This is a genomic window from bacterium Scap17 (assembly GCA_013376735.1).
Classification (GTDB): Bacteria; Pseudomonadota; Gammaproteobacteria; order Pseudomonadales; family Halomonadaceae; genus Cobetia.
On sequence record VINJ01000001.1, the window covers coordinates 3,337,743 to 3,395,413 of the forward strand.

Below are 57,671 nucleotides of genomic sequence, written 5' to 3' on the forward strand. Positions count from 1 at the left end.
ATGACACCCGGCCTCGACAGCGCGAATAATGGGGCCCATCGCTTTCGCGCCAGCCACTTCCTGCCCTGATCCCCTCTTTTCATTTTTCCAAGGAGTCTCGATGTCCGTCGAAGACCTGCACCTGAACCTGCGCAACCTGCAGGAATCAGACTACCCCCAGCTCAAGCGCCTGATGGACGGCATCTATGACGACATCGGTGGCGCCTGGCCTGAGCACACCATCAACCGTCTGATCGCCGAATTCCCCGATGGCCAGATCGTGATCGAGGATGGCGACAAGCTGGTCGGTGTCGCTCTGACGGCACTGGTGGATTACGACGCCTTCTCCAACCCGCACAAGTACGACGACCTGATCGGCCAGCGCGAGATCATCCTCAACAAGGAGGATGGCGATGCGCTTTACGGTCTGGATGTGCTGATCGACGTCGACTACCGCGGCTATCGCCTCGGTCGCCGCCTGTACGAGGCGCGCAAGGACCTGTGCCGCTCGATGAATCTGCGCTCGATTCTGGCCGGCGGACGCATTCCCCAGTACCACGAATATGCCGCCGAGCTCTCGCCCTCCGAGTACATCGACAAGGTGGAGCGTCGCGAGATCCATGACCCCATCCTGTCGTTCCAGCTGGCCAACGGCTTTCTGGTCAAGCGCCTTTTGCGCCAGTACCTGCCCGAAGATGAGGATTCCCAGGGCTACGCCACCCTGCTGGAGTGGAGCAATATCCTGTTCGAGCCCGTCGAGCGCGTGCTGGAAAGCCGCAAGACGATGATTCGCGTCGGCGCTGTGCAGTGGCAGATGCGCAAGTTCGACAGTGTCGAATCCGTGCTGCAACAGGTCGAGTACTACGTCGATGCCCTGTCGGATTACCAGAGCGACTTCGCCGTCTTCCCGGAACTGTTCAACACGCCGTTGATCGGCCTTCTGGAAGACCAGAGCGACCCGGTGCGCTGCATCCGCTACCTCGCCGGCTTCACCGAGCGCTTCAAGCAGGAAATCTCGCGCATGGCGGTGGCCTACAACATCAACATCGTGGCCGGTTCCATGGTCGAGATAGGTGACGACAACGAGCTCTACAACGTCACCTACCTGTGTCACCGCGATGGCGAGATCGACCGTCAGGCCAAGCTGCACATCACGCCGCAGGAGCGCCGCGACTGGATCATCAAGGGCGGTGACGAGCTGGCCGTGTTCGAGACCGACGCCGGACGCATCGGCATGCTGATTTGCTACGACGTGGAGTTCCCGGAACTGTCGCGCCTGCTGGCCGATCAGGACATGGACATCCTGATGGTGCCGTTCTGGACCGACACCAAGAACAGCTACCTGCGCGTGCGCAACTGCGCTCAGGCGCGTGCCATCGAGAACGAATGCTACGTGGTGGTCTGCGGCAGCGTCGGCAACCTGCCGTCCATCGAGAGCCTCGACATCCAGTACGCCCAGTCAGCGGTGTTCTCGCCGTCGGACTTCTCCTTCCCGCACGATGCGGTGATGGCCGAGACCACGCCGAACACCGAGATGATCATGTTCTCGGATCTCGATCTGGAGCGTCTCAAGGTGGTGCGCAGCGAAGGCTCGGTGACCAACCTGAAGGATCGCCGCAAGGACCTCTTCGAGCTGCGTCTGCGTGACTGGTCGTGGAAGTCCGGCAGCCGTCAGGACTGAAGCGATGACGCACTGGTGGCAACGGCTGTGGCAGCGCCCCGCTCGCCACGGCCGTGACGGCTCAGCCCCGGACGCCTGCGCTGTCTCGACCGCCTCCCCCGCTGGTGAGACAGCGCCGGATGAGGCGTGGCAGGCAGTCCGCGAGCGCCTGCCGATCCTTGAGGGACTCGACGCCGAGGCACTGGCGCGTCTTGAGCGGCGCGCCCGCCATCAGCTGAGCGACTGGAAGCTGACCAGCGCCGAGCCGCTCGCACAGGTCGAGGCGCTGGCACTGGCTGCCCAGGCGATGCTGCTGCTCAACGGCTGGGCGCATGCCGAGCGCTGGCAGGACGCCGGCGCTCGCGTGCACGAGATCATGCTGCCGCTGCAGGCCATCCGCCGTGAGGTGGAAGAGATGGATGACGCCGGTGTGGTGCATGTCTTCGAGGACACCCGCGCCGGCGAGACCTGGTATCAGGGGCCGGTGGTGGTCACCCAACAGGACCTGGCCGCCAGCGGTGACTGGAGCGGCTTCAATGTGGTGATCCATGAATTCGCCCACAAGCTCGACATGGCCAACGCCACCGATGCCGATGGCTTTCCGCCCCTGCCGCGCCATATCAGTGCGGCGGAGTGGCATGCCACCTTCACTGCCGTGTGGGATGACCTGAGCGCGCGCCTGTCACGCGGTGAGCCGACGCCCATCGATGACTACGCCGCCAGCCACCCCGCCGAATGCTTCGCCGTCTGCTGCGAGTATTTCTTTACTGCTCCGGATGAGCTCGATGCGGCCTATCCGGCGCTGTATGCCCTGCTGGAGCGCTTCTTCCAACAGTCGCCATTGGCGCGCTGCCCGTCGCCTTCCGACTGACTACGCCAGACAGACGAGGCACCAGGCAGACAAGGCGCCAGCCAGCCGAGGAAAGAGTGAGAGAAGAGATAGCGGCCGCTTACCGTGGCGGACACCACCTCAAGATAACGGTATATCGTTCAAAGCGTACCTGCAGGCACGGAACACCAATCAACAGGGGACACAGAAGCACCCTCTGCATCGCTCACTTTGGCTCCGCTAGCAGATAATCCCAGACACGCTGCGCGGTGGGCCGCATCGGGCGTTGATTGGAGCGCACCAGCCAGAAGTTCTGCTCGGCGGGGATCGTCAGCGCGAAGACCTGCTCCAGCCCGCCATTGCCGGACGCCACCCATTGCCGGAAATGGCCTTCATGCACCAGCGCCACCCCCATGCCGAGACGCGCCATTTCCAGCGTCATCACCTGGGTGTCACAGCTGATGGTGGAGGTCGTCTTCTCCAGCCCCAGTTGATCTGCCGCCACCAGCCAGCGCCGCCAGCCCACCGCGAAACCTGCGGCATGCAGCAGCGTCATGCCGGCCAAGTCCGCTGCCGTGGTCAGCTGCGCGCTCAGCGCCGGACTCGCCACGACGGTCATTCTCTCCTGCTCTGCCCCGACCTGGATCGCCTCCACCTGCGGCCAGTCGCCCTGACCGTAGCGCAGCTCGATATCCACCTGCTCGCCATCGAAGTCGCTCTGCCAGAAGGCACTGACCAGACGCAACGCGATCTCGGGCTGATCACGGTGGAAGTTCGCCAGCCGTGGCAACAGCCAGGCCTGCTGGCTCATCGGGGTCGCACGCAGGCTGACCGGCGCGGCGCGCGAGGGGCCGAAGACTTCCAGCGTGCCCTCCTGCAGGCGCTGGAAGCCATCCTGCAGCGCCGGCAGCCAGGCCTGACCGGCCGGCGTCAGATTGAGGCTGCGGGCATGCCGCACGAACAATGGCTGGCCAAGGCGGTCCTCCAGCTGGCGAATCCGCTGGCTAATGGCCGACTGGGTGACACTCAGCTCCTCGGCGGCACGCGTGAAGCTCATCAGGCGCGCAGCGGCTTCGAAGGCCTGCAACCAGGCCAGCGGCGGCAGGGGGCGCGGCAAGGCATTCGGCGTCGTGGGGGAAGGTTCGTGCATGGCTATCTCGCATCAGAGCATGAAGGTCAATCGCACACATTAGCTCAGCTAAGTCATGGCCGTCATATTTCGCGTTGGCCAGCCGTGATGACGAGGGGGACAATGGTCTCATTCTCGGGTCACGGCTCAGCGTCACAGCTCAGCCATACGACCCAGCACGCGACACGTGTTGACTCACCTGCTACTGCATACACGACATAGGACAGCACCCATGGAGACTCTCATCGCATCTGCCCCGGACACTCAAGACACTGAAGCGCCACAGGAACGCCATCATTGGGACATGAAGGAATACCTGCCCCATCACGAGGGCGCGCCGCTGGTGATGGCAGACCACGACGAGACCCTGGCGTCACTGGCATGGGCCAGCGGTGAGCAGACCCAACTGCCGCTGATCTGGCTGCGCGATCACTGCGCCTGCGATCTCTGCCGGCATCCGCAGACCTTCGAGCGCACCTTCATGCTGATGGACGACGCGGCCCTGACAGTGCATCAGATGCGTGTCGAGCAAGGCAATCTCGTCGTCGTCTGGCAGGACGGCCACACCAGCCACTTCGATGCCGGCTGGTTGCTGCAACGTCGTCCGAGTGATGCGCCGCCAGCCACGCCGGTTCCCGCAAGCCAGGCTTGGCAGCAGGCCCATCAACCTCACGTCACCGCCTTTGCCGACTACATGGCCGGTGGGCAGGCGCGCCTGGGCTGGCTGGAAGCGCTGTGCCGCGACGGCTTCGCGATTCTGGATGCCGGCCCGACGGCAGGCGGCGAGATCGACCAGGTGGCCGCGACCATCGGCCCGATCCGCGCGACCAACTTCGGCGGCCGTTTCGAGGTCTTCTCCAAGCAGGCGCCCAACAACGCCGCCTACACGCCGATCGCGCTGGAACTGCACACCGACCTGCCCAACTGGCGCCAGCCGCCGGACATCCAGATGCTCTACTGCCTGGCCAACGAGGCCGAAGGCGGGGACTCCATCTTCGGAGACGGCATGGCGGTCGCCGAAGCCCTGCGCGAGCGAGACCCGCAGGCCTTCAGGCTGCTGGCCGAGACCCCGGTGGACTTCCGCTTTGCCGACGAAAATACGGACCTGGTAGTGCGCGAGCCGGTGATCCATCTGGATGCCAACGACAAGGTCATCGAGGTGCGCTTCAACAACTGGATCCGCGACAGCCTGCGCCTGCCGCTGGAACAGATGCAGGCCTGGTACAGCGCTTATCGCCAGTATTGGAGCATTCTGCGCGAACCGGCCTTCCGTCTGCACCTCAAGCTGGAAGCCGGCCAGATGGTGGCCTTCGACAACCGCCGCGTGATGCACGGCCGCAAGTCCTTCGACCCGACGACCGGTCGCCGCCACCTGCAGGGCTGCTATGTGGACTACGACATGGTGGAATCCGCACTGCGCGTCACGGCGCGCCAGCTGGCCAGTGCCGACCCCACTCAGTCGTGAGCACTACAGCCCGCATGCCGTCGAATGCCTGAAATAGCGTTGAACCGCACGCAAGGGTTGCGGCGGTTCCTCCAGGGCATACCACGCAAGGCAGTGGCATCCTGAGAGTCTGGCAACTCAGGTATCGCCCCATGAATCCCATGACACTCTGCTTTGCGGATGACACCCTGGAACGACGCTATCGTCGTCGACAGATCGAGACCTCACACAAGCTCAGCCGGATCACCATCCCGCTGAGCTGTCTGCTGTTCGCCTCCTATGCGCTGATCGAGATCAGCATGGACGAGCACTACGAGCCCTTTCTGCTGCTACGCGCCGGTATTCTGGTCAGCGTGCTGAGCCTGTTTCTGCTGTCACGCCTCCCGCGCTTCAGACACCACGTCAACGGCATCCTGTGCCTCGCCTCACTGGTAGCAGCGCTGGGGACGCTGGCGATGTTCCATCTGGGAGATGGCCATGCCGGTGAGCACCTGGTGGGTGGTCATGCTGGAGAATTTCAGGGAGACAGCCACGCTGGTGGGCACCTGGTGGACGACCATGCCGGAGAACATCCAGAAGACAGCCACGCCGACGAGCATGGTAATTTCCCGGTCTATTTCGTCACTCTGTTGCTACTGGTCTTCTGGACCTACACTCTGCTGGGACTGCAGTTCATCTATGCCATGGCTTGCGGCCTGCTGATATGGATGGGCTGCACCGCCAGCTGCGCGCTGATGCATCATGGCTCCCATGTACTGGTGGAAGCCAACGAGATTTTCTTCATGATGGCCGCCAATCTGCTGGCGGGCATGAGCGCCTACTCGCGCGAGCGCCAGAGCCGACAACTCTTCCTGCATGAATGCCATATCACCGGTGAGCGGGACGATCTGCGCGACCATGCGATGTGCGACTCACTCACCGGGCTGCTCAACCGGCGCGCCCTGCTGACACGCCTCGACCAGATACTCGACATCCAGACCCCCGGCACCGTGCAGGCCGCGTTGTTCATCGACCTCGATGGCTTCAAGCCCGTCAATGACCGCCACGGCCATGCCATCGGCGATGAGGTGCTGCGCATCACCGGCGAGCGCCTGGGCAACACCTTGCGCGGCAACGATATCGTCGGCCGCCTGGGGGGCGATGAGTTTCTGGTGCTGATCAGCCGTGAGGGCAACTGCCGCAAGGGCCCGGAGCAGCTGGCGGAACGTCTGATCGACGCCATCAGCCGCCCCATCACGCTGGAAGTCGATGGCGAGCCGCTGATCATCGCCGTCAGCGCCAGCATCGGCATCAGCCTGTTCCCCTTTTCGGGCGCCACGCCGGAAACGGTCATCGCGCGCGCCGACAGCGCCATGTACGAGGCCAAGCAACGCGGTCGGGGCGTCGTCGTCACCGGCAATCCGCTCCGCCTGGTACTGTGACGATCGACGCTCGACGCCTCAAGCATGTCGCCGAGCCCCCTCCCTCTTGAGACAGCGGCAGACGCCCCAATGAGACAAGGATGCCATCTCGTCCTTTTCTCATGACCCGCATCACGCCAGGACGCCCCACGACTCATCAACGGGGCGTCCTGGCGCATGGAGCCTGCCAATGACACGCCTGCCGCATCTTGCCTTCTCTCTCATCGGTCTCGGCCTTCTCGGCGGCTGCGCCGGAGTCCCCTCTGGCACCCAGCCCGTCGAGGGTTTCGAGCTCGAACGTTACTACGGTGAATGGCGCGAGATCGCCCGCCTGCCCAATGGCTTCGAGGAGGGCTTGAGCTGCGTCAGCGCTGATTACTCGCCCCGCGAGGACGGCGGCGTGCGCGTCATCAATCGCGGCTACAATGCCGAGCAAGGGCAATGGAGTCAGGCCGAAGGTCGCGCCTACTTCACTCAGGGCAGCGAGACGGCGGCCCTCAAGGTCAGCTTCTTCGGCCCCTTCTATGGCGGCTACAACGTGCTGGCGCTGGATGAGGACTATCAGTGGTCGCTGGTGGCCGGTGCCGATCGCGACTACCTGTGGATACTGGCACGTGAGCCACAGCTGGATGACGACACCTATCAGGCGCTGGTCGATCAGGCCGCCGAGCTGGGCTTCGCCACCGACGCGCTGATCAAGGTCGAGCAGGGCGATGCCTGCCCTTCTCCTGATGACACCGAACGCTGACTCCGGTCGCTGACACCGAACCCGGTCCCAGGGCCCAAGGCCTGACACCAAGGCCTGACACCAAGGTCTAAACCGGCGCGTGACGTTTATATGGTGCGGACAGCCGCTTTCATCCAACCGACCTCGCCTCTTGTCACGCGCGCGTGGCTCGCCAATGGTGAGCTGACAATCTTCCGGGGTAGCGCCTCGCCGAGTGCGCTGCCCTGATGCCAATCGTTTGATGCTGTCGCCCAGTGCCAGTGACGCCTCGCTGCACTGGGCAACTCAGTTCAGAGGGAGCCCGTGCCATGGATATCCAGCAGTTCTTCAGCGCCCTGTGGGATGACTACGTCGCCATGACGCCCCAGGCCCAAAAGATCCAGGATGCCTTCATCGCTGACGGCGAGACCATCGTCAACGACCACGTCGCCTTCCGCACCTTCGATCGCGGGCCGATCACCCTGAGCGCGCTGGAGCCTCACCTGCTGGCGCTGGGCTACACCCGCTTCGCACCCTATGATTTCCGCGAGAAGAAACTGCGCGCCTTCGGCTATCTACCGCCATCTCCCGACATGCCGCGCGTCTTTCTCTCCGAGCTGAAATGCCACGAGCTATCCGAGCGCGCCCAGGCGATCATCGATGGCCTGGTCAGCCAGATCTCGCCGGATGCCGCCACCCAGCCCTCCGTGCTGTGGTCGGGCCGCCTGTGGAAGGCGCCCAGCTTCGAGCAGTATCAGCGTCTGATGGAAGAGAGCGAATATGCCGCCTGGCTATCGATCATCGGCCTGCGCGCCAACCACTTCACCATCAGCGTCAACGCGCTCGAACGTCACGACACCCTCGACAAGGTGCTGGCGCGTGTCGAGGCGCTTGGCCTTGGCATCAATCCGGCCGGAGGACACATCAAGGGCTCGCCCGAGGTGCTGCTGGAGCAGGCCTCCACCCTTGCTGACCGCCAGACCTTCACCTTCGCCGGTGGCGAGGAGCATGAGATCTCCACCTGCTACTACGAGTTCGCGCGCCGCTACCCCGATGCCGATGGCGAGCTGTATCAGGGCTTCGTGGCCGCCAGCGCCGACAAGATCTTCGAATCCACCAATGTCCGCCAGGAGCCGACTGCCTCGTGATTGCCGACTGGCTAGACCTGACACTCGAAGGCCACGCCAGCGCCCGTGGCATGGGCCGTATTCCCGGCGGCCGCTATGAGATCGTCGCGCCCGGCGTGCTGGAGATCACCCCCGACGTCATGGGGCCCGAGGCGCGCCCGTGCGTGATCTCCGCCGGCATCCACGGCAACGAGACCGCCCCCATCGAACTGCTCGGTGAACTGATCGCAGGCCTGGAGAGCGGTCATCTGATCGTCGGGGCGCCACTGCTGCTGATTCTGGGCAACCTGCCCGCCATCCGCAGTGGCGAGCGCTTCATCACCACCAATCTCAATCGGCTGCTCAAGCGCGCCGAGGACAGCGTCACGGCCAACGACTGCCCGTCGGATGATGAGCCGGCGCGCGCGCGTCAGCTGATGGCGGCCGTGGACACCTTCTATGCTCGCTTCCCGCTGACCGAGGGCACGCGCCGTCTGCACTACGACATGCACACCGCCATCCGCGACAGCCTCTATCCGCGCTTCGCGGTGGTGCCCTTCAGTGATGGCGATGCCATCAGCGCAGCGCAGTGGCCGATATTGAGCGCCGCCGGCATCCAGGCCGTGCTGCACCAGCATCAACACAGCTGGACCTTCTCGCACTATTCGCGCCACTACCATGATGCCGACGCCTTCACGCTGGAACTGGGCCAGGTACGCCCGTTCGGCGCCAACGACATGGCGGCGCTCGCGCCGATGAAAGCCCTGCTCGCGGCACTGGCGACCGGCACGGCGCCCGCCGAAGCGGACCCGGAGGCCATCGACTACTTCACGGTGGAAGTGGAATTGATGCGTCAGTCAGCCGACTTCACGCTGTGCTTCAGCGAGGATGTCGCCAACTTCACTGCCTTCGCTCCCGGTAGCGTGGTGGCCGAAGACGCCGCTGCTGGCCCCTGCATCATCGGCGATACGCCACTGCGGGTGGTCTTCCCCAACGCGAAGGTGGAGATAGGCGCCCGCGCCGCCCTGCTACTGGCCGAGAGTTCGACACCGACAGGCTGAGTCCCCAGACACTGAACAACAAGCGCCGGCTTTCTGCCCTCCCACTCCCCGCAGGGCGCAGCACGACGGCGCGATTGCACTGACGAAAGCCTTGACTACAACGACAACAGGCGACCTTGATCATGAAGACTCCTCCCCCACTGCCGGACGGCATCCACGTGCGTCCTTGCACGCTCCACCAAAGTCGTAATATTCCTCCACGCCAGATAGCGGTGAACCCTGCGTTGAGCTGGTAGAATCGGCCCCCTTTCCCGTCCACGACATGCAAGCACAGGCATTCTTGGCCTGTTGTAGACGGTCACTGGCAGCGAGAACGACGATCAATCGGACTGATCGTGAGGAACTGGCCATGCCCCTGACGGCATTCTCCGCCACTCCTCCCATGCCACGCCTTGCCGCCTCACCACGTCTGCGTCGCGCAAGTCAGCGAGTGGCAGTGAAGGCAGTGCCAGGCAGCCGTGCCATGTCGGCAACGAACCTGTATCCCGAGCCCGACCGCCCCGCGGCGGACTCGTGGCGTGTCATTGCCCCCCAGGGCTGGCAACGTCCGGATTGGAGTAACTGCATGACCATGAGATCTTCCGTGGCCGAGAGCCCGAGCAGCGACGCGCTGCCTCTCGAGGTCCGCAACATCACCAAGTCCTTCGGCACCAATCAGGTGCTCAAGGGCTTGTCGCTGCAAGCACACAAGGGTGATGTCATCACCCTGATCGGTGCGTCCGGTTCCGGCAAGAGCACCTTTCTGCGCTGCATGAACCTGCTGGAGCAGCCGGACGGTGGCGACATCTTCGTGCATGGCGAACAGATCGGCTTCAAGGAAAGCCGCCGTGGCCGTGAACCGATGGACTGGCGTCAGGTCGAGCGCATGCGCGCGCGCCTGTCGATGGTGTTTCAGGGCTTCAATCTGTGGTCGCACATGACGCTGCTGGAAAATGTCATCGAGGCGCCGATCCACGTGCTCGGCAAGCCGAAGAAGGAAGCCATCGCCCACGCACGCAGTCTGCTAGACCGCGTCGGCCTGCTCGAGCGCGCCGACTACTATCCGGCGCAGATGTCCGGTGGCCAGCAGCAGCGCGGCGCCATCGCGCGCGCGCTGGCGATGGAGCCGGAGGTGATGCTGTTCGACGAGCCGACCTCGGCCCTCGACCCGGAACTGGTCGGTGACGTGCTCAAGGTCATGCGTGACCTGGCCGAGGAAGGCCGCACCATGGTGGTGGTGACCCACGAGATGAGCTTTGCGCGGGATGTCTCGAGCCAGGTGGTCTACCTGCATCAGGGACTGGTCGAGGAAGCCGGCAAGCCGGAAGACGTGCTGGGCAATCCCCAGTCGGAGCGCCTCAAGCAGTTCCTGGCGCCCAAGTACTGAGAAAGCGCCCTGATCAGCAGCCCTGATCAGCAGTACTGATGAATGGCCCTTGGCCCATCGCTGAGCCAACCGCTCGGCCTGTGGCAGATCCGGCACGGTGATCCCGTGACCGGCACATGATTCAGCACCGCGAGCGCCACGCCAACGAAAGGCCTCGAGGTGTCCAAGACTTCAGGAATGACAAGCAATGAAACAGTTCGCGACACGTGCCCTGCTGGGCCTCACCCTCGGTCTCTCCAGCTTCGCCATCACCACCAGCGCCGTTCAGGCGGCCGATGTGCCGGACCCGCTGCGCCTGGGCATCGACGTGCCCTACGCGCCCTTCGGCTACAAGCTGCCCAGCGGTGAGCTGACCGGCTTCGAGATCGAACTGGGCAACGCCATCTGCGCCCAGCTCGCCACTCACTGCGAATGGACCGAGCAGGACTTCGACGGCATCATCCCGGGCCTGATGGCGCGCAAGTACGACGTCATCATGTCGGCGCTGACCATCAATCCGGAGCGTGAGCGTCAGGTGCTGTTCTCCGAACCCTACTTCACGCCGCCGTCCGGCTGGTTCGTCAAGGCGGACAGCCCGCTGGCGGGCGCGGACAGCCTCGATGCCGAGGCTCTCGAGGGCAAGGTGATCGGGGTGCAACGCGGCAACCTGCAGGATCACTACGTCACCGACCTCTACGGCCGTACGGCAGAAGTGCGCCGCTACACCAAGCTCGATGACCTGGCGCTGGACATGGACAGCGGCCGCGTCGATGTCGCCTTCCTGGACCTGCCGGTCGGTCAGGACACCCTGGTCAACGCCAATGACGGCAACTTCGTCAACACCGGCAGCGCCATCAGCGAGCCGAAGAAGTACTTCGGCGACGGCTTCGGCATCGCCATGAAAAAGCGCGACCGCGACCTCAAGAAGGCCATCGATGGTGCCCTGGAAGCGCTCAAGGCCGATGGCACGCTCAAGCGTCTCAACGACAAGTACTTCGCCAGCGCCGCCACCGCGTCCGACAACCACCAGTAAGCCGCTGAACGGGTTATTCGGCGCTTCACGGGAGATTTCCCATGATTGACCTACAAGGCTACGGGCCCAGCCTGCTGGAAGGTGCCTGGGTCACGGTGCAGCTGGCCGTGCTGGCCCAGCTGCTGGCCATCGCGCTGGGGCTATTGACGGCGACGGCCAAGATGTCGCGCTCCACACCTCTGCGCTGGCTCGCGATGCTCTATACCACCATCATCCGCGGCGTACCGGACATCGTGCTGATGCTGCTGCTGTTCTTCGGCGGCCAGATCGGCATCAACATGGTCACCGACTGGCTGTACGACAGCTACGACATCGACGTCTTCGTCAATGTCGATGAGTTCACTGCCGGCGTCGTCACCATCGGCTTCATCTTCGGTGCCTACATGGGCGAAACCTTCCGTGGCGCCTTCATGGCGGTGGATGCCGGTCAGATCGAAGCCGGGCGGGCCTATGGCATGAGCAACTGGAAGGTCTTCAAGCGAATTCGCTTCCCGTTGATGATGCGTCACGCCCTGCCGGGGCTGGGCAACAACTGGATGGTACTGCTCAAGACCACCGCCCTGGTGTCGGTGATCGGGCTGGTCGACATGGTGCGTGTCGCCAGTGAGGCCGCCAAGGCGACCCACGAGCCCTTCACCTTTCTGTTGCCGGTCGCGGCAGGCTATCTGCTGATCGCCACCGTGTCCGAGTGGGGGCTGGCACGTCTCAAGCAGCGCTATAACGCCGGATTCGGGGAGGCCAGCGCATGGAACAACTGAATGAGGCAGGCTCCTCAGGCGTCATCGCCCAGCTGGGTCGGATGCTCGAGGATGCGCTGAGCGACAACTACATCTTCACCGCGACCACTCTCTGGCACTATTGGGAAGGGCTGGTCACCACCGTACAGCTGGTGTGTCTGGCGCTGCTCATCGGCCTGATACTGGCCGTACCGCTGGCGATCATGCGCGGTTCGCGCCGTCGCTGGGTGAAGATGCCGGTCTATCTCTACACCTATGTCTTCCGTGGCACGCCGCTGCTGATCCAGCTCTATCTGATCTACTACGGCGTAGTGTTCTTCGATGGCTTCGACATCTCGCTGGGCGTGACCAGCGTGCATGTGCCCAGCATCCAGGAGACCTGGCTATGGGATTACTTCCGTGATCCCTTCGTGCCGGCGCTGCTGGCCTTCGTGCTCAATACCGCAGCCTACACCACCGAGATCTTCCACGGTGCCATCCAGTCGACCCCCAAGGGCGAGATGGAAGCCGCCCGCGCCTACGGCATGTCACGCGGCAAGATGATGCGTCGCATCATTCTGCCCAGTGCCTTCCGTCGGGCACTACCGGCCTACGGCAATGAAGTCATCTTCATGCTGCATGCCAGTGCCATCTGCAGTGTGGTGACGCTGCTGGACCTCACCGGTGCCGCGCGTGACATCTACGCACGCTTCTACGCGCCCTTCGAGGCCTTCCTGTTCGTCGCCGCCATCTACCTGTGTCTGACCTTCGCCATCATTGCCATATTCCGGCAATTGGAGAAACGCCTGCTGGCACACTTGAAACCATTAAGCTGAACGTCAAAAGCGCCCTTTGGAGGGCGCTTTTTTCATATCAGGAGATAACGGCAGGAATTCATCTCGTTTAACGACCGTTTGAATTTGTCCATTGACCCTCTTCACCACAGCCTCGGTCTGGGCTAGTGTGGAGCCACTGGCATGACACCCCCCTTATGTTCCCGACTCAGACGACTGGTGTTCAGGAGGGAGTGTGTGATGCCACTGATCAGCCAGTATGACCAACAACAATGATGGATGGGACTGACATGAAGAAGCTTCTGGGAATCTCCCTGCTGGGTGCAGCATTGATGGCCGGTGGCGCTCAGGCGGCCGAATCGCTGCGCATCGGCGTCGATGTGCCCTACGAGCCGATGGAGTACAAGACACCCGACGGTGAGCTGACCGGTTTCGATATCGAACTGGGCAATGCCATCTGCGCGAAGATCAACCGCGACTGCGAGTGGGTCATCCAGGCGTGGGACGGCATCATTCCCGGCCTGATGGCGCGCAAGTACGACGCCATCATGTCCTCGATGACCATCAATGAGGAACGCCGCGAGAAGGTGCTGTTCTCCGACACCTACATCACCCCGCCGTCCGCCTGGTTCGCCCCGTCCGACAGCGAGCTGAGCGCCACCTCCACCGAGGCCCTGGCCGGCAAGGCCATCGGCGTGCAGCGCGGTACCCTGCAGGACAACTACGTCACTGATCTCTATGGCAAGAATGCCGAGGTCAAGCGCTACACCACCGCCGATGACCTGGTGCTGGACATGGACGCGGGTCGCCTCGATATCGCCTTCCTCGATTTCCCGGTCGGCAAGTCCACCCTGATCGACGGCGGCAACGGCAACTACAAGGCCGTGGGTGAAGTGGTCACCGAGCCCAAGAAATACTTCGGCGACGGCTTCGGTATCGCCATGCGCAAGCGTGACAAGGACCTGGCCGAGCTGATCAACGGTGCCCTGGCCGAGCTGAAGGCCGATGGCACCTACGACACCATCCATACCAAGTACTTCGGCGAGAAGCAGTAAACGCTCCCTGACAGGCTCATGATATGAGTGCTGACTGATACAGGTGACAGGCAAGACGACAAGCCCCGCAAGCCTCAGGCCGCGGGGCTTGTCGCATCACGCCAGTGCCGGGAAACGGACAGACGCCCCCCTGCGCCATCACCACGGGCGCAGAATGTCCCGTACTGGCACTCAACATTGCGCGTTGAATCACCGCCATCTGCACAATTGGTGCAATTTCAGCATCAAAGCAGTGTGTCTGATGGGACTTATCGATAATGCGCAGTCTCTCTAGGATGCCTTGCAACTCTTTCTGCAACGGTAGATTCCCATGTCGAGACTGAACTCACGTCCGGCGCGCCTTTCTCGTATCGCTTCTTCCCTGCTGCTGACCCTCGGCGGCCTGCTGACGCTCAGCGCCTGCAGTGAAGGCAGTGGTGAAGCGAACGACAGCGCGCAACAGACGCCCCCCACGATGGAAGTCGTCGCTGCCATCTCGCAGCCGGTGGCGGCCTGGCACACCTACACCACGCGCCTGGAATCTCCCCAGCGCGTACAACTGCGCCCACGCGTGAGCGGCGAAGTCGAAGAAGTGCTGTTCACCGAAGGCAGCCAAGTAAGCGCCGGCACGCCGCTGGTACGTCTTGATCAGCGCCCCTTCAAGGCTGAGGTCGAGCGACTGGAAGCCGATGTCGCGCGCTTCAAGGCCGAACTGGCCAACGCGCGCAGCGAGTCCGGTCGTGCCGCCAGCCTGGTCAAGCGCAACCTGATCTCCCGCGAGGAGGCCGATTCGCGCAGCACCAATGCCACCGGTCTGAACGCTCAACTAAAGGGTGCCATCGCTCAGCTGGAGCGTGCGCGCCTGAATCTGGACTACGCCACCATCCGCGCCCCGATCGACGGCCGCCTGTCCAATGCGCGCATCACGCGTGGCAACACGGTACAGGCGGGGGAAAGCGTGTTGACCACGCTGGTCGAGACCCGTCAGCTGGACGCCTATATCGACATCAGCGAGCTGACCTGGAACAAGGACTTCGCGCATGTCACCGCCGAGGACCACCTGCCGGTGGAACTGCAGCTGGCCGGACAGGAAGACTTCCCCTTCCACGGTGAGCTCGACTTCATCGACAACAGTGTCGACATCGATACCGGCACCCTGCGCATCGGCACCACCTTCAATGCCGATGATCCCGCTCTGCGTCCGGGTGCCTTCGCGCGCCTGCGTATCGCCTCACCCGAGATCCGAGATGCCGTACTGATTCCGGAACGCGCCATCGGCACCGACCTGGACCGTCAGTTCGTCCTGGTGGTCGATGAGAACGACACCCTCGCCTACCGTGGCATCAGCACCGGTCCGCGCTTCGGCCCGCTGCGCGCCGTGACCGATGGCCTGGCCGCCGGTGACCGCGTGCTGGCGGCTGGCCCCGCCAAGGCAGGTCCGGGCATGCCGATCAGCCCCAAGCTGGTCGACATCAAGGATGGCGGCGCCCTCAAGTCACTGGCGGCGCGTGTCTCCCGCCTGCAGGGGGAGCAAGCTGCCCGCCAGCTGAACCAGGACAACGACCAGAAGGCCGCGACTCTCGCCGAGGCTGACCGTCAGGCAGCCGGAGGTCGTTCGTGAACATCTCCGGTTTCTTCATCAAGCGCCCGGTCTTCGCCGCGGTGCTGTCGATCCTGATCGTCATCGGCGGCTTGCTGTCGCTGGTCAAGCTGCCCATCTCCGAGTATCCCGAAGTCGTGCCACCCACCGTGGTGGTGCGCGCCAACTATCCGGGCGCCAACCCGGAGGTCATCGGCTCCACCGTGGCCACGCCGCTGGAACAGGAGATCACTGGCGTCGAAGGCATGCTGTACATGGATTCCCAGGCGACCTCCGATGGCAATCTGACCCTGACCGCGACCTTCGCGCTGGGCACCGATCTGGACAAGGCTCAGGTCCAGGTGCAGAACCGCGTGGCTCGCGCCACGCCGCGTCTGCCGCAGGAAGTGCAGCAACTCGGCATCACCACCGAGAAGGCCTCGCCCAACCTGACGATGGTGGTCCACCTGACCTCCCCGGATGGCCGCTATGACCAGCTGTGGCTGTCCAACTATGCGCGCCTGAACCTCAAGGACAATCTCGCCCGTCTCGAGGGGGTCGGCGACGTACAGTTGTTCGGTGCCGGCGAGTACTCGATGCGCGTCTGGCTCGACCCGGACGCCGTGGCGGCGCGAGGCCTGTCTGCCGGTGACGTGATCAGTGCGCTGCGTGCGCAGAACCAGCAGGTCGCCGCCGGCTCCGTCGGTGCTCAGCCCTCGCCTGACGACAACCAGTTCCAGCGTCTTCTCAATGTACGTGGCCGTCTGGAAAGCACCGAGGAATTCGAGAACATCGTCATCCGTGTCGATGAAGACGGCCGTCTGACACGCCTGAAGGATGTCGCGCGTGTCGAACTGGGCGCCGACAGCTATTCGCTGCGCGCGCAGCTGGATGGCAAGGATGCCGTGGCGATGCCGATCTTCCAGCGTCCGGGGTCAAATGCCATCGCACTGTCGGATTCCGTACGTGAGCGCATGAGCGAGATGTCCGACGCCTTCCCGGATGGCGTCAGCTACGACATCGTCTATGACCCGACGGTCTTCGTGCGTGGCTCCATCGAGGCGGTCATCGACACCCTGTTCGAGGCCATCCTGCTGGTGGTGATCGTGGTGATCCTGTTCCTGCAGACCTGGCGTGCCTCGATCATTCCGTTGATCGCGGTGCCGGTCTCGCTGATCGGAACCTTTGCGGTCATGCAGATGATGGGCGTGTCGATCAATACGCTGTCACTGTTCGGACTGGTGCTAGCCATCGGTATCGTCGTCGATGACGCCATCGTGGTGGTGGAGAATGTCGAGCGCAACATCGAGCTGGGCCACTCGCCCATCGAGGCGACCCAGATCGCCATGCGCGAGGTGACCGGCCCGATCATTGCCATCGCGCTGGTGCTGACGGCGGTATTCGTGCCGACGGCCTTCATCAGCGGATTGAGTGGTCAGTTCTACAAGCAGTTCGCGCTGACCATCACCATCTCGACGCTCATCTCGGCCTTCAACTCGCTGACGCTGTCACCGGCGCTCTCCGCCCTGCTGCTCAAGCCGCATGGCAGCAAGCCGGACTGGCTGACCCGTGTCATCGACGGCCTGTTCGGTCGCTGGCTGTTCGCGCCGTTCAACCGTGCCTTCAATGCGATGGCCAACGGCTATACCGGCCTGATCAAGAAGCTTCTGCGCTTCGGTGTCATCGTCGGCGTGATCTACCTGGCGCTGCTCGGTGCCACCGGCAAGCTGTTTGACAGCGTGCCCGGCGGCTTCATTCCGGGGCAGGACAAGCAGTATCTGGTCGCGATGGCCCAGCTGCCGGACGCCGCCAGCCTCGATCGCACCACCGAGGTCATCGACGAGATGCAGGCGCTGGCACTCGATACACCGGGCGTGGCGCACACCGTGGCCTTCCCGGGGCTCTCCGTGAATGGCTTCGTCAATGCCTCCAACTCGGGCATCGTGTTCGCGACCCTGGAAGACTTCGATCAGCGTCAGTCGCCCGAGCTTTCCGGTCAGGCGATCGCCGCCCAGCTGAACCAGAAATTCGCCGGTATCGACGAGGCCTTCGTCGCCGTCTTCCCGCCACCGCCGATTCTGGGTCTGGGCACCACGGGTGGCTTCAAGTTGCAGCTGCAGGACCGCGGCAACAAGGGCTTCGATGAGCTGTTCGCCGCCGTGCAGACCATCACCGCCAAGGGTAACGCTGACCCGCGTCTGAGCAGCGTCTACTCCAGCTTCCGCATCCAGGTGCCGCAGTACGACATCGATCTGGATCGCGAGCAGGCGATGATTATGGGCGTGCCGGTGGAACGTGCCTTCGAAACCCTGCAGGTCTATATGGGCTCGCTGTACGTCAATGACTTCAACCGCTTCGGGCGTACCTATCAGGTACGCGCCCAGGCCGAGCAGTCGGCGCGTCTCGACCCGGATGACATCCGCAACCTCAAGGTGCGAAGCGACAACGGCCGCATGATTCCGCTGGGCAGCTTCGTCAAGGTGACACCGACCACCGGCCCGGACCGCGTGATGCACTACAACACCTTCGTCAGTGCCGACATCAACGGCTCACCGGCGCCGGGCGTCTCCAGTGATCAGGCCAAGGCCGCCATCGAGGAAGTGCTGGCCGACAACCTGCCACAGGGCATCGGCTACGAGTGGACGGAGGTGACCTATCAGCAGGTGCTGGCCGGCAACACCATGATCTACATCTTCCCGCTGGTGGTGCTGCTGGTATTCCTGGTGCTGGCCGCCCAGTACGAGAGCTGGTCGCTGCCGCTGGCGATCATCCTGATCGTGCCGATGACGCTGCTGTCGGCGCTGGCCGGCGTGTGGCTGACTGGAGGCGACAACAACATCTTCACGCGGATCGGCTTGATCGTGCTGGTGGCGCTGGCGTGCAAGAACGCCATCCTGCTGGTCGAATTCGCTCGCGAGCAGCAGCATGAAGGCCAGAATCGCCTGGACGCCGTGCTGACGGCCTGCCGCCTGCGTCTGCGCCCTATCCTGATGACGTCGGTAGCCTTCACCGCCGGGGTGGTGCCGCTGGTACTCGCCAGCGGTGCCGGCAGCGAGATGCGTCAGGCAATGGGCGTGGCGGTATTCTCCGGCATGATCGGTGTCACCGTGTTCGGCCTTCTGCTGACACCGCTGTTCTATGTCGGTATCCGCCGCCTGGTCGAGAAGCGTGAGTCGGATCAGGACGCTGCCACACCGGACAGCGATGCCGAGTCTGCTCGCCAGGCTCACTGACGGCCTCAGCGTCGAAAAGGCAAGAGCGGCAAGATGCCACGGGGCGTCGTGGCTTCAGCAACCGCTGAAGCATTGACTCCCCGTTGGCAACACTGCCATTCCGTTCGTGGCATATTTACTGCTCACGACTCTCGGCATAATCCCCCCTCAATCTTACCCACTCGGGAGCAGGTGCCATGTACGCCGACACCTTCAATGATCTGGCCCTCGAGGCCGAACTCGAAAACTTCGCGCACCGTTGGTTCTCCATGCTCAACCGCGTGGCGCCTGCCATCGAACTGGCGGAGCTGCTGGGCGAGGAGGCTTCCATCCAGCTGCTGGATGAAACCCTGACCGGCAGCGAGTACCTGGCCAACTGGGAGCATCGTCGCAGCGAGCTGCTGGTCAATAGCCATGCACTCGGCTGGGTGCGTGCACAGCGCAACAGCCTCGACAGCGCCACTCTGCGCATGGGGGGTGAACACCGCGCCGCCATGCGTGATGGCAGCGTGCTGCACACGCACTTCGACGCCGAGTGGGTGCTCGACCTGAGCTGGGGCGAGCCGCGTATCCAGAGCATCAAGCTGCTGGATATGCGTACGCTGTAACGCGATAGGCAGACAGCAAAAGGCCCCGTCACCATTAAGTGACGGGGCCTTTTGCTGTCTGGAGGGCCTGTTTCCAGCGCACGTGACGTCTTGCAGTTTCAGTTTCTGTCTCAGCCTCTGAGCTTCAGCATCGCTGGCGTGTCGATGTCGTGATGGATACCGACATCACCGACTGCCAACTGACGCAGCGCCTCGCGATGTCGCATGATCACCTCACGCGCGCCCTCACCGCCCTCAAGCGCCGCAAGCTCTGCCCACAGCGTCCGCCCGAACAGCACCGGATGCCCGGGCCTGCTGTCCTCGCCTTCAAGCCTCGGTCGCACGATATGCACGCCATCTGCCTGGGCCTCGGCCTGAAGGGCATGAAAGGTCTGCGCCGTGATCTGCGCCATGTCCGCCAGCCATACCGCCGCCACCTGCACATGCGCCAATCCAGCCTCATCACTGAGCTGACGGAAGGCATCGCCGAGACTCCCGCCGAGTCCGTTACCCGCCTGTGGCGCACGCCAGATTCGCCCGGCATGCTCACGTGCGAACGCCTCTCCCAGCAGTGCGGCGGGATCATCGTCCTCACGCAGTAGCAGACGCCAGTCCACCTCACAGGACATGACCCGCGACAGCGTCGCTATCAACAGTGTCTGGCCATCCGCCAGACGCGCCTGGCGCTTGTCACTGCCGAAGCGGCGACTCTGCCCCGCGGCCATGACCAGGATGATCGACTCATTCATGGGCGGCCTCCCTGACTGTCTCCTGAGCGGCTTCACAGGCTCTCGCGAGCGCGGCCACGGCGGATGCGCACGATATCGGCCATCACCGCCAGCGCGATCTCGGCCGGTGTCTTGCTGCCCAGATTCAGCCCGATCGGCATCACGATGCGCGCGATCTCCTCGGCGCTGAGCCCACCGCTGCGCGCCAGCCGCTCGGCGCGTGCCGTTGAGGTACGCAGCGAACCCATCACGCCGATATAGAATGCGGGCTGGCGTACCGCCTCGATCATCGCCAGGTCATCGATACGCGGGTCGTGGGTCAGTGCGACCACGGCGGTGGCGGCATGACAGCCGCCGGCGGCGATGAAGCGTGACGGCAACTCGCGACGCAAGCTGACGCCCTCGAGCGGCGCCTTGCGAGCCTCCCAGTCGGCCAGTACTTCCTCGCGTGGCTCACAGATGATCACCTCGAAACCGAGACTGACGGCGAAGGCGGCGCAGGCTTCCGCCACCGGCGAGAGGCCCGCCAGCAGCAGACGCGCCACCGGCCCGACCCGCAGCTGATAGCCGCACGTCTGCCCCGCATGACCCTTGAGCGGCTCGACCCGTTCCCCCAGCCCGCTGTCGCATTCAAGCGTACGCGCGCCATCCCCCTCCAGCATCACCTGCCGCAGACGCGGCGTCTGGCCCTCGAGTGCCGCGCGCAGCGCCTCGAGGTGCGCGATGTCCGTGTCACAGGCGGTGAAGCGCTCGACCAGTACGTCCAGAATACCGCCGCAGGGCAAGGCAATCCCCGCACCCTGATGGCCGCCCTCGCCATAGCGGATCACCTGGGCGGGCGCGGTGAACTCCCCGTCAGCCAGGCGCGCCAGAAAGTCCTCCTCGACACAGCCGCCGGACAGCGAGCCACGATGTTGCCCATCGGCGCGCGCCACCAGCCAGGTGCCCGGCTCACGCGGTGAGGAACCGAAGGTGGCCAGCACCGTGCACAGCCAGATCGGGCGCGCGGATGGCTCGCCATCTGCGGGTGCCAGCCAGTCGATCGCCTGATGGATCACTTCAAGATCAAGGTGTTGCATCAACAATCTCTCATATCAGAAGCCAGCGCACGCTCTGAAGACTCGAAACCCGCCACCCGGGCATGCCGGAGTGGCGGGTTTCAGAGCCATTCGCTGGAGAAGGTCAGGCCTCGCTGAGCGCGGCCTTGAGCGCCGCCGGACGCATCGGCAGGTCACGCAGGCGCACGCCGACCGCATGATGAATGGCGTTGGCGATCGCCGGTGCGACCACCGTGGTGCCCGGCTCGCCGAGACCGACCGGCATCTCGGTGCTGTCGACGAATTCGAGATCCATCTGCGGCACCTGATGCATGCGCAGCGGCTGGTAGGCGCCCAGATTCTGCGCCACAGGACCACCCTCGCGGTATTCGGTGCCTTCGTGCAGCGCCATCGAGACGCCCCACAGGAGCGAGCCTTCCAGCTGCGCCATGGCACCATCCGGATGCGCCAGCGTGCCGGCATCGACCACGCTGGTCAGCTTCTCGAGCTTGACCTCGCCCGTGCCGCGATCGACCTTGACCTGCGCCACACAGGCCACCCAGGTCGGCATGCTGCGTTCCTGACCGAAGCTCAATGCCACGCCCATGCCGGTGTCTGCTGGCAGGCTGTCGCGCTCGCTCCAGCCAGACTTCTCCATCACGCGCGTGAGCACGTTGCGCAGACGGTCGGCGCCGCCGGTGCTGACCGGCGCCTTGCCGGCATTGCGGCCTTCGGCGTCCAGCAGCGCAAGACGGAATTCGGCCGGGTCCTGGCTGGCCGCCAGCGCCAGCTCATCGATATGCTGTTCAACCGCCCACAGCGTCCAGCCCGGTGCGACCGAGCGCAGGTAGCCGGGCACGAAGGCCTCGTGAGCGACCTTGTTCTGCTGCGCCCAGACACGCTGGGTGCCGACGTTGTACCAGTGATCCGCGCCGCTGATGGAGAAGGAGTCCAGCTTGCCGCCGCCCTCGACCGCCTCTGCCAGGAAGGCCGGTATCAGGGCTGCCGTCGGCCAGCCGGCGGCGGCGGCGTGCTCGGAGGCCACGACACGCCCCTCGGCATCGAGACCGGAGCGCAGGCGCTGCACCGAGGGCGAGCGCACGCAATCGAAGCGGCTGTCATCCGGGCGCGTGAAGATCATCTTCACCGGACGCCCCACGGCCTTGGCCGCCAGCGCTGCCGGCACGGCGTAGTCACCGTGCAGACGACGGCCGAAACCACCGCCCAGATACAGCTGGTGATGGGTGACCTTGCCTTCCTCGAGCTCCAGCGCCTTGGTGACCAGTGAGGTCAGCAGGGACTGCTGCTGGTTGCCGCAGTGGATGTGCCAGTGGCCATCCTCTTCGTAGGCCAGCGCATTGGCCGGCTCCAGCGTGAAGTGCAGCACGCTTGAGGTGGTGAAAGTGGATTCCACCGTGGTGGCGGCATTCTCGAGCAGCGGCGCAGGGTCGCCCTGATCCACCAGCAACGAGCCATTGTCGCGGCTCGGCGAGCTGACCAGACGCTGGCCCTCGGCCTGGATCGCCGTCTCGTCGACCTGATAGCTGTCGCCCTTGCTCCACTCGACCTTGAGGAGATCGGTGGCACGCATCGCCGCCGAGAAATTGTCGGCGATGACCGCAAGCCAGCCCTGGCAGATGCCGGACGGGTCCTTGAGCTCGATGGTCTGGCGATAGCCGATGACCTTGCGGGCCTCGCTGTCATCGACGGCGGTGACCTTGCAGCCGAAGCGGCTCGGCGGCATTACCGGACGCGCATGCAATGTCTTGCCGACACGCGCCTCGATCTCTGCCGGCAGGGTGTAGTCGATGCCGTAGACGGCCTGACCGTTGGTCTTGGGCGGCACGTCCAGCGCGTTGCCTTTGGTGCCCAGCACGCGACGCTCGGAGGCCGGCTTGAGCTCGATGGCCGCAAGCTCCTCCTCGGAGAAGCTGCGCTCCAGCCCCGCCGCAACGATCTCGCCATAGCCCAGCGACTGATCGCCACTGATGACGCGCCCCTTGCGCGCCTTGCAGCTCTCGACCGCCACGCCCATCTGCCGGGCGCCCGCCTCGATCAGCGCGATACGTCCCGCCGCACCGGCCTGTGACAGCGGCTGGTAGCTCTGGTGAACCGACCAGCTGCCGCCGGTGATCATGTAGCCCCACTTGGGGGCGCTGTCGACGTAATCGACCTTGACGCTGTCCCAGTCGGCCTCCAGCTCCTCGACCACCAGGCGCGCGAGGCTGGTAGCGACGTGCTGACCCATCTCGGACTTGGTGATATGCACGGTGACGGTGCCATCAGTGGCAATGGCGTACCACATGGTCGGCTCGAAGGCCCCGGCGGACAGCGTCTCGCTGGCCGAGCCCTTGCCGTCTGCCCCGGCGGCCAGCGCCGCGCCTGACACGCCGAAGGCCAGCATGGTGGAACCCGCCACACTGCCGATCAGGAAGCCACGCCGCGTGATACCGCCGCGACTGGAGGAAGTCTTGTGCGCGGCAGCAAGCTCGCGCTGATGCGCGGCCAGCTTGTCATCAAACCTTGCCATGGGACGTCTCCTCGACAGCAGAATGGGACACGGTGCCTGCCGTGGCGCGCGGATCGAAGATGCCGACGCCGGCAGTCGTAGCCGTGGCATCGGTCTGCTGACCGTTCACCTGGCTGGTGGCACGCTCACTGGCGATGGTGGCGGCACGTTTCACGGCGCGATGGATGCGCACGTAGGCCATGCAGCGACAAAGATTGCCGGCCATGGCGGCGGTGACCTGCTCATCGGTGGGGTCGGGCGTGTTCTTGAGGAAGTCGGCGGCCTGCATGATCTGGCCGGACTGGCAGTAACCGCATTGCGGTACCTGCTCCTCGATCCAGGCCTGCTGCAGCGGGTGGTCATCGTTCTCGGCCAGCCCCTCGATGGTGACGATGTCACCACCCTCGGCTGCCAGTACCGGCAGGACACAGGTGCGCGCCGCTGTGCCATTCAGGTGTACGGTACAGGCACCGCACTGGGCGATCCCGCAACCGAACTTGGTGCCGGTCAGACCCAGGTGCTCACGCAGCACCCATAACAGCGGGGTCTGCGGATCGACCTCGAGACTGACGGCCTTGCCGTTCAGAGTGAAGTTGGCCAAGGGCTTCTCCTCAGGAGCATGAAGCAGGGGGCAGGGTTCGGACAACGCGTGCAGGCAGTCGTGGCCAGCCATGGCGTCAGCTGACTGACGTGGCGTGGGTTCGGCGTCAGGGACCGACCCCGGGCTGTGGACCTGGCACGATTCGAACCAGTGAATTCTACAGGTCACGATCAGGCATCATGGTGCCATCAAGGAAACAGTGTGGTGTCGCTGAGCTCATCATGACCATGCAGATGCTGTCTTGCATGCGACACAGTATAGCGTTTCACGCCTTGTCATCGGCAGATGTTTGCATGACATCGGTCCGCCTCGGGACAGGGGCGGTAGCGGTCGAGGACGATGGCAACGCCCCAGCGCGAGGGCTCCCGCGAAGGCATATGACTGGCTGGTATGGAATGAGAGTGTCGCAGACGCGTCTGACAGTGGCGTTTCCGGCATCTGTACTTTTATGAGAATAAAGTGAAATGTAGCGAGAGCCCTAATGTAGCGAGAGCCCTAATGTAGCGAGAGCCCTAATGTAGCGAGAGTCCTCAAGCAGGATGTCCCGCCCATGGCCAGCACCGGGTGCAGGAACCGCAAGAACCGCAAGAAAAACGACAATAACGATTGCCGGCATGAGGATCTGACATGCAACTGAACTGGAAGGCAGCGATCGCGTTGGCAGCGCTGATTCTCGCCATCAATACCGGGGCGCGCCAGGCGATGGGCTTCATGCTGCCACCGATGGCCAGCGAACTCACCTGGGGCATGGGGAGTCTGTCTTTTGCGCTGGCCATCCAGAATCTGGTCTTCGGGCTGGCCGCGCCCATCGCCAGCAAGCTGTCAGAGCGCGTCGGCACCCTCAGCGTCTTTCTGGTCGGTAGCCTGTGCTACGCGGTCGGCATGGGTATCACCGCCCTCTGGCCGACCCCGACGGCGTGGATGCTGGGCGCCGGCGTGCTGGCCGGTATCGGCATCGGGGCGACCACCTTCCCGCTGGTGCTGGCCGCCGTCACGCGCGTGGTTCCCCTTCGGCATCGTGGCATCGGGCTGGGTATCGCCTCGGCCGGCGGCTCCTTCGGGCAGCTGATCTACTCGGTCGCGACCCCGATGCTGGTACTGATCGACTGGAAGATCGCCATGCTGGCGCTCGGCGCCAGCTGTCTGCTGCTGATTCCCATGGCCCTGCCGTTGCTGCGTCGCCCGGCGGCCGGCAGTGAGACACCGGCGGAGGATGTCCCGAGCCAGGGTCCACTGCTGCAGGACCGGCGCTTTCTGGCGCTCGCGGGTGGCTTCTTCGTCTGCGGCGTGCACGTCGCCTTCATCGCCACCCACCTGCCCAATTTCGTGGTCGCCTGCGGCCTGCCCCTGAACGTGGCCGGCAACACGCTGGCGATCATCGGCGCGCTCAATATCGCCGGCACCATCCTGTTCGGGGCCTGGGGCGGCCGCCGCCACCCGCCACAGCTGCTGATACTGATCTACGTGTGTCGCGCTGCGCTGGTGATGGCGATGGTGGTCATTCCGCCCAGCAGCGCCCTGCTCTACGCCTTCGGCGCGATCATGGGGGTGCTGTGGCTGTCGACGGTACCGCTGACCAGCCAGGCCGTCGCACTCTACTTCGGTCAGAAGCGCCAGGCCTTCGTGTTCGGCATGGTGCTGGCCGCCCATCAGGTCGGAGCCTTCCTGGGAGCCTGGGGCGGCGGTGTGGTCTATCAGCTGACCGGCAGCTACGACCTGCTGTGGATCACCAGCGCTATCTTCGGCCTGCTGGCCGCGCTCGTGCACTGGCCGGTGCGCCGCGAGCCCAAGCGCAGGGTACAGCCACATCTGGCTTGAGCGGTGCCACGGCTTCCACTCCTCAAACCTCAGACCTCTGATCACACCTCCACACCGCACAGCCCCCACCGGCGAGACCGATGGGGGCTGTGTCGTTCATGGCTCAAGCCAGGCGATCAGCGCTGGAAGGCGTAGACATTGCCAACCTTCAACAGCTGCGTCAGCTCATCCAGTGCCACCAAGGTTTCCTCGGCCAGCTGCGGATCGGCAAGGTCTGCCGGCGTCAGGCTGTCACGGTAGTGACGCTTGACCCAGTCACCCAGCTCGGCATGCAGCGTATCGCTCATCATCACGCGCCCAGACAGCGCGGCGCGCTCGGCGTCGCTGAGCACCACGCGCAGACGCAGACAGGCTGGGCCACCGCCATTGCGCATGCTCTGCTTCACGTCCTTGACCAGCACTTCGCCGATCGGGTTCGGGCCGGCCAGAATCGCATTCTGCAGTGCACTCCATACCGCCTCGTTCTCCTGACACTCGCCCGGCACCACCAGCGTCATGCTGCCATCGTCGTTGGAGAGCAGCTGCGAATTGAACAGATAGGAGGAAACGGCATCCTCGAGACTGACGGCTTCCAACGGTACACGGATCGGGATCAGCGGCGTGGACAGCTTGGCGCGAATCTCGTCGAGCACCGCCTCCTCATCGCGGAAGGCCAGCTCGTGATAGAACAACACCGGGCCATTGCCCACCGCGATGACGTCGTTGTGGAAGACACCGGCATCGATGGCGTCCGGGTGCTGCTGGGCGAACACCACCTGGTCTTCGCCGAGACCATGCTGACGCGCGACGGCCTGACTGGCTTCCAGGGTCTGACGCGCCGGATAGCGACGCGGTTCGACGCCATCACCGCCGAAGGCCTGGCGGCCGTAGACGTAGAGATGCACGCCAGGACCGCCGTGGCCATCGCACAGCCGCGTATGGTTGGCGGCGCCCTCATCGGAGAAGGCCGGCGTCGCGGGCAGCGCGGGGTGATGCGCGAAGTGGCCATCGTCGGCGAAGATGGCGCCGAGGATGCGCCCGGTGGTCGCGGGTTCCAGGTAGCGGTGGAAGCTGGATTGCAGGTTGGCCGGCGTGAAGTGCACGCGGCCATCACCGCTGTCACGCGACGGCGTGACGGTGGCGGCGTTGGCGGTCCACATGCTGGAGGCGGAACACACCGCGCGCAGCAGCTGCGGAGCCTGCTCGCTGGCCGCCTTCAACACCTGGGCGTTGCTGCCGGTGAAGCCGAGGTCGCGCAGTGCGCCGAGGTCCGGGCGCTGCTGCGGCAGCAGAATCCCCTGTGCATACCCCAGATCCGCCAGCGACTTCATCTTGTCGAGGCCCTGCAGCGCGGCTTCGCGTGGGTTGGAGGCCAGCCCGCCGTGGCGCATCGAGGCCACGTTGCCATGCGCCAGGCCGGCGTAGTTGTGGGTCGGGCCGACCAGGCCATCGAAATTGATCTCTTGATACGGAGTATCGGACATGAAGGTCTCCTGCCACGACGCCTTGCCAGCTCAGCAAACAGGCACGGCGGGCGTCGTGGTCAACAATGGGTAAGCGGCAGCGGTGCCCGAATGGACGGCCTTACAGGCGGATACCGGCCGGCAGGTTCGCGGGCAGCGCCAGCGCCTCGGCTTCCATCGAGGCGACCGGATAGCTGACATAGTCGGCGGCGTAATAGGCACTGGGGCGATGGTTGCCGCTGTCGCCGATGCCACCGAAGGGCGCATCGCCGGAGGCGCCGGTGGTCTGGCGGTTCCAGTTGACGATGCCCGCGCGAATGCGCAGCAGGAAGTCATCCCAGTCAGCGCGATCGCCACCGATCAGCCCGGCCGAGAGGCCGTAGCGGGTGTCATTGGCCAGTGCGATGGCCTCATCCCAGTCGGCGTAGCGATGAATCTTGAGCAGCGGACCGAAGAATTCCTCGTCCTCGAGCGCAAGGCCAGTGACATCGATCAGCGCCGGGCTGAGCAGACTGGTGCCCTCTTCCAGCTGCTTCATGCGCACGATGACGTTGCCGCCCAGCGCTTCGAGATCATCCTGCGCCTTGAGCAGCCCCTCGGCCGCGGCGACGCTTGCCAGGCCGCCATAGAAGGGGGCGTCCTGGGCGAACTGCCCCGCCACCCGCAGCTCACGCAGCGCCGTGGCCAATGTCTCGATCAGACGATCACCGACCTCGCCCTGCGGCACGATCAGGCGCCGCGCACAGGTACAGCGCTGACCGCCCGAGGCGAAGGCCGACTGGATGATCGCCAGTACCGCAGCGGCTTCATCCTGCACATCGCGCACCACCAGCGGGTTGTTGCCGCCCAGCTCCAGCGCCAGCAGCTTGCCGACCTGACCGGCGAACTGGCGGTGCAGCAGCTTGCCGATCTTGGCACTGCCGGTGAACAGCAGCCCATCGATGCCCTCGGACTGGGACAGGGCCTGGCCGACTTCCGCTGCGCCCTGCACCAGATTGATCACGCCGGCGGGCAGGCCCGCGGCCTCCCAGCACTGCAGGGTGAGATCGGCGGTAGCCGGGGTCAGCTCGGAGGGCTTGAACACGCAGGCATTGCCCGCCAGCAGCGCCGGTACCATGTGGCCGTTGGGCAGATGCCCCGGGAAGTTGTAGGGGCCAAAGACCGCCATCACGCCGTGCGGACGGTGGCGCAGGACTGCCTGAGTGCCCGCGACATCCTTGGCACGCTCGCCGGTACGCTCGTGATAGGCCTTCACCGAGATCGCGATCTTGCCGATCATCGCGCCGACCTCGGTGCGTGCTTCCCACAGCGGCTTGCCGGTTTCGCTGGCGATGCTGACCGCCAGCGCTTCACGATGCTGCTCCAGCTGATCGCGGAAGCGCTCCACCACCGCCAGACGCGCCTCGAAGCCCAGACGTGCCCAGGCCGGGAAGGCCTGACGCGCTGCCGCGACGGCCTGCTCGACCTGCGGGGCAGTGGCAGCGGCGCCCTGCCACAGACGTGCGTGGGAGACGGGGTCGGTCTTGGTGAAGAATGCGGCCTCGCCCGCTTGCCACGCGCCGTCGATGAAGAGCTGTTGACGCACGTTGAGTGTGGCGGGAGTCGAATTCGTAGTGGTCATGGCATGCCTCATCGAAAGGGCGCGCCGCGCGAGCGACGCTGAACAAGGAGTAACGGGACAGTTGGCGATCTGCCCCGCTGATAACAAAAGGACGCAAGGCGGTATACGCCTGCGAGTTGGCGCGAAGAAGCGGATGCCCGTGGCGGACGCTTCAGCCGGCCAGCACGCGCAGGGTGTCGCCACCGGTGACGCCGAGGCGCTCGGCCTCATCACGGTGCAGACGCACATGGCAGGCGCCGGCGTCATCACGTGTCACGTCATGGCTGATCCAGCTGGCACGGAAGTCGGCCATGCCGGTGGTAGCGGCCATCACGGCGGGACGCTCGCAGGCCGGGGCATCAGATGCGATCACCTCGACACTCGCCAGCTGGCTGTCACGCACGGCGCGCACATCATCGATATAGGCCTCGACCGTCGGGCCGCCATCGAAGATGTCGACGTAGCCTTCCCAGCGCAGCCCTTCCTTCTTGAGCATCGCCACCGCCGGCCGGGTGTGCTCATGCACCTGCCCGATGGCAGCCCGCGCGGGCTCGGAGAGAAACGGCGTATAGATCGGGAACTTGGGCATCAGCTCGCCGATGAAGCTCTTCTGGCCCATGCCGGTAAGGCGGTCGGCCTCATTGAAGTCCATCGGGAAGAAGTGGCTACCCAGACATTCCCAGAACGGGCTGCGCCCTTCGGGCGTGAAGACACCGCGCATCTCGGCCAGTACCTTGTCGGGGAAGGCCGCGCGGAACTGTGCCATGAACAGCCAGCGCACCTTGGAGAGCAGCGCGCCGTTGCGGTCCTTGCGCCAGCCTTCACGCAGGAACAGCGAACAGACCTCGGCATCGCCGGTGTGGTCGGAACACAGCGTCAGCGTATCCAGGGTGCGATGCAGATCGAGCTGCACCGAGGAATGCGCCAGCGAACCGAGGCGATAATGATAGAACGGCGCATCGGTGCCCACGCAGGCCTCGATGGCACAGCAGCCCGCGATGCTGCCGTCGCGATCATCCTCGAGCACGAAGAAGTAAAGGCGATCATCGCCGGGTTCGCGGCCCTCGAAGGCGGCCAGGGTGCGCTCTATCTTGGCGCTGAGAAACTCATGATTGTCCGGCAGCGAGGTGAAGCCGACACCGGTTTCCCGCGCCAGTACCTTGAGGCCTTCGATATCGTGTCGAGCGATAGGACGAATGCGCATTACAACTCTCCCTCATCCATCGTCGGCAATGGCATCGGCACGGCGAGCACCGCACGCCCCTCTTCCACGCCCAGTACCTCGGCCTGCTGCGGCGTCAGCATCAGCTGGCCGGTCGGCGTCAGGGCATAACGCGCCAGCACGCAGCGGAAATCGCCGAGTCGCTGGTTGGCTACCATCGCCGGCACTGCATCCGGCAGGCTTTCCTGCGGACGGATACGCACCGGATGCCAACCGCACTGCTTGAAGGTGTGCAGACGCTCGCACTCCGCCAGCAGCAAGGGGCCGGCATCGAAGATGTCGACATGACGCGAGCGCGAGAAGCCCTCGGCGAGCATCTCCTGCATGGCGTACTCATGGCGCGGATTCTCACGCCCGATGGCGGCGCGCGCCTGGGGCGTCAGCAGCGGCAGATAGAGCGGGAACGGCGGCATGACCTCGGCGATGAAGCTCTTGGAGCGCACCCCCGCCATCTGATTGATTTCATTGAAATCACGATCAAAGAAGTGCTGGCCGACGCTGTCCCAGAACGGGCTGACCTGACGCTCGTCGCGCGTTTCCAGATAGCCCGGGAAGGCCACCGCCAGTTCGGTGGCGAAGCGTTCCGGGTACTGGGCGATGAACATCAGGCGTGCGCGGCGCAACAGGCTGTCCGCATCCGTCTCGCGGTAGCGGGCATCCAGCGACAGCGCGCACAGCAGCGTGGCATCCGACACCTCATGCGACAGCGACAGCGTCTGCACTTCGTGGCGCACGTTGAGCTGCTGCGAGGCGTGGATCAGCGTCTCCTGACGATAGGTGTAGTAGGCCTCCCGCGCGCCAGCCTCGGCGCGCAGTGAGGCGGTACCGACCACTTCACCGGTATCGAGATCTTCCAGCACGAAGCAGTAGATCTCGTCCCCCGGGAAGTCGATCTCGGCACGAAGGCTCCGCTGGGAGCGCAGAATGCGCTCCTCGAGGCGGTCACGATGTGCCGGTAGATTGGTCAGGCGCGGCGTGGCCGTGGCCGCGAGCCGCTCGAGAGCGAGCAGATCGCGGCTTTCGGCAGGCCGCACCACCAGCATCGGGGCACTGCTCATGGCGCTGCTCATGCAGATGCAGAGGTGGCGACGAAGTTCGCCACGGCGCGGTCGAGCTTGTCGAGACCGCTCTGGATTTCCTCTTCGCTGATCACCAGCGACGGCGCCAGACGCAGCACGTCAGGACCGGCGATCAACACCATCAGACCTTCCTCCATCGCCAGGTTGAGAATGTCCTTGGCACGCCCTGCGTAGTCCGGCGCCATCTGGGCACCGATCAACAGACCCATGCCGCGCACTTCCTTGAAGACACCGTGACGCTTGGCGATGCCTTCCAGACCGTTGCGCAGCAACTCGTGGCGGTGGGCGACGCCCTCGAGCACTTCCGGCGTGTCGATGGTCTCGAGCGCCGCCAGACCCACGGCACACGCCAGCGGGTTGCCGCCATAGGTGGAACCGTGAGTGCCGATGGCCATGGCCGGTGCGATGCGATCGGTGGTCAGCATGGCGCCCAGCGGGAAGCCGCCGCCGATGCCCTTGGCGGTGGTCAGGATGTCCGGCACCACACCGAAGTGCTGGTAGGCGTACAGGTGGCCGGTACGCCCGGCACCGCTCTGGACTTCATCGAAGATCAGCAGCGCATCGTGCTGGTCGCACAGTTCACGCAGTCCTTCGAGGAAGGCCTGCTCGCCCGGGATGATGCCGCCCTCGCCCTGCAGCGGCTCGACGATGATCGCGCAGGTGTCATCGCCCATCAGCTCGCGCACGGAGTCGAGATTGTTGAATTCGGCGTGCTGGATACCGCCCGGAATCGGTCCGAAGCCCTGGGAATACTTGGGCTGACCACCGACGCTGACGGTGAAGAAGGTGCGGCCATGGAAGGACTGACGGAAGGAGATGATCTTGTCCTTCTTCTCGCCATGGGTGTCGTGGGCGAAACGACGCGCCAGCTTGAGGGCGGCCTCGTTGGCCTCACCACCGGAGGAGCAGAAGTAGACCTTGTCGGCGAAGGTGCGCTCGGTCAGCGCCTTGGCCAGCGCCAGTGCCGGCTCGTTGGTGTAGACATTGGACAGGTGCCAGACCTTGTCGGCCTGGTCCTTGAGCGCCTTGACCAGCGCCGGGTGGCAGTGACCCAGCGAGGTGACGGCGATGCCACCGGCGAAGTCGATGTACTCGCGACCTTCCTGATCCCACAGACGGCTACCCTCGCCGCGTACCGGAATGGCAGCCTGGGGTGCGTAGTTGGGCACCATGGCATGGTCGAAATCGGCACGGGTCAGCTGGGTCATCGTCTCTTCCTCATCGCGGGGTCTTGGCGTGGCCGGCCGATGATCGGCAAGCCACGGGTCATGACACTCGAGTATAGGGAGGCAAGATGACAAAGACTTTCAGCGAAAGGACGACGACTTATGTCAGGAGGCGACTTTTGTCATCCAGGGAAGGTGTCAGGCCTGCAGCATGAGACGTTCGTCGCGGGGGCTGCGCCCGAAATGGTTGCGAAACGCCGTGGAGAAGTGAGCGGCGCTGGAAAAGCCGGTGGCCAGCGCGATCTCGCCGATCGGTTGATCACTCTCGCGCAGTAGCTGGCGCGAACGCGCCAAGCGGAGATCCAGATAGTAGCGGCTGGGCACCGCCTGCAGATGCTTCTTGAACAGCCGCTCCAGCTGACGCCGCGAGATGCCGAGGTGCTCGCCGATCTCGTGGGTAGAGAGCGGCTCCTCGATATTGGCCTCCATCAGCGTCACGGCCTCCACCAGCGGCTGCGGCGCATGGGCGAAACGGTTCTTGAGCGGCACGTGCTGTGGCTCGTCCGCCAGCCGGATGCGCTCGCAGACGAAGTGCTCGGAAACCTTCTCGGCCAGCGCGCGGCCATGCTGCTGGGCGATCAGCGTCATCATCATGTCCATCGCCGCGGTACCACCGCCGCAGGTGACACGATCGCGGTCCAGCTCATAAAGCTGATGGGAGACATTGACCTGCGGAAAGTCGCGGCGGAAGGATTCGGCGCGCTGCCAGTGGATCGTCGCACGATAACCATCGAGCAGCCCGGCGCGGGCCAGCTCGCGGGTGCCGGTGGAGATGCCGCCCAGCATCACGCCACGCTCGGCCAGTCGCTTGAGCCAGGCCAGCAGCGCGGGATTCGAGGCCACCTCCTGCGGGCCCGCCTCCCCCGCCGGCTGGGCGCCGCACACGAACAGGGCGTCCAGATGGCGCGAATCACTGGCGACCAGGCTGTCCGGCGAGAGGCTCAAGCCCGCCGCGGACGCCACGCCGCGCCCATCAAGTGCGAAGGTGACGGCCCGATAGATTGTCTGCCCCGCGAGCTGGTTGGCCACCTGCAGGGGCTCCAGCGCACAGGCCTGGGACAACAACGAGAAGCCGGGCAGCAGCACGAAGCCTATCTGGCGTTGCTGGGCCTGGGGAGAAACCAGTGAATCCACGGGCATGAGTATGGCGCTGAATCCGTCGGGTAGAAGGTGAGTCAAACGAGCGGTGGATGTCGGTGGATATCAAAGTCATGCCACCAGACTGCCATCAGAGTGCCGCCATATTGTGCCATGCCTGCTACGCCAATGCCTGACCAGCGCCCCAGAGACAGCACCACAAAGACTGTGCAAACGACAACGCCACCCCGAAGGATGGCGTCGTCGTGTGTGGCGGGCAGTGCTCAGGGCTCAATAGGTAACGCTCAGCGAACTGCCCTGAGCTCTGCGCTTATGCCGAGGCGCGCTTATGTTGAGGCGCGCTTACATCTGAACGACATCGAATTCGACATCGGTGGCGACATCGGCATCGTAGTCGACGTCGTCACGCGTGAAGCCGAACAGCTTCAGGAATTCCTGCTTGTAGCTGGCGTAGTCGGTGATGTCGAACAGGTTGTCGCTGGTGACCTGCGGCCACAGGTCCTGACAGGCCTGCTGGACGTCGTCCTTCAGCTCCCAGTCGTCGAGACGCAGACGGCCGGACTCGTCGGTGGCGATCTCGCCTTCGCCGTAGAAGCGCTCGGCGTAGAAGCGGTTGAGCTGCTCGATGGTGCCTTCGTGCAGGCCCTTCTCCTTCATGATCTTGTAGACCATGGAGATGTAGAGCGGCATGACCGGGATCGCGGCGCTGGCCTGGGTGACCACGGACTTGAGCACGGCCACGTGGGCACGACCGCCCTTGGCGGACAGCTTCTCGTGGATGCTGCCGGCGGCGCGGTCCAGATCTTCCTTGGCGCGACCCAGCGCACCGTGCCAGTAGATCGGCCAGGTGATCTCGGTGCCGATATAGCTGAAGGCGACGGAGCGGGCGCCATCCGCCAGCACGCCGGCGTCGTCCAGCGCCTGCATCCACAGCTCCCAATCGTGACCACCCATCACGGTGACGGTATCTTCGATTTCCTGCTCGGTGGCCGGCTCGACCTCCGCTTCGATGATGGTGTCCTTGTTGGTGTCGATGGCGGTCGCGCGGTAGGTCTCGCCGATCGGCTTGAGCACGGAGCGCTTCACTTCACCGCTGTCCGGCAGCTTACGCACCGGAGAGGCCAGCGAGTAGACGACGAGGTCGACTTCGCCCATGTTGGCCTTGATCAGCTCGATGGCCTTGGCGCGTGTCTCATGCGAGAAGGCATCGCCGTTGATGGCCTGGCTGTAGAGGCCTTCCTGCTTGGCGAACTTGTCGAAGGCAGCAGAGTTGTACCAGCCTGCGGTGCCGGCCTTCTTCTCGGTGCCCGGCTTCTCGAAGAACACGCCCAGGGTGTCCGCGCCGTAACCGAAGGCTGCCGTGATGCGTGCCGCGAGGCCATAGCCGCTGGAAGAACCGATCACCAGTACCTTCTTCGGACCACCGTCACGCTTGTCACCGACTGTCTTGCGGGTGATGGCGATCTGCTCGGCGACATTCTGCTCGCAGCCCTTGGGATGTGTGGTGGTGCAGATGAAGCCACGAACCTTGGGTTTGATGATCACGTAAAGAACCTCGTTTGCTGTTGGCCCGGCGTGTACCCGCCGATGCGATACTCGCTTCACGCTGACAGCAGGCAATGGCCGTCTCTGAATGGTGAAGCGTATCGTGAAATAGGGCGTTCGAATCCCGTAAAGCAGGCTCAGTGCCAGCTCATGGGCGCTATTCTAGCGGCTGTCGGCGACGCTGTCCGCCCTGCCGTCATGATCCGCCATCTGCCTGCATATCACTGGAGCCGGCCGCGGCGGCTGCCGTATCATATAGGCCTTTTCACGTACTGCCATTCCACTGCCGTCCTGCATTCGCCGCTGGTTGCCAGCCGCACTGTCCGACAGGCTCTGCCCAGGATGTTTTCATGAACGATCAGAACGCTCACCTCGCCCCCGATGTGGCCGCCCTGCTCGAGCGCCGACAGGACATCTGGCTGGCGCTGTCTCCACTGTGGCTGGAACGCGAACCGCGTGAAGCCGAGTATCAGCACATGGCAGAAGTCGTCGAAGCCCAGGGGTTGAGCTTCCAGGAACTGGAAAAGCTCTATCGCCTGGAGATGGCGCCGGTACTGGTGCGAGAACAGGTCAGCATGACACCCAGCTTCAAGGGCTTCGATGACAGCCAGCTGCTGTCACGCCTGCTGCAGCATACGCATCGTCTGACGCGTGGCCGGCGCATGTTCTGGCTGCTGTTTTCGGGGCTGGCCACGATGCCGAGTCGCCATCGCTACGGAAATCTGCTCGAGATCCTGCACCTGCGCGGCAATACGCCCCGCTAGCGCCCCGCAATCTGCACGGCGCAGCCTGACGAGAGTGCTGATCTGCAACGCCCGGATGGCAAGACACCCCGCGACCGGAAGGTCACGGGGTGTCTTGTCGTGCTGTCGTGCTTAAGAGTGCTTATCAGTGCTTAGCAGTGCTTGGCAGAGCTCAACCGCCATTCCTCGAGGGGCTGACGCCGCCAGGCTCATGGCCGTTGGTGGCGCGGTACTCTCAGCACCCCTTGTGCGCGGCGCTTCTGCCAATCAGACAGACTTGAAAGGCCTCGGCTGTCGCTGATGCGTTTGCCCCCTTCCAGACGTTTGCTCATCCACAGCGCGCTGCCATTGAAACTGTAGATAGGCAGCAGGTCCGTGCGCTCACTGGCCGGCAGGATGGAACTGTTCAGGTTGTCCAGTACATCAGGATTGCGCGTATTGGCGCTCTGATAGGTCACGACCATGTGGAACTGATTGAGACTGAGCGCCTTGACGTAGTGCAGACGCAGGCGGTCTTCCGGTACGCCAAGCTCGCGCAGGGTCAGATACTTGGCCATGGCGAAGTCATCGCAATCACCGGCCCCTGCCCCCAGAAACTCCTGCGGCGTCGCCCAGTAATCGGTCGCTCCCCAGACGCTGAGATCATCGGTGAAGTTGAGACGATTGAAGAAATCGTTCACTTCGCTCAACTGACGCCTGACCGGCGCGCCCTCCAGACGCTGCAACAGTTGCTGCCATTGCTGCACACGATGCCAGCCACCTGTCCCGTAGATCTGGATGAACTGGCGGGAATCCACCGCCTGTGCCAGACCCGCACCGAGTGACAACGCCAGCAGCACCCCGACCGCAAGACCCTCCCACCAGCGGCGATGATTCATGTCGAGGCACCCTGAATGTCACTTAGCGAGGCATATCTTCTGCTGGACTGGCAAGCCTTGCCATGACATCGACTGCCGGTGACACGAAGCCCTGATAGCCATCTGCGCCCAGCGACATCGCCCGCTCCTGATCCGCCTCGGACTCGACGCGGGTCACGATGACCTGCGACTCGACCTGATGCGCCGTCATGCACAGACTCTGCAACAGCTCGGTGTCGACATCTTCGCGCTTGAAGAACGCCTGGTCGATCTTGACGTAATCAGGCCGCAGTGCCGACAGATAGCTGAGCTCCTTCAGCTCTCGGGCGAAGCGGTCGATGCCGCCCCGCGCACCCAGTCGACGAGCATGTCGGAACAGCATCTTGATACGCTCCTGATGCCTGAGGGCGATGCTTTCGGACACCTCGATATCCAGACGCTTGCTCAGGCGCGGATGCGCCGCCAACCAGTTGAGCAGACCAATATAACTGGCTTCATCGTCGAAGGTTTCTTCGGTCAGGTTGAGCGCCAGTCTTGGCACTTCAATCCTATCGATATAAGAGGCCAGCCACTCCAGAGCGCGCAGATCGAACTGCGCCCCCATGCGGAAATGGCGGATCACGGGCAGGAAGTCACCCGCGCGATGCAGTTCATTGCCATCGCGCAGACGGGCAAACAGCTCGCGGTGAAGCTCGCCACCATCATTGAGCAACACCGGCTGAGCAACGAAATCGAGCCCCTTGGGGGCGTCCAGAGCCTTTTCGATGATCTCGCGCCATTCGCCTCGCGGACGTGCACGGCCACCCGCAGGGGCCAGCTCGACGCTAGATCCCAGCTCGATGGCCTGACGAAGCGTGGCATCTGCAACGGCAAACATCTGGGTACGCTGCATGCCCGGCTCACGCCGAACGGCACCAAGGGCACAGTTCTCCGGCGGAATATCCACCAGCGGATTGGCATCCAGCAGGTGGTCGATATCCTCCGCCAATAGCGTGAGAAATTCCTGAAGTCGAGTCTCATCAGTTTCCGGCAGCAACAGACCGAAATCACTATTGGCCAAGCGCGCGGCGATGATCGCCTCACCCGCCAGTTCACGATCTTCCAGCTTGCGCGCAATGGCTTTCACCAGGGCATCACGCCCCTTGTAGCCCTGCTCGCGATACACCACCTCGATATGCGACACGCGCAGCAGCGCGAAGCTGCCGCCCATCGGCTCGCTCAGCCACTCATCGACCGCTCGGTTCAAATAGCCGCGGTTGCCAAGCCCCGATACCGAGTCTTCTTCCGCCTGGCGCTGCAGACGCGCCAGCTGCGCGGCCTGAGCCTCGAACTGGGTCTGAAGGCGCTGTCCCAGACGATTGACCGCCGAGGTAATGCCCTTGAGCTCCGCCACGCTGGTCTCCTCCAGCGGCGCGTCGAAGCGCTGCGTCTCCATCTCATTGAGGCGAGACGAAAGGCGCTCCAGCGGGCGCAGCAGACGGCGCATGACCAACGAGGCAACCAGCAGCGTGATCAGGCCGCCCAGCAGCAGCCACAGCGCCAGACGCTTGGCCAGCTGCCAGAGCTGGTCATAGCCCTGGGCAGATTCGCCGGTCAGGCTGATCGTGCCCAGCGACGCCCAACCACCGGGCAGCTCGCGGCTCGCCGATTCCACCGGCATGGGGATCAGGTCACGAAACCACTCGGGTGCCAGGCTCTCGCGCACGACATTGAAAACGATGGGCGTCGCGACGGCCACGCTCTCCAGCCTGGCATCGCGCACATGGCCACCATCCACCGTGGCACGTATCAAGGCTTCGGCACTGGCGGCATCGCCAAGCTCTACATGTGGCACCAGCGCGAGACTCAAGCTCTGGGCGAGATTCGAGAGTTCGACGCGTTGTCGTTCGGCCAGTGCATCACGGGTGTTGTTGACCTGGATGAAGAAGATACCGAGGGAGAACCCCAACAATACCAGCAACATCAAGGTAAACAGGCGGCGCGAAAGACTCATCTGATTTCCTCATCAACCATCAGCATGGCAACGACGCATCCAGGGTGCGGGAGCGCCGTGGGTGGCTTAGCCCTGTTGTTGGACGGGGACGGCAACACTCATGGAATCCAGCAGAGCACCGGTCGCCGACAGCAGGCGATAGTTGGCGGTTTCCAGATCAAAACGGGCGCGAATCAGGTTCTGTTGAGAGGTGAACAGCTCACTCTCGCTATCCAGAAGGTCCAGCAATGTGCGGCGCCCGATATCGAATTGCTTGCGATAACTCTCGCGGGTATCGGTCGCGGCACGCACATAACTTTCCAGGTAATCGATCTGGCGCTTGAGGTTTTCGCGGGCATTCCATGCCAGACGAATCTCGTCACGCACATCGCGTATCACGCGATCATTGTCGTGCTCGACCGCTTCCAGCGCTGCCTGACGACCGCGGATCTCGGATTGATCGCGGCCACCACGATACAGGTTGTAGCGCATGACCAGTTCGACGCTCCAGTCGTCTGACTTGCTCTTGTCCTGGTCATAATCATTGTCCAGCGTGCGATTGCCCTCGAGACTGAACTCGGGGTAGTTATCACCCTTCTCGGCGTTCACTTCATGGCGCGCAGCGTCAATGGAGACCCGCGCTGCCGCCAACAGCGGGTTGCGCTGATTGGCCTGCACGTAGGCGCTCTCGACATCCTCGCTGAGCAGGCTGGTGTCGATACCCGGCATGCTGAGGTCCGACGGCATCTCCCCCACCAGACGCAGATAGGCAGAGCGGGAATCCTCGAGATTGTTGATCGATGACAGCACGCTGGCTTCGGCATTGGCCAGACGACCATCCACCTGACGCACGTCACTGCGCGCACCAAGGCCGGATTCCGCACGCCGCCCGATATCATTCGAGATGCGACGGTGAGCCTCGAGATTGGCTTGTGCATACTTGAGAATCAGCTCATCACGCATGACCTGCAGATAGGCACCGGCCGTATCCAGCGCGATGTCATTGGCCTCGGCCGCGACCTGCAGGCGCTGGTAGTCCGCTTCTGTCTCGGCCTGGCGGATGCGCTCGATTGTCGTGTTGCCGTCCCAGAGCAGCTGACGGATGGTCAGATCAAGGCGCGTGTAATCGTGCCAGTCGTCATCATCATTGACGCCGTCATCTTCGGAGTCGAACTTTCCATAACCCAGACGACCGGTCAGATCCACCGTCGGGCGATACGCCCCGCGCTGGGTTTCCGCTTCTTCGAGTCGCTGGATGTGACGTGAAACCTGAACGCGCGTGCGCGGGTTTTCCATTACCGCTCGGGATACGGCTTCTTCAAGAGTCGCAGCCGAAGCCTGAACGCCAAACCCCATCCCTGCGGCGATGCTCAACGCCAAGAGTGTCTTTTTCATTATGTGTTACCCTCGAATCCATCAAATCCTTGATCAACGTTCACGCAAGGCACCTTGCCTGGCGCGCAGAATCGGCTTCATCAAATATTGCAGTACGGTCTGATTGCCAGTGATCACATCGACGCTGGCCTGCATGCCCGGGATGATCGTGAGCGGATCCGAGTCACTGCCAAGGTGGTTCTGCTCCGTCAGCACCTTGATCTCGTAGAAACTGTTGCCTTCTTCATCCTGCACAGTATCCGCACTGATCTGATCGACCTTGCCTTCCAACCCACCGTAGATGGTGAAGTCGTAGGCAGATAACTTGACGACGGCCGGCTGCCCGATTCTCAGGAAGCCGATGTCCTTGGGAGCGACTCGCGCCTGAACCAGCAGCTGATCCTCGATGGGAACGATCTCCATCAGGTCTTCCCCGGGCTCGATGACGCCGCCTATGGTATTGATATTCAGCGTCTTGATGGCGCCCTGAACCGGAGATGTCACCAAAGTACGATCGAGTCGGTCCTGAAGACTGGTGCGCCCCTCACGCAAGCGACCCAGATCCGCCTGGGTCTTGGCGAGCTCTTCCGCAGCACGTGAGCGGAATTCCTGCGCGACGCCGACCCGATTCGAGATGGCCTCATCCAACTCCGATTGCTTGCCCGGCACGGCCAGGCGCGCCGATTCAAGATCACCCCGCAGGTCGTTGACCTCACGCTGGATCTTGAGAAGGTCTACCTGAGAGACCACGCCTTCACGCACCAGCGGGGCCGTCATGCCGAGCTCGCGACGTGACAGTTGATAGCTGCGCTCGAGGCTGTTGATGCGCGATCTCAACTCACGCAACTCCTGCTCCTTCTGCAGAATCTGTTCACGCGCGCCATTGAGGCCACTGTTGAGCTGATTCAGATGCGTGCGATAGGCCGTCATCGCACGCGAGACCAGAGCGGGACTGCGCGCCTTGAATTCTTCATCGAAGGGCAACTCGATATTCTTCACGATCACCTGATCCTTCCAGGCATCCGCGGAGGCGTTGACCTCGATGGACTCAAGCTCGGTGTCGTACTGCATGATGGTGGCCTGCAGGCCATCGAGGGTCGAGACACGCTCACGCAGATCGGAACCTGCACTGGTATCGTCGATGCGCAGCAGTGGCTCCCCCGCCGAGACGACTTGACCTTCCTTGATATAGATCTCGCGAACGATACCGCCTTCCAGGTTCTGTACAACCTGCAGGTGCGTCGAGGGCACGACCTTGCCGGAGCCGCGCGTGACGACCTCCAGACTCGCCTGGCTGGCCCAGATGATGAAGATGGCCACGAATGCGAGCACCATCCAGATCAGGATGCGCGACTTCCAGGGGGTCGCCAGCAAGACGGCTGAACTGACATCGTCGAGATGGTGAAGATCACGCTGCTCAATCGGTGCCTTAGCCACGATTCACCTCCTGCTTGCGCCCGGCGACACGGCCTTCATTCAGGGCGCTCAGCACCTGCTGCTTGGGGCCATCGGCGACAATGCGCCCTCCTTCCATGACGATGACGCGGTCTACCACCTCGAGCATGCTGCTCTTGTGGGTGACCAGCACCAGCGTCTGACTGCGCGGCAGGGACTTGAGCATTCTGCGCAGCCGCAGCTCGGCGCGGTTATCCATGTGCGAACCGGGCTCATCGAGCAGCAAGAGCGGGGGACGCATCAAGAGTGCGCGTGCCAGCAAGACCGTCTGACGCTGACCGCTGGAGAGCATGCGCCCACCCTCGCCCACCTGACGATCCAGTCCTTCAGGGTGATGACGAGTGAATTCGGTCACGCCGGAGGCATCAGCCGCGAGTTCGACCTGTACATCACTGGCGTGTGGTTGGCCGAGGGTGATGTTGTCGCGAATGGAGCCGAAGAACAGTGCACTGTCCTGGCCCGCATGGCCGATATGCCGACGTACGTCGGCGGGATGCAGCTGATTGAGATCCAGCCCATCAATGCGAACACTGCCAGTTGTGGCACGATACAGACCAGAGACAAGGCGCTGCAAAGTGCTCTTGCCAGCGCCGATACGCCCGATGATCGCGATCCTCTCACCTGGTTCGATGGTCAGTGAGATATCCGACACGGCAGGCGGCGTATTCGGCGCATAGGCAAAGCCGACGCGATCGAATTCGATACGCATCTGCAGGTGCTCGCGGTGAACGTAACGACGATCTTCCGACTCTTCCGGCAATGCCATGATCTGCTCAAGCGCACTCATCGCACTGCGAGTCTGGCCGATGCGCGTGATCAACAACGCCAACTGTCCCAGCGGCTGCAACGCACGCCCGGACAGCATGACCGCGGCGATCAAACCACCGACAGACAGGCGTGCATCCGCGATCAGATAGACCCCGAACACGACCAGCGCCACCGTGGTGGCCTGTGTCAGCGACATGCTCAGCGAGCTGACAGAAGTCGTCAGGTTGCGGCTTTTCACCCCCCAATGCGCGATCTGCCCGACGGCCCGTTCATACCGACGCTGGGTTTCCCCCTGAGCATTGGCCAGCTTGAGGCTCTCAAGGCCGGAGACGGCTTCGACGAGGCGCGCATTGCGCTCCGTCGCCAGGCGCGACCCCTGCTCGATGCTGCTGCGCAGCGGTTTCTGGATCGCCAGACTGTAGACGAGCAGGATCACGAGCGCGGCGAAGGGCACCAGAACCAATGGCCCCGCCACGATCCAGATCACCAGCAGGAACAGCAGGGCAAACGGTAGATCGACCAGGGTGGTCAGGGTTGCGGAAGTAAAGAACTCGCGGATCGAATCAAACTCCTGCAAGTGCTTCACATAGCCACCGACGGAGCCGGGTCGCGCTTCCATCCGCAAGTTCATGGTCTTGGAGAAGAGCTTCGAGGTCAGCAACACCTCGGACTTCTTGCCCGCCGTATCCATGAAGTAGGCACGCGTCTGGCGCATCACGAAGTCGAACACCATGATGATCGCCATGCCCGTCGCCAAGACCCACAGCGTGTTGAAGGCCAGATTGGGCACGACCTTGTCATAGGCGTTCATCACGAACAGTGGCGATGCCACGGCAAACAGGTTGATCAATATCGACGCCAGAATCACGTCACGATAGATCGGCCGCGACAGCTTCAGCGTTGACCAGAACCAATGACCATCACTCTGCTTGAGCGTTTCCGGGGCGCGTTCATCAAAGCGGTGCTCCTGCTTGAGATAGACGACACGCCCATCATGACGCTCAACCAGTGACTCGATGTCCACCAGCTCATCACCATCGGCCTCAGGCTGATGAATCCTGGCCTTGCCTGCGTCGTTGTCGACCTCCAGCAAGACGACAGCACGCTCTTCCTTGAGTATGAGAATGCACGGCATCAACATGTCGCTGATGGCCGTGATCTGCTGGTTGACCAGTTTGGCACTCAGATTGGCACGTGCCGCGGCACGACTGACAAGTGCCAGGGGAAGACGGCCTTCCTCCATGGGAAGACCATCGACCAGCACTGCTGCAGATCTGGGATTGCCGTGGTAACGCGCCATGAAGACCAGCGCATTGAGAAGGGGATCGCCCTCCCTCTCGCCAACAGGCTCCGGTCTTAATGGCGTGGGTTGATCGCTCAACCTGTCCTCCTTAGTAGGGCACTTCGCAGATGTATCTACGGCAAAATCTAATACAGCAAGGGGAGATAGCCTAAGCCATCTCCCCTACCACATCGATTCAGCCGTCAACATTCGTCTTGAGACTGTTGCTGTCGAGCAGAGATTGAATGATCTGCGTATCCGTGTCGCCACCTGATGTCAGGTCGACATCACGCAGATTGATCTCTTGCGTGATATTGCTGCCGTTGGATCCATCGACACTGATCTCGATATTGGTGCCACCCTCTCCATCTGACTCGAAGTGTAGGAAGCTCGAGAGCGTATCGGCATCCTCATCAGCCTCCAGCAGATCAGACAGATCGATGACATCGCCATCCGCGACACTGAAGTCGGTGATGGTATCCGTCGCCATGCCGCCTTCGCTATTGATGTCATCACCACTCAGCCACTGGAAGGTGTCAGCACCATCGCCGCCGGTCAGGATGTCATTGCCGGTACCTCCGACCAGAAGGTCATCACCCTCACCACCAGAGAGGATATCGTTGCCGGTGCCGCCTCTCAGCGTATCGTTGCCACTGCCGCCTTCCAGACGATCACTGCCTACACCTCCACTCAAGGTGTCATCGCCGCCTTGGCCAATAAGATAGTCCGCATAGAACGGGCCATCGCCATCGCCTGTTAGAGTTTCGTTACCGGAGGTCCCGATCAGGACCGACAGCTTGTCGACATCGATGCTGACACTTGAGGCGTTGGTATCCCCATCATTGTCGACTGTGACGTAATCGAAGCTGTCCGTGGAACGCTCACTGACATTGTCCGGCGGCGTATAGGAAAAATCACCGGTCCCCAGATTGAACAGCATGCTGCCACCCAGTTCCGTCGAGATGGTCAACTCCAGGCTGCCTGCATCGTAGCTGCTGTTGTCGGTGCCGGTGGCAGAAACAGCATTGGTATCCGGGTCATAACTGTAGGTCGTGCCATCCACAGTGACCGATTGCAGATAACCGCCATCCGCTCCCAACAGACTGCCGTCCACGGAACTGCCTGATACCAGCTGACCGCTGACAGGTGATTGGACCGTGGCAGCAAGCGTATCGTCCAGATCCTCGAAGCTGGTCACGACTGTGCTGTCGAGGTTCTCAACTGCAGAGCCATCATAGGCGATCGGATCAAGATTGGACTCGGTGACACCGTCACCCAAACCTATTGCGTAAGACTTGATACCATTTTCAACCAGGAAGTCAGTCCAGATTTCCTCTTCTTGCGGAGAAATTCCTCTATCGCTGTAGTAGACGGTGTTTCCGACGAGAACATCGAGCTGGTTGGAGTCGCCATCGCCATAGTTGGGGCTACCATCAGAGAAGAAGTAGGAAATGCTTTGCGCATTTTCCAATGCCCCATCTTGTGAATAGTTTTCCATAGCTGCAGCCAAAGCGGAGTCATAGTTAGTGACACCAGCCGCCACAAGATCGTCCAGGATCTCCACGACTTCATCGACACTCAGCCAAGCATCTTGCGCTGTAGCCACTGTCGAGAACGTCACGAGATTGATACGAACATCACCGAAATCGTCGTATGCCCCGATCAAGGTCTTGATCGAGTCGATAGCGCTCTGAAGGCGAGTCTCACCATTTATGCCATCGTCCTCCCCCATGGAGCCGGACACATCCAGCACGATAGTGAGATTGGTATCCACCAGGGTGGACGAGAAGCTCTGCGCTTCCTGTTGCTCGGGGGCATCATCCTCGATGCCGATGGTCAGCGTGCCGGTGGAGCTTGCGCCTTCGCTATCCGTTGCGAGCACACCGAAGTCCAGAGACAGGACATCTTCCCCATCACCCGAGTGATCGACCGCCTGACTCAGAGTGAAGGTATAGGCACCGCTGTCATCGATGGTCACCGTCGCGACTTCATTGCCATCAACATCGGTTGCCACCATTGACTGGGTACCGCTGCCGGACCAGGCCACCGCACTGCCACCGGAGGTGATGGCCGTGGCAGGAGCCGTCAATACCAGCGACACGCTGTCACTATCGACGTCCGTGACGGAAACCGTACCGGTGACTGTGGTGGCATCGGTGGTATCCGTGAAGCCATCAGCCGCATCACTGTCGGCGATACCGCCTTCGAGCCCTTCTTCACTGACACGGCCTTCAGTCGCCGTCACCACCGGGGCATCGTTCGTCCCCTGGATGGTAATGGTGACATCCTGGGTAGCTGTCGCTCCTGCCGTATCCGTGACAGTGACGGTGTAGGTCAGGACCAGTGACTCGCCTGCAGACAGGTAGTCGAAGCTTTCCCCGGCAGCGCTGCTGTCGAAGGTCCAGTTGAGCGTCCCTTCCGTGTTCTCGTCATCGATGATGGCGCCGGTGTCCACTCCCAGCAGCGCAAGCAGGTCATCGTTGTCCAGCGTACCGGTGTCTCCAGCACTGGAGACGCCGGTGACGCTCGGCGTCACGCTGTTGCTGAGATCCACGTCATCCACCGACAGAGTCCCGCTGGCACTCAGCGGTGAATCCGTCTCCGTCAGGCTGGCGGCGGTACTGTCGCCACTGCTGACACTGATCGCCGGGCCGTCGTTGCGACCATTGATGGTGATCGTCAGAGTGGTGCTGGAGGTATCACCGTCAGCATCCGTGATCACGTAGGTATAGACATCCGTGACCGACTCACCGACCGCCAGGTACTGCAGGTCGTCGCGTGCTGACTGGTAGCTGTAGGAGCCATCCGCCGCCAGGGTCAGCTCGCCGTGCTCACCCGTGATCACGGCCGCCGCGCCATCGCTCACCGTGACGGTTTCTGATCCAGAAGTGACGGCGGTGACGGTGACCGCATCGGCCCCCAGGGTGTCCGCCGTCGCAAATGAGCCGTCCACCACGTTGCCGGTAACGGCAGCACTACGATTCTCGTTCATGCTGCGGGTATCAGCGTTGGCGATCGGCGCGGTGTCCAGAACGGTGACATCCAGACTGGATGTGGTGCTCTGACCGGCAAGATCCGTCACCACGACAGCGAAGTCGTCAATGACACTGTCATCGCCACCGGCATGATCAGCCGCAGTGCCATCTTCCACATAGCTGTAGGAGACCACTCCGGTGTCGGCATCATAGCCAGTAACGGTCAGCGTTCCTTCGCCATCTGGCTTGGAGATCACTACCGGTGCGGTGTTGGCGTCCGTGATATCCACACCAGCGATTGTCACTGCCGCAATACCTGCCGCAGCTTTCACGGTAAAGGTATCGGTGACAGTACCTCCTGTCGCTTCGGTGACCGACTGATCTTCCAGTGAACTGATGACCGGCACAGCATCATCAGTACCGGTGATCACGATATCCACTGTCGTGGTGGAACCATCGCTGAGCTGCACGATGTACTGCTCATTGATCGTGTCGGCAGATGTCAGCCCCTGCACAGCGGCAGTGTCGTTATCCAGCGTATAGGTCCAGCTACCGTCGGCATCGACAGCGAAGGTACCGTAGAGACTGCTGTCGTCAGTGGCCGGCGTGAACGTCGGGGCGTCACTATCGACATCGGTTGCGGTCAGCGTACCTGAAGCTTGTGTCACACCATCTTCGGCCACTGCCCCATCATCTGCACTGATGACAACCGGATCATCGACCGCCGTGACATCCTGGAAGCTGAGAATGGCTTCATCAACTTCGGTGCCATCCGTGATCACATAGGTGGTGTCAGGTACCGGACCGTTGTAATTCTCGCCGGGCGTGAAGGTGAAGGTACCATCGGCATTGATAAGCAGTGTGCCGACTTCGCCAAGATCCGCTGTCTCGCCCGGGTCGTATGTATCGCCGTCAACAGTGAAGCTGACGACGCTCAACTCATCACCATCGGCGTCGACGTCATTGCTCAGGACGTTGCCGCTGACCGGAGTATCTTCCTCGACCAGAATCGGGCCATCGTCATAGGCCACTGGCTTGTCGTTCAAGCCCTGGACATTGATGGTGATGACAGCGGTATCCGAATCCCCATCCGCATCGAGGATGGTGTACTCGAACTCCTCCTTGACCAGATCACCCGCTCCCAACGCCTGGGCACGTACATCATCCAGGTCATAGCTGAAGGTGCCATCGGTATTGAGGGTCAAGCTACCGTAGCTGCCATCGACGGTAACGCTGCCCTCATTGTCTACCAGTGAAGTGCCATCGAGATGCGTGATGGTCACGCCATCAGCGCCCAGCTCATCCTGTCCGCCGCCGACAACACTCGAAATGACATTGGTGTTGATCACCGGTTCACCATCCGGAGACGTATCATCTTCGCGAATGGTGTAGGTATCGTCATTGGCGACAGGCGCGGTATCCAGAATCTTGACATCAAGACTGTCACTGGTGCTCTGCCCAGCCAGGTCAGTGACGACCACGGCGTAGTTGTCGAACACGCTATCGTCACCAGCCGAGTGATCCGCAGCCGTACCATCCTCCACATAGGTGTAGGACACGGTGCCGTAATCGTAGCCCGTGATGGTCAGCGTGCCTTCGTCATCAGTCGCGCCCGGAATCACGATGGGGTTATCCACTGACGCCGTAGTGATATCCGTGCCATTGATGGTGACGCTGGCGATGCCGGCATCCGCTTCCACCTGGAAGGTGTCAGTGACGGTGCCGCCGGTGGCTTCGGTGACCGACTGATCATCCAGTGAGGAGATCGTCGGTGCGCCATCGGTGGCGCCGTCGACGGTGATGGTCAGCGTGGTGCTGGAGGTATCGCCATCGGCATCAGTGATGGTGTAGCTGAAGACGTCGGTCAGTGACTCACCGTCTTCCAGCGACTGCACGGCCGGATTGGCATTGTCGAGCACGTAGCTGTAGCTGCCGTCGGCTTCGAGCGTCAGCGTGCCGTAGCTGCCGGTGACGACCGCAGCGGCATCTGCCGTGACGGCACTGCCGTCGACGTCAGTGACCGTGGTGGCATCCGCGCCAATGGTGTCGGCGGTGTCGTTGGCGCCGTCGATGACGTTGCCGTCGAGGGCCGTGGTGGTGTCTTCGCCGATGTTGCGCGCGTCAGCCTTGGCCTCCGGCGCGGTATCGAGGATCGCGATGTCCAGGCTGTCAGTGCTGCTCTGCCCGGTGATATCGGTGACCACGACGGTGAAGCTGTCGGTGATGTCGCCGGCAGCGTGATTCTCGGTCTCGCCATCCTCGACGTAGCTATAGGTCACGGTGCCCGTGTCGGCGTCATAGCCGGTCACGGTCAGGGTGCCTTCGTCGGTGGTGATCTCGACCGGCGTGGTGCTGGCGTCGGTGATGTCGATGCCACCGATGGTGACAGCGGCAACGCCGGCGGTGGCCGCGACCGTGAAGGTGTCGGTGACGGTGCCGCCGGTGGCTTCGGTGACCGACTGATCATCCAGTGAGGAGATCGTCGGTGCGCCATCGGTGGCGCCGTCGACGGTGATGGTCAGCGTGGTGCTGGAGGTATCGCCATCGGCATCAGTGATGGTGTAGCTGAAGACGTCGGTCAGTGACTCACCGTCGTCCAGCGACTGCACGGCCGGATTGGCATTGTCGAGCACGTAGCTGTAGCTGCCGTCGGCTTCGAGCGTCAGCGTGCCGTAGCTGCCGGTGACGACCGCAGCGGCATCTGCCGTGACGGCACTGCCGTCGACGTCAGTGACCGTGGTGGCATCCGCGCCAATGGTGTCGGCGGTGTCGTTGGCGCCGTCGATGACGTTGCCGTCGAGGGCCGTGGTGGTGTCTTCGCCGATGTTGCGCGCGTCAGCCTTGGCCTCCGGCGCGGTATCGAGGATCGCGATATCCAGGCTGTCAGTGCTGCTCTGCCCGGTGATATCGGTGACCACGACGGTGAAGCTGTCGGTGATGTCGCCGGCAGTGTGATTCTCGGTCTCGCCATCCTCGACGTAGCTATAGGTCACGGTGCCCGTGTCGGCGTCATAGCCGGTCACGGTCAGGGTGCCTTCGTCGGTGGTGATCTCGACCGGCGTGGTGCTGGCGTCGGTGATGTCGATGCCACCGATGGTGACAGCGGCAACGCCGGCGGTGGCCGCGACCGTGAAGGTGTCGGTGACGGTGCCGCCGGTGGCTTCGGTGACCGACTGATCATCCAGTGAGGAGATCGTCGGTGCGCCATCGGTGGCGCCGTCGACGGTGATGGTCAGCGTGGTGCTGGAGGTATCGCCATCGGCATCAGTGATGGTGTAGCTGAAGACGTCGGTCAGTGACTCACCGTCGTCCAGCGACTGCACGGCCGGATTGGCATTGTCGAGCACGTAGCTGTAGCTGCCGTCGGCTTCGAGCGTCAGCGTGCCGTAGCTGCCGGTGACGACCGCAGCGGCATCTGCCGTGACGGCACTGCCGTCGACGTCAGTGACCGTGGTGGCATCCGCGCCAATGGTGTCGGCGGTGTCGTTGGCGCCGTCGATGACGTTGCCGTCGAGGGCCGTGGTGGTGTCTTCGCCGATGTTGCGCGCGTCAGCCTTGGCCTCCGGCGCGGTATCGAGGATCGCGATATCCAGGCTGTCAGTGCTGCTCTGCCCGGTGATATCGGTGACCACGACGGTGAAGCTGTCGGTGATGTCGCCGGCAGTGTGATTCTCGGTCTCGCCATCCTCGACGTAGCTATAGGTCACGGTGCCCGTGTCGGCGTCATAGCCGGTCACGGTCAGGGTGCCTTCGTCGGTGGTGATCTCGACCGGCGTGGTGCTGGCGTCGGTGATGTCGATGCCACCGATGGTGACAGCGGCAACGCCGGCGGTGGCCGCGACCGTGAAGGTGTCGGTGACGGTGCCGCCGGTGGCTTCGGTGACCGACTGATCATCCAGTGAGGAGATCGTCGGTGCGCCATCGGTGGCGCCGTCGACGGTGATGGTCAGCGTGGTGCTGGAGGTATCGCCATCGGCATCAGTGATGGTGTAGCTGAAGACGTCGGTCAGTGACTCACCGTCGTCCAGCGACTGCACGGCCGGATTGGCATTGTCGAGCACGTAGCTGTAGCTGCCGTCGGCTTCGAGCGTCAGCGTGCCGTAGCTGCCGGTGACGACCGCAGCGGCATCTGCCGTGACGGCACTGCCGTCGACGTCAGTGACCGTGGTGGCATCCGCGCCAATGGTGTCGGCGGTGTCGTTGGCGCCGTCGATGACGTTGCCGTCGAGGGCCGTGGTGGTGTCTTCGCCGATGTTGCGCGCGTCAGCCTTGGCCTCCGGCGCGGTATCGAGGATCGCGATATCCAGGCTGTCAGTGCTGCTCTGCCCGGTGATATCGGTGACCACGACGGTGAAGCTGTCGGTGATGTCGCCGGCAGTGTGATTCTCGGTCTCGCCATCCTCGACGTAGCTATAGGTCACGGTGCCCGTGTCGGCGTCATAGCCGGTCACGGTCAGGGTGCCTTCGTCGGTGGTGATCTCGACCGGCGTGGTGCTGGCGTCGGTGATGTCGATGCCACCGATGGTGACAGCGGCAACGCCGGCGGTGGCCGCGACCGTGAAGGTGTCGGTGACGGTGCCGCCGGTGGCTTCGGTGACCGACTGATCATCCAGTGAGGAGATCGTCGGTGCGCCATCGGTGGCGCCGTCGACGGTGATGGTCAGCGTGGTGCTGGAGGTATCGCCATCGGCATCAGTGATGGTGTAGCTGAAGACGTCGGTCAGTGACTCACCGTCGTCCAGCGACTGCACGGCCGGATTGGCATTGTCGAGCACGTAGCTGTAGCTGCCGTCGGCTTCGAGCGTCAGCGTGCCGTAGCTGCCGGTGACGACCGCAGCGGCATCTGCCGTGACGGCACTGCCGTCGACGTCAGTGACCGTGGTGGCATCCGCGCCAATGGTGTCGGCGGTGTCGTTGGCGCCGTCGATGACGTTGCCGTCGAGGGCCGTGGTGGTGTCTTCGCCGATGTTGCGCGCGTCAGCCTTGGCCTCCGGCGCGGTATCGAGGATCGCGATATCCAGGCTGTCAGTGCTGCTCTGCCCGGTGATATCGGTGACCACGACGGTGAAGCTGTCGGTGATGTCGCCGGCAGTGTGATTCTCGGTCTCGCCATCCTCGACGTAGCTATAGGTCACGGTGCCCGTGTCGGCGTCATAGCCGGTCACGGTCAGGGTGCCTTCGTCGGTGGTGATCTCGACCGGCGTGGTGCTGGCGTCGGTGATGTCGATGCCACCGATGGTGACAGCGGCAACGCCGGCGGTGGCCGCGACCGTGAAGGTGTCGGTGACGGTGCCGCCGGTGGCTTCGGTGACCGACTGATCATCCAGTGAGGAGATCGTCGGTGCGCCATCGGTGGCGCCGTCGACGGTGATGGTCAGCGTGGTGCTGGAGGTATCGCCATCGGCATCAGTGATGGTGTAGCTGAAGACGTCGGTCAGTGACTCACCGTCGTCCAGCGACTGCACGGCCGGATTGGCATTGTCGAGCACGTAGCTGTAGCTGCCGTCGGCTTCGAGCGTCAGCGTGCCGTAGCTGCCGGTGACGACCGCAGCGGCATCTGCCGTGACGGCACTGCCGTCGACGTCAGTGACCGTGGTGGCATCCGCGCCAATGGTGTCGGCGGTGTCGTTGGCGCCGTCGATGACGTTGCCGTCGAGGGCCGTGGTGGTGTCTTCGCCGATGTTGCGCGCGTCAGCCTTGGCCTCCGGCGCGGTATCGAGGATCGCGATATCCAGGCTGTCAGTGCTGCTCTGCCCGGTGATATCGGTGACCACGACGGTGAAGCTGTCGGTGATGTCGCCGGCAGTGTGATTCTCGGTCTCGCCATCCTCGACGTAGCTATAGGTCACGGTGCCCGTGTCGGCGTCATAGCCGGTCACGGTCAGGGTGCCTTCGTCGGTGGTGATCTCGACCGGCGTGGTGCTGGCGTCGGTGATGTCGATGCCACCGATGGTGACAGCGGCAACGCCGGCGGTGGCCGCGACCGTGAAGGTGTCGGTGACGGTGCCGCCGGTGGCTTCGGTGACCGACTGATCATCCAGTGAGGAGATCGTCGGTGCGCCATCGGTGGCGCCGTCGACGGTGATGGTCAGCGTGGTGCTGGAGGTATCGCCATCGGCATCAGTGATGGTGTAGCTGAAGACGTCGGTCAGTGACTCACCGTCGTCCAGCGACTGCACGGCCGGATTGGCATTGTCGAGCACGTAGCTGTAGCTGCCGTCGGCTTCGAGCGTCAGCGTGCCGTAGCTGCCGGTGACGACCGCAGCGGCATCTGCCGTGACGGCACTGCCGTCGACGTCAGTGACCGTGGTGGCATCCGCGCCAATGGTGTCGGCGGTGTCGTTGGCGCCGTCGATGACGTTGCCGTCGAGGGCCGTGGTGGTGTCTTCGCCGATGTTGCGCGCGTCAGCCTTGGCCTCCGGCGCGGTATCGAGGATCGCGATATCCAGGCTGTCAGTGCTGCTCTGCCCGGTGATATCGGTGACCACGACGGTGAAGCTGTCGGTGATGTCGCCGGCAGTGTGATTCTCGGTCTCGCCATCCTCGACGTAGCTATAGGTCACGGTGCCCGTGTCGGCGTCATAGCCGGTCACGGTCAGGGTGCCTTCGTCGGTGGTGATCTCGACCGGCGTGGTGCTGGCGTCGGTGATGTCGATGCCACCGATGGTGACAGCGGCAACGCCGGCGGTGGCCGCGACCGTGAAGGTGTCGGTGACGGTGCCGCCGGTGGCTTCGGTGACCGACTGATCATCCAGTGAGGAGATCGTCGGTGCGCCATCGGTGGCGCCGTCGACGGTGATGGTCAGCGTGGTGCTGGAGGTATCGCCATCGGCATCAGTGATGGTGTAGCTGAAGACGTCGGTCAGTGACTCACCGTCGTCCAGCGACTGCACGGCCGGATTGGCATTGTCGAGCACGTAGCTGTAGCTGCCGTCGGCTTCGAGCGTCAGCGTGCCGTAGCTGCCGGTGACGACCGCAGCGGCATCTGCCGTGACGGCACTGCCGTCGACGTCAGTGACCGTGGTGGCATCCGCGCCAATGGTGTCGGCGGTGTCGTTGGCGCCGTCGATGACGTTGCCGTCGAGGGCCGTGGTGGTGTCTTCGCCGATGTTGCGCGCGTCAGCCTTGGCCTCCGGCGCGGTATCGAGGATCGCGATATCCAGGCTGTCAGTGCTGCTCTGCCCGGTGATATCGGTGACCACGACGGTGAAGCTGTCGGTGATGTCGCCGGCAGTGTGATTCTCGGTCTCGCCATCCTCGACGTAGCTATAGGTCACGGTGCCCGTGTCGGCGTCATAGCCGGTCACGGTCAGGGTGCCTTCGTCGGTGGTGATCTCGACCGGCGTGGTGCTGGCGTCGGTGATGTCGATGCCACCGATGGTGACAGCGGCAACGCCGGCGGTGGCCGCGACCGTGAAGGTGTCGGTGACGGTGCCGCCGGTGGCTTCGGTGACCGACTGATCATCCAGTGAGGAGATCGTCGGTGCGCCATCGGTGGCGCCGTCGACGGTGATGGTCAGCGTGGTGCTGGAGGTATCGCCATCGGCATCAGTGATGGTGTAGCTGAAGACGTCGGTCAGTGACTCACCGTCGTCCAGCGACTGCACGGCCGGATTGGCATTGTCGAGCACGTAGCTGTAGCTGCCGTCGGCTTCGAGCGTCAGCGTGCCGTAGCTGCCGGTGACGACCGCAGCGGCATCTGCCGTGACGGCACTGCCGTCGACGTCAGTGACCGTGGTGGCATCCGCGCCAATGGTGTCGGCGGTGTCGTTGGCGCCGTCGATGACGTTGCCGTCGAGGGCCGTGGTGGTGTCTTCGCCGATGTTGCGCGCGTCAGCCTTGGCCTCCGGCGCGGTATCGAGGATCGCGATATCCAGGCTGTCAGTGCTGCTCTGCCCGGTGATATCGGTGACCACGACGGTGAAGCTGTCGGTGATGTCGCCGGCAGCGTGATTCTCGGTCTCGCCATCCTCGACGTAGCTATAGGTCACGGTGCCCGTGTCGGCGTCATAGCCGGTCACGGTCAGGGTGCCTTCGTCGGTGGTGATCTCGACCGGCGTGGTGCTGGCGTCGGTGATGTCGATGCCACCGATGGTGACAGCGGCAACGCCGGCGGTGGCCGCGACCGTGAAGGTGTCGGTGACGGTGCCGCCGGTGGCTTCGGTGACCGACTGATCATCCAGTGAGGAGATCGTCGGTGCGCCATCGGTGGCGCCGTCGACGGTGATGGTCAGCGTGGTGCTGGAGGTATCGCCATCGGCATCAGTGATGGTGTAGCTGAAGACGTCGGTCAGTGACTCACCGTCGTCCAGCGACTGCACGGCCGGATTGGCATTGTCGAGCACGTAGCTGTAGCTGCCGTCGGCTTCGAGCGTCAGCGTGCCGTAGCTGCCGGTGACGACCGCAGCGGCATCTGCCGTGACGGCACTGCCGTCGACGTCAGTGACCGTGGTGGCATCCGCGCCAATGGTGTCGGCGGTGTCGTTGGCGCCGTCGATGACGTTGCCGTCGAGGGCCGTGGTGGTGTCTTCGCCGATGTTGCGCGCGTCAGCCTTGGCCTCCGGCGCGGTATCGAGGATCGCGATATCCAGGCTGTCAGTGCTGCTCTGCCCGGTGATATCGGTGACCACGACGGTGAAGCTGTCGGTGATGTCGCCGGCAGTGTGATTCTCGGTCTCGCCATCCTCGACGTAGCTATAGGTCACGGTGCCCGTGTCGGCGTCATAGCCGGTCACGGTCAGGGTGCCTTCGTCGGTGGTGATCTCGACCGGCGTGGTGCTGGCGTCGGTGATGTCGATGCCACCGATGGTGACAGCGGCAACGCCGGCGGTGGCCGCGACCGTGAAGGTGTCGGTGACGGTGCCGCCGGTGGCTTCGGTGACCGACTGATCATCCAGTGAGGAGATCGTCGGTGCGCCATCGGTGGCGCCGTCGACGGTGATGGTCAGCGTGGTGCTGGAGGTATCGCCATCGGCATCAGTGATGGTGTAGCTGAAGACGTCGGTCAGTGACTCACCGTCGTCCAGCGACTGCACGGCCGGATTGGCATTGTCGAGCACGTAGCTGTAGCTGCCGTCGGCTTCGAGCGTCAGCGTGCCGTAGCTGCCGGTGACGACCGCAGCGGCATCTGCCGTGACGGCACTGCCGTCGACGTCAGTGACCGTGGTGGCATCCGCGCCAATGGTGTCGGCGGTGTCGTTGGCGCCGTCGATGACGTTGCCGTCGAGGGCCGTGGTGGTGTCTTCGCCGATGTTGCGCGCGTCAGCCTTGGCCTCCGGCGCGGTATCGAGGATCGCGATATCCAGGCTGTCAGTGCTGCTCTGCCCGGTGATATCGGTGACCACGACGGTGAAGCTGTCGGTGATGTCGCCGGCAGTGTGATTCTCGGTCTCGCCATCCTCGACGTAGCTATAGGTCACGGTGCCCGTGTCGGCGTCATAGCCGGTCACGGTCAGGGTGCCTTCGTCGGTGGTGATCTCGACCGGCGTGGTGCTGGCGTCGGTGATGTCGATGCCACCGATGGTGACAGCGGCAACGCCGGCGGTGGCCGCGACCGTGAAGGTGTCGGTGACGGTGCCGCCGGTGGCTTCGGTGACCGACTGATCATCCAGTGAGGAGATCGTCGGTGCGCCATCGGTGGCGCCGTCGACGGTGATGGTCAGCGTGGTGCTGGAGGTATCGCCATCGGCATCAGTGATGGTGTAGCTGAAGACGTCGGTCAGTGACTCACCGTCGTCCAGCGACTGCACGGCCGGATTGGCATTGTCGAGCACGTAGCTGTAGCTGCCGTCGGCTTCGAGCGTCAGCGTGCCGTAGCTGCCGGTGACGACCGCAGCGGCATCTGCCGTGACGGCACTGCCGTCGACGTCAGTGACCGTGGTGGCATCCGCGCCAATGGTGTCGGCGGTGTCGTTGGCGCCGTCGATGACGTTGCCGTCGAGGGCCGTGGTGGTGTCTTCGCCGATGTTGCGCGCGTCAGCCTTGGCCTCCGGCGCGGTATCGAGGATCGCGATATCCAGGCTGTCAGTGCTGCTCTGCCCGGTGATATCGGTGACCACGACGGTGAAGCTGTCGGTGATGTCGCCGGCAGTGTGATTCTCGGTCTCGCCATCCTCGACGTAGCTATAGGTCACGGTGCCCGTGTCGGCGTCATAGCCGGTCACGGTCAGGGTGCCTTCGTCGGTGGTGATCTCGACCGGCGTGGTGCTGGCGTCGGTGATGTCGATGCCACCGATGGTGACAGCGGCAACGCCGGCGGTGGCCGCGACCGTGAAGGTGTCGGTGACGGTGCCGCCGGTGGCTTCGGTGACCGACTGATCATCCAGTGAGGAGATCGTCGGTGCGCCATCGGTGGCGCCGTCGACGGTGATGGTCAGCGTGGTGCTGGAGGTATCGCCATCGGCATCAGTGATGGTGTAGCTGAAGACGTCGGTCAGTGACTCACCGTCGTCCAGCGACTGCACGGCCGGATTGGCATTGTCGAGCACGTAGCTGTAGCTGCCGTCGGCTTCGAGCGTCAGCGTGCCGTAGCTGCCGGTGACGACCGCAGCGGCATCTGCCGTGACGGCACTGCCGTCGACGTCAGTGACCGTGGTGGCATCCGCGCCAATGGTGTCGGCGGTGTCGTTGGCGCCGTCGATGACGTTGCCGTCGAGGGCCGTGGTGGTGTCTTCGCCGATGTTGCGCGCGTCAGCCTTGGCCTCCGGCGCGGTATCGAGGATCGCGA

Annotated in this window: 36 protein-coding genes and 14 pseudogenes (1 of these 50 only partly in view); 18 read left to right on the top strand and 32 right to left on the bottom strand. The window is 63.4% G+C overall.

The annotated features are described in order from the left end of the window. Positions 1-100: 100 nt before the first annotated feature. On the top strand, positions 101-1,660 hold the full coding sequence (locus FLM52_14130) for a carbon-nitrogen hydrolase family protein (GenBank protein ID NVN56905.1): 1,560 nt from the start codon (positions 101-103) through the stop codon (positions 1,658-1,660). Positions 1,661-1,664: 4 nt separating this feature from the next. Beyond that, the gene (locus FLM52_14135; GenBank protein ID NVN56906.1) at positions 1,665-2,510 is read left to right on the top strand and encodes a zinc-dependent peptidase; all 846 of its coding nucleotides are present in this window, start codon (positions 1,665-1,667) and stop codon (positions 2,508-2,510) included. A 184-nt stretch (positions 2,511-2,694) separates the two neighbouring features. Here the strand turns inward: FLM52_14135 and FLM52_14140 are convergent, their stop codons facing one another. Next, a complete protein-coding gene (locus FLM52_14140; protein ID NVN56907.1) occupies positions 2,695-3,618 on the bottom strand; it encodes a LysR family transcriptional regulator in 924 nt (307 codons plus the stop codon). Between the two features lie 211 nt (positions 3,619-3,829). On the opposite strand from FLM52_14140, the gene FLM52_14145 reads away from it, so the two are divergent. The 13 genes from FLM52_14145 (at position 3,830) to FLM52_14205 (ending at position 19,635) form a co-directional block, all read left to right on the top strand. Beyond that, the gene (locus FLM52_14145; protein ID NVN56908.1) at positions 3,830-5,062 is read left to right on the top strand and encodes a DUF971 domain-containing protein; all 1,233 of its coding nucleotides are present in this window, start codon (positions 3,830-3,832) and stop codon (positions 5,060-5,062) included. A gap of 131 nt (positions 5,063-5,193) precedes the next feature. After that, on the top strand, positions 5,194-6,462 hold the full coding sequence (locus FLM52_14150) for a GGDEF domain-containing protein (GenBank protein ID NVN56909.1): 1,269 nt from the start codon (positions 5,194-5,196) through the stop codon (positions 6,460-6,462). A gap of 169 nt (positions 6,463-6,631) precedes the next feature. Further along, positions 6,632-7,189, top strand: a complete 558-nt coding sequence (locus tag FLM52_14155; protein NVN56910.1) for a lipocalin — start codon at positions 6,632-6,634, stop codon at positions 7,187-7,189. A 287-nt stretch (positions 7,190-7,476) separates the two neighbouring features. Then, positions 7,477-8,295, top strand: a complete 819-nt coding sequence (locus FLM52_14160) for a DUF1338 domain-containing protein (protein NVN56911.1) — start codon at positions 7,477-7,479, stop codon at positions 8,293-8,295. Beyond that, a complete protein-coding gene (locus FLM52_14165) occupies positions 8,292-9,314 on the top strand; it encodes a succinylglutamate desuccinylase (protein NVN56912.1) in 1,023 nt (340 codons plus the stop codon). The genes FLM52_14160 and FLM52_14165 overlap by 4 nt, the downstream gene beginning before the upstream one ends. Positions 9,315-9,897: 583 nt before the next feature. Beyond that, the gene (locus FLM52_14170; protein NVN56913.1) at positions 9,898-10,680 is read left to right on the top strand and encodes an ATP-binding cassette domain-containing protein; all 783 of its coding nucleotides are present in this window, start codon (positions 9,898-9,900) and stop codon (positions 10,678-10,680) included. 187 nt (positions 10,681-10,867) lie between these two features. After that, complete coding sequence (locus tag FLM52_14175; protein ID NVN56914.1) at positions 10,868-11,692, top strand: transporter substrate-binding domain-containing protein; 825 nt, start codon at positions 10,868-10,870, stop codon at positions 11,690-11,692. A gap of 41 nt (positions 11,693-11,733) precedes the next feature. Beyond that, a complete protein-coding gene (locus tag FLM52_14180) occupies positions 11,734-12,450 on the top strand; it encodes an ABC transporter permease (GenBank protein ID NVN56915.1) in 717 nt (238 codons plus the stop codon). Positions 12,451-12,491: 41 nt separating this feature from the next. Continuing rightward, positions 12,492-13,244, top strand: a complete 753-nt coding sequence (locus FLM52_14185) for an ABC transporter permease (GenBank protein ID NVN56916.1) — start codon at positions 12,492-12,494, stop codon at positions 13,242-13,244. Positions 13,245-13,492: 248 nt separating this feature from the next. Then, entirely contained in the window at positions 13,493-14,257 is a 765-nt protein-coding gene (locus tag FLM52_14190) for a transporter substrate-binding domain-containing protein (protein NVN56917.1), read from the top strand. Between the two features lie 310 nt (positions 14,258-14,567). Further along, complete coding sequence (locus FLM52_14195; protein NVN56918.1) at positions 14,568-15,857, top strand: efflux RND transporter periplasmic adaptor subunit; 1,290 nt, start codon at positions 14,568-14,570, stop codon at positions 15,855-15,857. Then, on the top strand, positions 15,854-19,048 hold the full coding sequence (locus tag FLM52_14200) for an efflux RND transporter permease subunit (GenBank protein ID NVN56919.1): 3,195 nt from the start codon (positions 15,854-15,856) through the stop codon (positions 19,046-19,048). The genes FLM52_14195 and FLM52_14200 overlap by 4 nt, the downstream gene beginning before the upstream one ends. A 176-nt stretch (positions 19,049-19,224) precedes the next feature. Then, positions 19,225-19,635: a hypothetical protein gene (locus tag FLM52_14205; GenBank protein ID NVN56920.1), complete on the top strand. Its 411-nt coding sequence runs from the start codon at positions 19,225-19,227 to the stop codon at positions 19,633-19,635. A 110-nt stretch (positions 19,636-19,745) separates the two neighbouring features. On the opposite strand, the gene FLM52_14210 is transcribed toward FLM52_14205, so the two are convergent. The 4 genes from FLM52_14210 to FLM52_14225 form a co-directional block, all read right to left on the bottom strand. Beyond that, on the bottom strand, positions 19,746-20,363 hold the full coding sequence (locus FLM52_14210) for a nucleotidyltransferase family protein (GenBank protein ID NVN56921.1): 618 nt from the start codon (positions 20,361-20,363) through the stop codon (positions 19,746-19,748). Between the two features lie 32 nt (positions 20,364-20,395). Then, complete coding sequence (locus FLM52_14215) at positions 20,396-21,421, bottom strand: XdhC family protein (protein NVN56922.1); 1,026 nt, start codon at positions 21,419-21,421, stop codon at positions 20,396-20,398. 103 nt (positions 21,422-21,524) lie between these two features. Continuing rightward, entirely contained in the window at positions 21,525-23,909 is a 2,385-nt protein-coding gene (locus tag FLM52_14220; protein NVN56923.1) for a xanthine dehydrogenase family protein molybdopterin-binding subunit, read from the bottom strand. After that, positions 23,896-24,489: a (2Fe-2S)-binding protein gene (locus tag FLM52_14225; protein NVN56924.1), complete on the bottom strand. Its 594-nt coding sequence runs from the start codon at positions 24,487-24,489 to the stop codon at positions 23,896-23,898. Before FLM52_14225 ends, FLM52_14220 begins: the two co-directional genes overlap by 14 nt. Positions 24,490-25,116: 627 nt before the next feature. Between FLM52_14225 and FLM52_14230 the strand changes: the two genes are divergently transcribed. Continuing rightward, positions 25,117-26,307 carry an MFS transporter gene (locus tag FLM52_14230; protein NVN56925.1) on the top strand — a complete coding sequence of 397 codons (1,191 nt, stop codon included), beginning with the start codon at positions 25,117-25,119 and terminating at the stop codon, positions 26,305-26,307. 116 nt (positions 26,308-26,423) lie between these two features. On the opposite strand, the gene astB is transcribed toward FLM52_14230, so the two are convergent. The 7 genes from astB to FLM52_14265 all read right to left on the bottom strand — a co-directional run bounded on the left by astB (position 26,424) and on the right by FLM52_14265 (position 35,519). Further along, the gene (astB, locus tag FLM52_14235; protein NVN56926.1) at positions 26,424-27,770 is read right to left on the bottom strand and encodes an N-succinylarginine dihydrolase; all 1,347 of its coding nucleotides are present in this window, start codon (positions 27,768-27,770) and stop codon (positions 26,424-26,426) included. Positions 27,771-27,870: 100 nt separating this feature from the next. Continuing rightward, positions 27,871-29,370, bottom strand: coding sequence for a succinylglutamate-semialdehyde dehydrogenase (astD, locus tag FLM52_14240; GenBank protein ID NVN56927.1), 1,500 nt, complete (start codon positions 29,368-29,370; stop codon positions 27,871-27,873). Positions 29,371-29,521: 151 nt separating this feature from the next. Next, positions 29,522-30,553 (bottom strand): arginine N-succinyltransferase, encoded by a 1,032-nt coding sequence (gene astA, locus FLM52_14245; GenBank protein ID NVN56928.1) that lies wholly within the window; start codon positions 30,551-30,553, stop codon positions 29,522-29,524. Further along, positions 30,553-31,614 (bottom strand): arginine N-succinyltransferase, encoded by a 1,062-nt coding sequence (locus tag FLM52_14250; protein ID NVN56929.1) that lies wholly within the window; start codon positions 31,612-31,614, stop codon positions 30,553-30,555. Before FLM52_14250 ends, astA begins: the two co-directional genes overlap by 1 nt. Positions 31,615-31,637: 23 nt before the next feature. After that, a complete protein-coding gene (locus FLM52_14255; protein ID NVN56930.1) occupies positions 31,638-32,858 on the bottom strand; it encodes an aspartate aminotransferase family protein in 1,221 nt (406 codons plus the stop codon). Between the two features lie 156 nt (positions 32,859-33,014). Further along, complete coding sequence (locus FLM52_14260) at positions 33,015-33,962, bottom strand: GlxA family transcriptional regulator (protein NVN56931.1); 948 nt, start codon at positions 33,960-33,962, stop codon at positions 33,015-33,017. Between the two features lie 354 nt (positions 33,963-34,316). Continuing rightward, positions 34,317-35,519: a trans-2-enoyl-CoA reductase family protein gene (locus FLM52_14265; protein ID NVN56932.1), complete on the bottom strand. Its 1,203-nt coding sequence runs from the start codon at positions 35,517-35,519 to the stop codon at positions 34,317-34,319. A gap of 350 nt (positions 35,520-35,869) precedes the next feature. Here FLM52_14265 and FLM52_14270 point away from each other — a divergent pair, with 350 nt between their 5' ends. Next, positions 35,870-36,283: a hypothetical protein gene (locus tag FLM52_14270; protein NVN56933.1), complete on the top strand. Its 414-nt coding sequence runs from the start codon at positions 35,870-35,872 to the stop codon at positions 36,281-36,283. Between the two features lie 188 nt (positions 36,284-36,471). Here the strand turns inward: FLM52_14270 and FLM52_14275 are convergent, their stop codons facing one another. The 6 genes from FLM52_14275 to FLM52_14300 all read right to left on the bottom strand — a co-directional run bounded on the left by FLM52_14275 (position 36,472) and on the right by FLM52_14300 (position 44,460). After that, on the bottom strand, positions 36,472-37,140 hold the full coding sequence (locus FLM52_14275; protein ID NVN56934.1) for a sulfate adenylyltransferase: 669 nt from the start codon (positions 37,138-37,140) through the stop codon (positions 36,472-36,474). Positions 37,141-37,162: 22 nt separating this feature from the next. Next, the gene (locus tag FLM52_14280) at positions 37,163-39,112 is read right to left on the bottom strand and encodes an EAL domain-containing protein (GenBank protein NVN56935.1); all 1,950 of its coding nucleotides are present in this window, start codon (positions 39,110-39,112) and stop codon (positions 37,163-37,165) included. A gap of 66 nt (positions 39,113-39,178) precedes the next feature. Next, on the bottom strand, positions 39,179-40,486 hold the full coding sequence (locus FLM52_14285; protein NVN56936.1) for a TolC family outer membrane protein: 1,308 nt from the start codon (positions 40,484-40,486) through the stop codon (positions 39,179-39,181). Between the two features lie 33 nt (positions 40,487-40,519). Then, the gene (locus FLM52_14290) at positions 40,520-41,902 is read right to left on the bottom strand and encodes an HlyD family type I secretion periplasmic adaptor subunit (protein ID NVN56937.1); all 1,383 of its coding nucleotides are present in this window, start codon (positions 41,900-41,902) and stop codon (positions 40,520-40,522) included. Next, positions 41,895-43,988, bottom strand: a complete 2,094-nt coding sequence (locus FLM52_14295) for a type I secretion system permease/ATPase (protein NVN56938.1) — start codon at positions 43,986-43,988, stop codon at positions 41,895-41,897. The genes FLM52_14290 and FLM52_14295 overlap by 8 nt, the downstream gene beginning before the upstream one ends. 178 nt (positions 43,989-44,166) lie before the next feature. After that, positions 44,167-44,460, bottom strand: coding sequence for a type I secretion C-terminal target domain-containing protein (locus tag FLM52_14300; GenBank protein NVN56939.1), 294 nt, complete (start codon positions 44,458-44,460; stop codon positions 44,167-44,169). Positions 44,461-44,476: 16 nt separating this feature from the next. On the opposite strand from FLM52_14300, the gene FLM52_14305 reads away from it, so the two are divergent. Then, the gene (locus FLM52_14305; protein ID NVN56940.1) at positions 44,477-44,695 is read left to right on the top strand and encodes a hypothetical protein; all 219 of its coding nucleotides are present in this window, start codon (positions 44,477-44,479) and stop codon (positions 44,693-44,695) included. A gap of 704 nt (positions 44,696-45,399) precedes the next feature. On the opposite strand, the pseudogene FLM52_14310 reads toward FLM52_14305, so the two are convergent. The 14 pseudogenes from FLM52_14310 to FLM52_14375 all read right to left on the bottom strand — a co-directional run. After that, positions 45,400-45,987, bottom strand: a pseudogene (locus FLM52_14310) (VWA domain-containing protein). A gap of 198 nt (positions 45,988-46,185) precedes the next feature. Further along, a pseudogene (locus FLM52_14315) lies at positions 46,186-46,692 on the bottom strand (hypothetical protein). A 948-nt stretch (positions 46,693-47,640) separates the two neighbouring features. Beyond that, a pseudogene (locus FLM52_14320) lies at positions 47,641-48,789 on the bottom strand (hypothetical protein). 600 nt (positions 48,790-49,389) lie between these two features. Further along, a pseudogene (locus tag FLM52_14325) lies at positions 49,390-50,040 on the bottom strand (hypothetical protein). A 63-nt stretch (positions 50,041-50,103) separates the two neighbouring features. Beyond that, positions 50,104-50,754: pseudogene (locus FLM52_14330) on the bottom strand (hypothetical protein). Between the two features lie 63 nt (positions 50,755-50,817). Beyond that, positions 50,818-51,468, bottom strand: a pseudogene (locus FLM52_14335) (hypothetical protein). Between the two features lie 63 nt (positions 51,469-51,531). Then, positions 51,532-52,182, bottom strand: a pseudogene (locus FLM52_14340) (hypothetical protein). 63 nt (positions 52,183-52,245) lie between these two features. Then, a pseudogene (locus FLM52_14345) lies at positions 52,246-52,896 on the bottom strand (hypothetical protein). A gap of 63 nt (positions 52,897-52,959) precedes the next feature. Then, positions 52,960-53,610, bottom strand: a pseudogene (locus FLM52_14350) (hypothetical protein). Between the two features lie 63 nt (positions 53,611-53,673). Then, positions 53,674-54,324: pseudogene (locus tag FLM52_14355) on the bottom strand (hypothetical protein). Positions 54,325-54,387: 63 nt separating this feature from the next. Then, positions 54,388-55,215: pseudogene (locus tag FLM52_14360) on the bottom strand (hypothetical protein). Between the two features lie 600 nt (positions 55,216-55,815). Further along, positions 55,816-56,466, bottom strand: a pseudogene (locus FLM52_14365) (hypothetical protein). Positions 56,467-56,529: 63 nt separating this feature from the next. Further along, positions 56,530-57,180: pseudogene (locus tag FLM52_14370) on the bottom strand (hypothetical protein). 63 nt (positions 57,181-57,243) lie between these two features. Beyond that, positions 57,244-57,671, bottom strand: a pseudogene (locus FLM52_14375) (hypothetical protein); it runs 223 nt beyond the window's last position.

Coding starts and splice junctions, on each gene's coding strand:
- FLM52_14130 (NVN56905.1), top strand. CDS start 101: ATGTCCGTCGAAGACCTGCACCTGAACCTGCGCAACCTGCAGGAATCA.
- FLM52_14135 (NVN56906.1), top strand. CDS start 1,665: ATGACGCACTGGTGGCAACGGCTGTGGCAGCGCCCCGCTCGCCACGGC.
- FLM52_14140 (NVN56907.1), bottom strand. CDS start 3,618: ATGCACGAACCTTCCCCCACGACGCCGAATGCCTTGCCGCGCCCCCTG.
- FLM52_14145 (NVN56908.1), top strand. CDS start 3,830: ATGGAGACTCTCATCGCATCTGCCCCGGACACTCAAGACACTGAAGCG.
- FLM52_14150 (NVN56909.1), top strand. CDS start 5,194: ATGAATCCCATGACACTCTGCTTTGCGGATGACACCCTGGAACGACGC.
- FLM52_14155 (NVN56910.1), top strand. CDS start 6,632: ATGACACGCCTGCCGCATCTTGCCTTCTCTCTCATCGGTCTCGGCCTT.
- FLM52_14160 (NVN56911.1), top strand. CDS start 7,477: ATGGATATCCAGCAGTTCTTCAGCGCCCTGTGGGATGACTACGTCGCC.
- FLM52_14175 (NVN56914.1), top strand. CDS start 10,868: ATGAAACAGTTCGCGACACGTGCCCTGCTGGGCCTCACCCTCGGTCTC.
- FLM52_14180 (NVN56915.1), top strand. CDS start 11,734: ATGATTGACCTACAAGGCTACGGGCCCAGCCTGCTGGAAGGTGCCTGG.
- FLM52_14185 (NVN56916.1), top strand. CDS start 12,492: ATGCTCGAGGATGCGCTGAGCGACAACTACATCTTCACCGCGACCACT.
- FLM52_14190 (NVN56917.1), top strand. CDS start 13,493: ATGAAGAAGCTTCTGGGAATCTCCCTGCTGGGTGCAGCATTGATGGCC.
- FLM52_14195 (NVN56918.1), top strand. CDS start 14,568: ATGTCGAGACTGAACTCACGTCCGGCGCGCCTTTCTCGTATCGCTTCT.
- FLM52_14205 (NVN56920.1), top strand. CDS start 19,225: ATGTACGCCGACACCTTCAATGATCTGGCCCTCGAGGCCGAACTCGAA.
- FLM52_14210 (NVN56921.1), bottom strand. CDS start 20,363: ATGAATGAGTCGATCATCCTGGTCATGGCCGCGGGGCAGAGTCGCCGC.
- FLM52_14215 (NVN56922.1), bottom strand. CDS start 21,421: ATGCAACACCTTGATCTTGAAGTGATCCATCAGGCGATCGACTGGCTG.
- FLM52_14220 (NVN56923.1), bottom strand. CDS start 23,909: ATGGCAAGGTTTGATGACAAGCTGGCCGCGCATCAGCGCGAGCTTGCT.
- FLM52_14230 (NVN56925.1), top strand. CDS start 25,117: ATGCAACTGAACTGGAAGGCAGCGATCGCGTTGGCAGCGCTGATTCTC.
- astB (NVN56926.1), bottom strand. CDS start 27,770: ATGTCCGATACTCCGTATCAAGAGATCAATTTCGATGGCCTGGTCGGC.
- astD (NVN56927.1), bottom strand. CDS start 29,370: ATGACCACTACGAATTCGACTCCCGCCACACTCAACGTGCGTCAACAG.
- astA (NVN56928.1), bottom strand. CDS start 30,553: ATGCGCATTCGTCCTATCGCTCGACACGATATCGAAGGCCTCAAGGTA.
- FLM52_14250 (NVN56929.1), bottom strand. CDS start 31,614: ATGCTGGTGGTGCGGCCTGCCGAAAGCCGCGATCTGCTCGCTCTCGAG.
- FLM52_14255 (NVN56930.1), bottom strand. CDS start 32,858: ATGACCCAGCTGACCCGTGCCGATTTCGACCATGCCATGGTGCCCAAC.
- FLM52_14270 (NVN56933.1), top strand. CDS start 35,870: ATGAACGATCAGAACGCTCACCTCGCCCCCGATGTGGCCGCCCTGCTC.
- FLM52_14275 (NVN56934.1), bottom strand. CDS start 37,140: ATGAATCATCGCCGCTGGTGGGAGGGTCTTGCGGTCGGGGTGCTGCTG.
- FLM52_14280 (NVN56935.1), bottom strand. CDS start 39,112: ATGAGTCTTTCGCGCCGCCTGTTTACCTTGATGTTGCTGGTATTGTTG.
- FLM52_14285 (NVN56936.1), bottom strand. CDS start 40,486: ATGAAAAAGACACTCTTGGCGTTGAGCATCGCCGCAGGGATGGGGTTT.
- FLM52_14295 (NVN56938.1), bottom strand. CDS start 43,988: ATGGCGCGTTACCACGGCAATCCCAGATCTGCAGCAGTGCTGGTCGAT.
- FLM52_14300 (NVN56939.1), bottom strand. CDS start 44,460: ATGGCGACGGATACCATCACCGACTTCAGTGTCGCGGATGGCGATGTC.
- FLM52_14305 (NVN56940.1), top strand. CDS start 44,477: ATGTCATCACCACTCAGCCACTGGAAGGTGTCAGCACCATCGCCGCCG.